At 60.3% G+C, this 56,963-nt stretch carries 50 protein-coding genes and 1 pseudogene; 10 read left to right on the top strand and 41 right to left on the bottom strand.

Features of this window, described 5'->3' with window-relative positions:
- Nucleotides 1-2: 2 nt before the first annotated feature.
- Genes ACW14G_RS02040 through ACW14G_RS01990 form a run of 11 tightly spaced genes read right to left on the bottom strand, consistent with a single transcriptional unit; the run spans nt 3 to nt 9,317 of the window.
- On the bottom strand, nt 3-2,321 hold the full coding sequence (locus ACW14G_RS02040; RefSeq protein ID WP_249022056.1) for an MMPL family transporter: 2,319 nt from the start codon (nt 2,319-2,321) through the stop codon (nt 3-5).
- Nucleotides 2,290-2,895, bottom strand: coding sequence for a LolA family protein (locus ACW14G_RS02035; protein WP_249022055.1), 606 nt, complete (start codon nt 2,893-2,895; stop codon nt 2,290-2,292). The genes ACW14G_RS02040 and ACW14G_RS02035 overlap by 32 nt, the downstream gene beginning before the upstream one ends.
- Nucleotides 2,892-3,314, bottom strand: coding sequence for an acyl-CoA thioesterase (locus tag ACW14G_RS02030; RefSeq protein ID WP_167576253.1), 423 nt, complete (start codon nt 3,312-3,314; stop codon nt 2,892-2,894). The genes ACW14G_RS02035 and ACW14G_RS02030 overlap by 4 nt, the downstream gene beginning before the upstream one ends.
- Nucleotides 3,315-3,317: 3 nt before the next feature.
- Entirely contained in the window at nt 3,318-5,009 is a 1,692-nt protein-coding gene (locus tag ACW14G_RS02025) for a glycosyltransferase family 2 protein (RefSeq protein WP_249022054.1), read from the bottom strand.
- Nucleotides 5,000-5,353 (bottom strand): ApeI family dehydratase, encoded by a 354-nt coding sequence (locus tag ACW14G_RS02020; RefSeq protein WP_249022053.1) that lies wholly within the window; start codon nt 5,351-5,353, stop codon nt 5,000-5,002. Before ACW14G_RS02020 ends, ACW14G_RS02025 begins: the two co-directional genes overlap by 10 nt.
- On the bottom strand, nt 5,340-6,698 hold the full coding sequence (locus tag ACW14G_RS02015) for an AMP-binding protein (RefSeq protein WP_249022052.1): 1,359 nt from the start codon (nt 6,696-6,698) through the stop codon (nt 5,340-5,342). The genes ACW14G_RS02020 and ACW14G_RS02015 overlap by 14 nt, the downstream gene beginning before the upstream one ends.
- Nucleotides 6,695-7,276 (bottom strand): COG4648 family protein, encoded by a 582-nt coding sequence (locus ACW14G_RS02010; protein ID WP_249022051.1) that lies wholly within the window; start codon nt 7,274-7,276, stop codon nt 6,695-6,697. The genes ACW14G_RS02015 and ACW14G_RS02010 overlap by 4 nt, the downstream gene beginning before the upstream one ends.
- Nucleotides 7,277-7,281: 5 nt before the next feature.
- Nucleotides 7,282-7,533 carry an acyl carrier protein gene (locus ACW14G_RS02005; protein ID WP_064548954.1) on the bottom strand — a complete coding sequence of 84 codons (252 nt, stop codon included), beginning with the start codon at nt 7,531-7,533 and terminating at the stop codon, nt 7,282-7,284.
- An 11-nt stretch (nt 7,534-7,544) separates the two neighbouring features.
- Nucleotides 7,545-7,802: a phosphopantetheine-binding protein gene (locus ACW14G_RS02000; protein ID WP_064548955.1), complete on the bottom strand. Its 258-nt coding sequence runs from the start codon at nt 7,800-7,802 to the stop codon at nt 7,545-7,547.
- Nucleotides 7,777-8,598: a lysophospholipid acyltransferase family protein gene (locus tag ACW14G_RS01995; protein ID WP_249022050.1), complete on the bottom strand. Its 822-nt coding sequence runs from the start codon at nt 8,596-8,598 to the stop codon at nt 7,777-7,779. Before ACW14G_RS01995 ends, ACW14G_RS02000 begins: the two co-directional genes overlap by 26 nt.
- Nucleotides 8,595-9,317: a beta-ketoacyl synthase chain length factor gene (locus ACW14G_RS01990; protein ID WP_249022049.1), complete on the bottom strand. Its 723-nt coding sequence runs from the start codon at nt 9,315-9,317 to the stop codon at nt 8,595-8,597. Before ACW14G_RS01990 ends, ACW14G_RS01995 begins: the two co-directional genes overlap by 4 nt.
- 244 nt (nt 9,318-9,561) lie before the next feature.
- On the opposite strand from ACW14G_RS01990, the pseudogene benC reads away from it, so the two are divergent.
- Both benC and ACW14G_RS01980 read left to right on the top strand, forming a co-directional pair.
- A pseudogene (gene benC, locus ACW14G_RS01985) lies at nt 9,562-10,551 on the top strand (benzoate 1,2-dioxygenase electron transfer component BenC); the annotation flags it as partial.
- A gap of 39 nt (nt 10,552-10,590) precedes the next feature.
- The gene (locus ACW14G_RS01980) at nt 10,591-12,324 is read left to right on the top strand and encodes a cytochrome P450 (RefSeq protein WP_283164048.1); all 1,734 of its coding nucleotides are present in this window, start codon (nt 10,591-10,593) and stop codon (nt 12,322-12,324) included.
- Here ACW14G_RS01980 and ACW14G_RS01975 read toward each other — a convergent pair.
- A complete protein-coding gene (locus ACW14G_RS01975; RefSeq protein ID WP_249022048.1) occupies nt 12,321-13,226 on the bottom strand; it encodes a helix-turn-helix domain-containing protein in 906 nt (301 codons plus the stop codon). The genes ACW14G_RS01980 and ACW14G_RS01975 overlap by 4 nt on opposite strands.
- Nucleotides 13,227-13,549: 323 nt before the next feature.
- Between ACW14G_RS01975 and ACW14G_RS01970 the strand changes: the two genes are divergently transcribed.
- The 4 genes from ACW14G_RS01970 (at nt 13,550) to ACW14G_RS01955 (ending at nt 17,781) form a co-directional block, all read left to right on the top strand.
- Nucleotides 13,550-15,286 carry an FAD-dependent oxidoreductase gene (locus ACW14G_RS01970; RefSeq protein ID WP_249022047.1) on the top strand — a complete coding sequence of 579 codons (1,737 nt, stop codon included), beginning with the start codon at nt 13,550-13,552 and terminating at the stop codon, nt 15,284-15,286.
- A 14-nt stretch (nt 15,287-15,300) separates the two neighbouring features.
- Nucleotides 15,301-16,416: an NADH:flavin oxidoreductase/NADH oxidase gene (locus ACW14G_RS01965; protein ID WP_249022046.1), complete on the top strand. Its 1,116-nt coding sequence runs from the start codon at nt 15,301-15,303 to the stop codon at nt 16,414-16,416.
- Nucleotides 16,413-16,742 (top strand): NIPSNAP family protein, encoded by a 330-nt coding sequence (locus tag ACW14G_RS01960; protein ID WP_163447908.1) that lies wholly within the window; start codon nt 16,413-16,415, stop codon nt 16,740-16,742. The genes ACW14G_RS01965 and ACW14G_RS01960 overlap by 4 nt, the downstream gene beginning before the upstream one ends.
- Before the next feature lie 139 nt (nt 16,743-16,881).
- Nucleotides 16,882-17,781 carry a helix-turn-helix domain-containing protein gene (locus ACW14G_RS01955; RefSeq protein WP_249022045.1) on the top strand — a complete coding sequence of 300 codons (900 nt, stop codon included), beginning with the start codon at nt 16,882-16,884 and terminating at the stop codon, nt 17,779-17,781.
- A 16-nt stretch (nt 17,782-17,797) separates the two neighbouring features.
- Here ACW14G_RS01955 and ACW14G_RS01950 read toward each other — a convergent pair whose 3' ends face one another.
- Complete coding sequence (locus ACW14G_RS01950; protein WP_167576243.1) at nt 17,798-18,613, bottom strand: SDR family NAD(P)-dependent oxidoreductase; 816 nt, start codon at nt 18,611-18,613, stop codon at nt 17,798-17,800.
- Nucleotides 18,614-18,764: 151 nt separating this feature from the next.
- Here ACW14G_RS01950 and ACW14G_RS01945 point away from each other — a divergent pair, with 151 nt between their 5' ends.
- The gene (locus ACW14G_RS01945; RefSeq protein WP_249023339.1) at nt 18,765-19,373 is read left to right on the top strand and encodes a class I SAM-dependent DNA methyltransferase; all 609 of its coding nucleotides are present in this window, start codon (nt 18,765-18,767) and stop codon (nt 19,371-19,373) included.
- A gap of 10 nt (nt 19,374-19,383) precedes the next feature.
- On the opposite strand, the gene ACW14G_RS01940 is transcribed toward ACW14G_RS01945, so the two are convergent.
- Genes ACW14G_RS01940 through ACW14G_RS01885 form a run of 12 tightly spaced genes read right to left on the bottom strand, consistent with a single transcriptional unit; the run spans nt 19,384 to nt 34,815 of the window.
- Nucleotides 19,384-20,373, bottom strand: coding sequence for an ABC transporter permease (locus ACW14G_RS01940; RefSeq protein ID WP_249022044.1), 990 nt, complete (start codon nt 20,371-20,373; stop codon nt 19,384-19,386).
- 2 nt (nt 20,374-20,375) lie between these two features.
- A complete protein-coding gene (locus tag ACW14G_RS01935; RefSeq protein WP_249022043.1) occupies nt 20,376-21,305 on the bottom strand; it encodes an ABC transporter permease in 930 nt (309 codons plus the stop codon).
- Nucleotides 21,283-22,923, bottom strand: coding sequence for a dipeptide ABC transporter ATP-binding protein (locus ACW14G_RS01930; RefSeq protein WP_249022042.1), 1,641 nt, complete (start codon nt 22,921-22,923; stop codon nt 21,283-21,285). The genes ACW14G_RS01935 and ACW14G_RS01930 overlap by 23 nt, the downstream gene beginning before the upstream one ends.
- A 9-nt stretch (nt 22,924-22,932) precedes the next feature.
- Nucleotides 22,933-24,687 (bottom strand): ABC transporter substrate-binding protein, encoded by a 1,755-nt coding sequence (locus ACW14G_RS01925; protein ID WP_249022041.1) that lies wholly within the window; start codon nt 24,685-24,687, stop codon nt 22,933-22,935.
- Between the two features lie 20 nt (nt 24,688-24,707).
- The gene (locus ACW14G_RS01920; RefSeq protein WP_419057742.1) at nt 24,708-25,916 is read right to left on the bottom strand and encodes a GNAT family N-acetyltransferase; all 1,209 of its coding nucleotides are present in this window, start codon (nt 25,914-25,916) and stop codon (nt 24,708-24,710) included.
- A 10-nt stretch (nt 25,917-25,926) separates the two neighbouring features.
- Complete coding sequence (locus ACW14G_RS01915) at nt 25,927-27,147, bottom strand: acyl-CoA dehydrogenase family protein (protein ID WP_249022039.1); 1,221 nt, start codon at nt 27,145-27,147, stop codon at nt 25,927-25,929.
- Nucleotides 27,148-27,174: 27 nt separating this feature from the next.
- The gene (locus ACW14G_RS01910; RefSeq protein WP_167576236.1) at nt 27,175-28,326 is read right to left on the bottom strand and encodes an LLM class flavin-dependent oxidoreductase; all 1,152 of its coding nucleotides are present in this window, start codon (nt 28,324-28,326) and stop codon (nt 27,175-27,177) included.
- Nucleotides 28,323-29,729: an LLM class flavin-dependent oxidoreductase gene (locus ACW14G_RS01905; RefSeq protein ID WP_167576235.1), complete on the bottom strand. Its 1,407-nt coding sequence runs from the start codon at nt 29,727-29,729 to the stop codon at nt 28,323-28,325. The genes ACW14G_RS01910 and ACW14G_RS01905 overlap by 4 nt, the downstream gene beginning before the upstream one ends.
- Nucleotides 29,730-29,750: 21 nt before the next feature.
- Nucleotides 29,751-31,391 carry a dipeptide ABC transporter ATP-binding protein gene (locus tag ACW14G_RS01900; RefSeq protein ID WP_249022037.1) on the bottom strand — a complete coding sequence of 547 codons (1,641 nt, stop codon included), beginning with the start codon at nt 31,389-31,391 and terminating at the stop codon, nt 29,751-29,753.
- 12 nt (nt 31,392-31,403) lie between these two features.
- Entirely contained in the window at nt 31,404-32,240 is an 837-nt protein-coding gene (locus ACW14G_RS01895) for an ABC transporter permease (RefSeq protein WP_163447920.1), read from the bottom strand.
- Nucleotides 32,241-32,242: 2 nt separating this feature from the next.
- The gene (locus ACW14G_RS01890) at nt 32,243-33,196 is read right to left on the bottom strand and encodes an ABC transporter permease (protein ID WP_249022036.1); all 954 of its coding nucleotides are present in this window, start codon (nt 33,194-33,196) and stop codon (nt 32,243-32,245) included.
- A complete protein-coding gene (locus tag ACW14G_RS01885) occupies nt 33,193-34,815 on the bottom strand; it encodes an ABC transporter substrate-binding protein (protein WP_223802295.1) in 1,623 nt (540 codons plus the stop codon). The genes ACW14G_RS01890 and ACW14G_RS01885 overlap by 4 nt, the downstream gene beginning before the upstream one ends.
- 231 nt (nt 34,816-35,046) lie before the next feature.
- Between ACW14G_RS01885 and ACW14G_RS01880 the strand changes: the two genes are divergently transcribed.
- Both ACW14G_RS01880 and ACW14G_RS01875 read left to right on the top strand, forming a co-directional pair.
- Nucleotides 35,047-36,405: an NtaA/DmoA family FMN-dependent monooxygenase gene (locus tag ACW14G_RS01880; RefSeq protein ID WP_163447922.1), complete on the top strand. Its 1,359-nt coding sequence runs from the start codon at nt 35,047-35,049 to the stop codon at nt 36,403-36,405.
- Nucleotides 36,406-36,596: 191 nt separating this feature from the next.
- A complete protein-coding gene (locus ACW14G_RS01875) occupies nt 36,597-36,953 on the top strand; it encodes a hypothetical protein (protein WP_249022035.1) in 357 nt (118 codons plus the stop codon).
- Here ACW14G_RS01875 and ACW14G_RS01870 read toward each other — a convergent pair.
- The 3 genes from ACW14G_RS01870 to ACW14G_RS01860 all read right to left on the bottom strand — a co-directional run bounded on the left by ACW14G_RS01870 (nt 36,950) and on the right by ACW14G_RS01860 (nt 41,232).
- On the bottom strand, nt 36,950-38,512 hold the full coding sequence (locus ACW14G_RS01870; RefSeq protein WP_249023338.1) for an EAL domain-containing protein: 1,563 nt from the start codon (nt 38,510-38,512) through the stop codon (nt 36,950-36,952). The genes ACW14G_RS01875 and ACW14G_RS01870 overlap by 4 nt on opposite strands.
- A gap of 181 nt (nt 38,513-38,693) precedes the next feature.
- Complete coding sequence (locus tag ACW14G_RS01865; RefSeq protein WP_163447923.1) at nt 38,694-39,470, bottom strand: SDR family NAD(P)-dependent oxidoreductase; 777 nt, start codon at nt 39,468-39,470, stop codon at nt 38,694-38,696.
- A complete protein-coding gene (locus tag ACW14G_RS01860) occupies nt 39,448-41,232 on the bottom strand; it encodes a sodium:solute symporter family transporter (protein ID WP_249022034.1) in 1,785 nt (594 codons plus the stop codon). The genes ACW14G_RS01865 and ACW14G_RS01860 overlap by 23 nt, the downstream gene beginning before the upstream one ends.
- 316 nt (nt 41,233-41,548) lie before the next feature.
- Between ACW14G_RS01860 and ACW14G_RS01855 the strand changes: the two genes are divergently transcribed.
- On the top strand, nt 41,549-42,244 hold the full coding sequence (locus ACW14G_RS01855; RefSeq protein ID WP_455648430.1) for a FadR/GntR family transcriptional regulator: 696 nt from the start codon (nt 41,549-41,551) through the stop codon (nt 42,242-42,244).
- Here the strand turns inward: ACW14G_RS01855 and ACW14G_RS01850 are convergent, their stop codons facing one another.
- The 13 genes from ACW14G_RS01850 to ACW14G_RS01790 all read right to left on the bottom strand — a co-directional run.
- On the bottom strand, nt 42,245-44,338 hold the full coding sequence (locus tag ACW14G_RS01850; protein ID WP_249022032.1) for a heparinase II/III domain-containing protein: 2,094 nt from the start codon (nt 44,336-44,338) through the stop codon (nt 42,245-42,247). It lies immediately after the preceding gene.
- A gap of 163 nt (nt 44,339-44,501) precedes the next feature.
- A complete protein-coding gene (locus ACW14G_RS01845) occupies nt 44,502-46,025 on the bottom strand; it encodes a sensor domain-containing diguanylate cyclase (RefSeq protein WP_249022031.1) in 1,524 nt (507 codons plus the stop codon).
- Nucleotides 46,026-46,703: 678 nt separating this feature from the next.
- Nucleotides 46,704-47,033 carry a DMT family transporter gene (locus ACW14G_RS01840; protein WP_065356243.1) on the bottom strand — a complete coding sequence of 110 codons (330 nt, stop codon included), beginning with the start codon at nt 47,031-47,033 and terminating at the stop codon, nt 46,704-46,706.
- A 17-nt stretch (nt 47,034-47,050) separates the two neighbouring features.
- A complete protein-coding gene (locus tag ACW14G_RS01835; RefSeq protein WP_163447928.1) occupies nt 47,051-47,461 on the bottom strand; it encodes a DMT family transporter in 411 nt (136 codons plus the stop codon).
- A gap of 19 nt (nt 47,462-47,480) precedes the next feature.
- Entirely contained in the window at nt 47,481-48,161 is a 681-nt protein-coding gene (locus ACW14G_RS01830) for a hypothetical protein (RefSeq protein WP_249023337.1), read from the bottom strand.
- An 11-nt stretch (nt 48,162-48,172) separates the two neighbouring features.
- Nucleotides 48,173-48,793, bottom strand: a complete 621-nt coding sequence (locus ACW14G_RS01825; RefSeq protein ID WP_163447930.1) for a phosphate propanoyltransferase — start codon at nt 48,791-48,793, stop codon at nt 48,173-48,175.
- Entirely contained in the window at nt 48,790-49,203 is a 414-nt protein-coding gene (locus ACW14G_RS01820; protein ID WP_249022030.1) for a BMC domain-containing protein, read from the bottom strand. Before ACW14G_RS01820 ends, ACW14G_RS01825 begins: the two co-directional genes overlap by 4 nt.
- A gap of 11 nt (nt 49,204-49,214) precedes the next feature.
- Nucleotides 49,215-50,162, bottom strand: a complete 948-nt coding sequence (gene cutD / locus ACW14G_RS01815; RefSeq protein WP_249022029.1) for a choline TMA-lyase-activating enzyme — start codon at nt 50,160-50,162, stop codon at nt 49,215-49,217.
- A gap of 49 nt (nt 50,163-50,211) precedes the next feature.
- Nucleotides 50,212-53,598, bottom strand: coding sequence for a choline trimethylamine-lyase (gene cutC / locus ACW14G_RS01810; RefSeq protein ID WP_249022028.1), 3,387 nt, complete (start codon nt 53,596-53,598; stop codon nt 50,212-50,214).
- Nucleotides 53,599-53,623: 25 nt separating this feature from the next.
- Nucleotides 53,624-54,778, bottom strand: a complete 1,155-nt coding sequence (locus ACW14G_RS01805; protein ID WP_249022027.1) for a 1-propanol dehydrogenase PduQ — start codon at nt 54,776-54,778, stop codon at nt 53,624-53,626.
- Between the two features lie 15 nt (nt 54,779-54,793).
- A complete protein-coding gene (locus ACW14G_RS01800) occupies nt 54,794-55,051 on the bottom strand; it encodes a EutN/CcmL family microcompartment protein (protein WP_163447935.1) in 258 nt (85 codons plus the stop codon).
- Nucleotides 55,052-55,077: 26 nt separating this feature from the next.
- Nucleotides 55,078-56,667 carry an acetaldehyde dehydrogenase (acetylating) gene (locus tag ACW14G_RS01795; RefSeq protein ID WP_163447936.1) on the bottom strand — a complete coding sequence of 530 codons (1,590 nt, stop codon included), beginning with the start codon at nt 56,665-56,667 and terminating at the stop codon, nt 55,078-55,080.
- A gap of 53 nt (nt 56,668-56,720) precedes the next feature.
- On the bottom strand, nt 56,721-56,963 hold a 243-nt coding region (locus tag ACW14G_RS01790; RefSeq protein ID WP_455648429.1), incomplete at its 5' end, for a BMC domain-containing protein.

Genomic DNA, 56,963 nt, shown 5'->3' with positions numbered 1-56,963 from the left:
CATCATCGTTTTTGCTTCTCTCTTTTCGTCGGCATCGCCAGCGGCGATAGCAGAAAGGCGGTGAAAATGCCGCTCACCAGTACGATACCGAAACTGCTGATGGCCTGCGTGGCGCTAAAGACCAGCATGCCAAGCGTCAGCAGTGTCGTCAGCATCGCCAGCGTAATCGCCAGCAGCGACGTCAGCGGCGTGCCGCGCGGGTTGCTGAAAAATAGGGTGTAGTTAATACCGATCCCCAACACCAGCACCAGCGCCAGCAGCGAGAACAGGTTCAGCGGATGTCCACTGAACGCCAGCACCGCCAGCCCACAGCCTAATGACAGCAATGAGGGGACAAGACTGATGACCCCTTTCCGCCAGCCGAGGCGGGCGATTGCGCCGCAGGCAATCACCGCCAGCGCTACGCCCAGCAGGCCGGTCAGAATATGGCGATAGAGCTCGAACAGCGCATCGAAAGTGTGTTTACGATCCACCCACGCTACGCCGGGCTGTTTTTTACTCAGCGCATCCAGCGCCGCGCTTTCTTTGACCCCTTCAGCGGGTATCAGCACGCCGCTTTCACCGTTGGGCAGCGTCAGCCACAGCAGACGCCAGCCTTCACTGGCCGGGCTGCTCAGCCAGCTATCGACCGTCACCGTCATGGGCTTAAGGTCCGGATTCACCATGGAGATCCCGGCACGGCCTAGCGCCTGAGCGATGGCGGGCGCGGCGGTTTGCAACGCCTTGAGATCCTGCTGCTGCCGGGCGAGGGAATTCAGCGGAATCGTGCGATAGCCGCTGATCCAGCCGCGCTTTTTCGCCTGCTCCAGCGCGGGAATAAACCCTTCCAGCCGCTCCAGCGTTTGCTGTGCAGAGCTGCCGTAAACCACAAACCATTTTTGATCGACGCGCTGCCCGGTTAGCGCGGTAATCGCCTTTTCCTGCGCCAGAATGTGCTGCGGTAGCGCCTGAAGCTGCGAGATATCGTCATCGACGCGCAACGCGGCGAGGCCCGCCAGAGAGAAAAGCGCCAGCGCCACCGGCAGGCCGACGGACAGTTTTCGGTTGCGTCGCCATGCGGCCAACCAGCGCAGCATCAGCCCCCGCGCCGGAACCGGGCGCACCGGCAGACCACGACACAGCCACGGATGCCAGAAAATCACCGTCAGACAGGAGGCGGAGAGGCCGACGGCGGCAAATACCGACATCTGCCGAATAGCGGGGAAGGGGGCGAGCATCATGATCAGATACGCCGCCACGGTGGTCAGCAGCGCCAGCAGCAGCGCGGTACGCACTTTGGCGAGGCTTTGCCACGGCGAGGCCTGCGCGCCATGCACCATGCGCTCGGTCAGATAGTAGAGCGTGTAGTCGGCGGAAATACCGATAATGCTCATGCTCATCACCAGCGTCATGAGGTGCAGCTCGCCGAACGCCAACAGCGTGACGACGGTGCCCGCCAGCGCGCCGATGGCGATGGAGGTCAGACACAGCAGCAGCGGGCGCAGCGAGCGGAAAGTGAGAAGGATCAACAGCACTACGCCGAGTATCGTTGCTGTGCCGAGCGTTGAGATATCCTGCTTCGCCTGCTGGCTGGCGTAATCGCTGTAAAACACCGTCCCGCGCGACAGCAGCTGTGCCTGCGGATGGCGGGCCTTCAGCTCGCTTTCCAGCGTGCCGAGCGTGGTTACCAGCCGGTGCGTTTGCTGCATGTCGAACGACGAGCCGGACAGCTCGCCGTGCAGCAGATACCAGTAGCGTCCGTCGCCATCCTGCGTCACCAGCCAGCCGTCCATCAGTCTTAGCCGCTGGCCATTTTTCGCCATCGCCAGCTGCGCGCCGCGCATCAGCATCAGCGGGTCGTTTTGCAGCTCTTTGCCGCTCACGCCGGAGAAGGCCGAATAGAGCTGGGAGAGGATCCACTGCGCCTGCGCTGCGCCGCCGTTTTGCAACCGCGCGCGGGTCTCCGGGTCAATCAAGCCGTTACGGTGCTGCCAGAAAAAATCGCCCCAGGCTTGCTGGCTGTCGGCATCCATCGGGCCTTTGACTTCCGCCAGCGCCTGCGATTTTTCCAATAGCGCCAGCCAGTCGCGGGCGACCTGCGGGTCGGCCTGTTTGCCGGGGCTGACCAGCCAGACCAGCTGACGGTCGAGGCGCTGCATAAACCCGTCGTTAAGGCTCGGCGGAATCGCGCCCATTGCCTGTTTCGGCAGCATGGCCAGCACGCTGCTGTTCAGCCGCGCTTTCGGCAGCAGCGTCAGCAGCGCCGCCAGCATCAGCAGACAGCAGAAAGCCCACAGCAGCGCCGGGCGTTTACTGGGCGGCAAAGCGTTGGCGTTCGTCATCGGTCAGTTGGGCGGGCGTCAGCTGGTGTTGAGAGAGGACAATATCGGTGCGATCGCCCTGTTTATCGTTGAGCACAATGCGCTCCAGATAGTCTTTACCGGCCAAATCAATGGTGGCGAAGATTTTATCCAGCGGCGTCGTGGTTGGCGTCAGGCTTAGCGTCCAGCGGCCTGCGCCCTGGTCTTTAAAATCGACGCGGAAGTTTTGCTCAAGCACGGCGCGATCGGCCTGGAACAGCGCGCGCAGCAGGTGGTTAAACTGGAACATCTGCGGGTTGTTTTCCGCGGTGATGGTCTGCGGCGGCTGGCCGTTAATGGCCTGCACCATTCGCTTATCATCGAGCAGGAGCTGCATCGGGAACGGGCTGGTTTGATCCCACAGCAGCCCCCGATCGCGGGCAATCAGCATCGTCCCCTGAGAACGCAGCGGCTGCGGCAGATCCTTGATGGTCCGGGTCTGGTCGAAGTGTGCGCGAATCACCGGCTGTTCGGTAAAGCGTTGTTGCAGCGCGTCGAGCGTCAGTGCGCTGACAAACGGGCTTATCAATAGCGCCAGCAGCGGCAGCCATCTCATGGCGTGACCCCCATACGTTCAAACAGAATATCCGGGCTGACGAAGCACATCTCGCCGCTGGCGTCGTCCACCGCCACCTGGATGGTGTAGCCGCTGGTGGCGCGCTGGCCGCTTTCGGCATCGAAAATGTCGTAGTTGATGCGCAGGCGGTTCTCAAACTCGTTGATGCGCGCGCGGACGCGAATGCGCTGCTCGAAGGTCAGCGGGTGACGGTACTTCACGCGGGTATCGACCACCGGCCACAGGTAGCCGGAGGCTTTCATCTGCCGATAGCCGTAGTTGAACTGGTTTAGCAGCGCTTCGCGGGCGATTTCGAAATAGCGGAAGTAGTTGCCGTGCCAGACGACGCCCATCATGTCGACGTCGTGAAAAGGAATGGTCAGCTCAACTTCAGCCGTAAAACGGGGATCGTTTAGCACCCTTTACTCCTTGTGTTGCGGATCCGGCAACTGCCAGAAATCAAAAAAGTTAAACCAGTCGAGCGGTGACTGCAGAGCATAGTGCTCGAGGCGTTCGGCATAGCGGTCGATGGCGTGCTGTAGCGCCTGCTGGCGGTTGGCGCGCGGTAGCGGCAGCGGGTCGGCAAACGGTTCACAGTGAATGTGCAACTGCCCCTGCTGGCGCAGCGCGAACAGCAGTTCGACCGGGCAGCGCAGCAGGGCGGCGAGAATAAACGGCCCCTGCGGGAACGGCGCGAGCTGGCCCATAAAACGGCTCCAGCACACGCGCCATTGGCCACCGCGCTGCGGACTGACCGCAATACGGTCACCGACGATAGCAATCCACTCGCCACGGTCCAGTTTTTCCTGCAGCAGCATGGCGGTATCCGGGCCAATGTCGGTCACCGGCAGCAGGTTAATCCCGGCCTGCGGGGCCATCTCCTGCATAATCTGTTTAAAGCGCAGGGCGTTATCGCTGAACACCAGCGCGTTGATAACCGTGCTGCCCTCCCGCTGCGCCAGCGCGCGACACACTTCAACATCGCCCAGATGCGAGACCAGCAGCAGCTTGCCGCGGCCCCCGCCGCCGTTTAAGGTCGCTTGTGCGCCGGGCGCGAAGACCACGTCGCGGCCGGGTTGCAGCTCGCCGCGCCAGCTGGCGATTTTATCGAGCATCGCGTTGCCAAAACGCAGGAAGTGCTGATAGCTGGTGAGGTTTTTCGGCACCGGCATGCCGCGCTCGGTGAGCTGTTCACGCACGCGCGTTATCCAGCGCTGTGAAGCGTGGCGAGCGCGGCGGGCCGTCAGCCAGTAGACGCCCACCACCGGGTAGAGCAGCAGCGTAAAGGCTTTTCGTCCCAGTAAGCGCCACACTTGCAGCATCAGGCGCATCCCCCATAAGCCTTTGACCTCCTGCTGGCGCGCCCAGTGCGGCGAGGCGCGGCGAAATAGCAGCGTTGGGAGGCGCGGCAGCATGCCAAGGAACAGCCGCGTGTGCATCCATGAAATGCGCAGGTTGTCTTTGAAGGCATCGAAATGGGAAAGACCGTCCGACGGATAAGTCACGCGGGTCGGGACAAAATAGCTGGTGTTGCCCTGCCAGTAGAGCCGCACCATCACTTCGGTATCAAAATCCATCCGCTGACCAAGCCTCACCCGTTGGGCGAGCTGGAGCGTGGGGGCAAGCGGGTAGACGCGGAAACCGCACATGCTGTCTTTCAGCTGCAGCGACAGCGTTTCAATCCATACCCAGACGTGGGTCACCCAGCGGCCATACAGGCGCGAACGGGGAATTGAGTCGTCGTATATCGGCTGCCCGGAAATCAGCGCCGTTGGGTGTGCTTTCGCCAGCGTCAGCAGTTTAGGAATATCTTCAATAGCGTGCTGGCCGTCGGCATCCAGCTGGACGGCATGGCTATAGCCCGCCGCTGCCGCCGCCTGTAGCCCACGGATCACCGCCGCGCCTTTACCGGCGTTTTCCGCCTGGCGAATCAGCGTCAGGTTCTCGGTTTGCGCGGCCAGCTGTTGCAGCGCTTCGCGGGTGGCGGCATCGCTGCCGTCGTCGACCACGATGCAGGGCAGGCCAAACGGCTGCAGGCGTGCGAGCACGCTCGCCATCATCGGGCCGTGGTTGTAGCAGGGAATGACCACGCAGGGGGAAAAGGTCAACGACATAACCGAATCTTCCCGCTGCTGGCCGTGTGGCGCGCGTCGCCATCGTGACGCAGGTAGCTGAACGTCAGCAGCCCGCGCGCTTCCTGCCAGTTCAGGGTCAACGTGACCACCATCGATGGCAGGAGCGGAGCCTGAAATTTCACGTTCTGCAGGCTGTGAAAACGCCAGCCGGGGGCCAACTCCGTGGCGGCATAATGCATCACCCAGTCCAGCTGGGCCACGCCGGGCAGCAGGGGCTGAATGGCAAAGTGCCCCTGGAACCAGTAAAGATCGGGATCGAGAGTAAGCACAATCTCAAGCTGCTGCGGCGGTGCCTGATGGCGCTCAATTTCACGGGGTTTCATGCAATAACTCCTGCAATTGCGCATAGACACGCTTATTCATACTGTTAACCGGAATTTCATCGATAACGCGCCAGTAGCGCGGCACGGCCACCGGCTCCAGCCAGGGACGCAGCGCGCGTCGCCACGCCCGCTCCAGGGCTTTCCCCCCGCCGTTTTGCCAGCGCTGACGGGCGTCATCCTCCAGCACCAGCAGCACGCCCACGCACTGGCGACCGTGGCGATTGACGGCCAGCGCCACGGCCTCGCGAATGCCATCCAGCGCCAGCAGGCGTTGCTCAATTTCGCTGAGTGAAACGCGTTTCTCTTCAATTTTAACCACCCGGCCATGGCGGCCAAGCAGATGGAAATGACCGTTCGCGGAAAGCTGTAAAACATCTTCGAGCATAAAACCGTTAACGTCGGCGATCAGCGGCGAATACACGCGAAACGCCGCGCCTTGCCGGTCGAAATGGATACCCGGGAAAGGCTGCCAGCGGGGATTTTCCCCTTCACGGTAGCGCCAGGCGATCACGCCGGTTTCGGTGCTGCCGTAAATTTCATCCGGCCAGACCTTCAGCCAGGCGGCGCTGCGCTGTGCATCCTGCCAGTCCAGCACGCCGCCAGCGGAGAGGGCCAGCGCCAACGGCGGCGGCACCAGCTGCGGATCGAGGCGTTTGAGAAAGGCCGGGCTGCTGATAAACGCGTAGCGATGCGCGTGGCTCAGCGCAGCCAGCTGCTCGGGGAACGCGAGCATCGTGGCATGCAACGGCAGACCGAGCGCCATCGGCAGGAAAATGCGAAACGTCAGGCCATAAAGATGCTGCGGTGTGACGGACGCGACGATACGGCAGCCGGAAAGACGTTCGGCAAACTGCGCGGACAGCAATCCTGCCTCACGGTCGAGGCAGACAATCGGCTTGACGATACGCTTGGGCTGCCCGGTGGAGCCGGAGGTGAACAACTCGATCATGGCATCGTCGCGCAAGGGCGGAAAGTGAACGACGTCGTTGAGCGTTGGCGTGGTGTCCACTACCAGCTGCGTTCCCGGCCACTCCAGCGGGGCATCGCTCAGTACGCCGTCGAACAGCGCGCGCTGTTCATCGAGCAGCGCGGGGCGGCTATGGCCGGGGAGCACCGGGATTTTGCCCGCGTGCAGGGTCGCCAGCAGGGCGACGATAAACCGATAACCGTCTTCACAGCACAGCGCCCAGCGGTCACCCTGCTGGTGCTGCAAGCGCGCCATCAACCGCGCAACGTCGCTGCGTAAATGCGCCAGCGTCCACAGGCGATCGTGCTGCCAGACGATGGGCGTCGTCGAAGGGCGGGGTGCGGTAAGCCATTCGGCAAGCGTCAGCGGCGGCTTCACTGCGACCCCCGCTTTCTCAGGTGACGACGAACCAACCACTCTCCCGCCATGAGCCCGCCCATCAACAGATAGGCGATCATGCCGTTCCACAGCGTCCATAGCGTCATGTCGCCGTACACCACGGTAAAGAGGGCCACGCTGCCGTTAACGATAAAGAAACCACTCCAGATTTGCGTCACCCGCCGGGTATAGCGCACTGCCTGCGGGGGCAGATTGGGCTCTTGCAGTCGCGCCAGCCGTTCAATAATCGGCATAGATGACCACAGCGAACCGCCAAATACCGCCAGCATCACGGCGTTGACCACCACCGGGTAAAGCAGCAATAGCTGATGGGTTTTCAGCAGGTAGCTGGTCACGCACAACGTAACGCCAGCCGCGGCGACGATCTGCGTAACCACGCGCAGCGGCCCGGCCTGCCGACCGGTCTGGCAAAAACGCAGGAGAAACAGCAACGCCATGAGCGGCAGCAGCCATTGCAGGCGATGATGCGCCAGCGCGTAGCCAATCAGCAGGGGCCAGGCGAGCAGGAGTGCGCCCGTTATCAGGGCGACAAACGGCAGCGAGCGCGCGCTCGACACGGCGGTTACGCTTCTTTCAGCAGGCCAGCGACCGCATCGACCACATCCTGCACGGTACGAACGGCTTTGAACTCTTCCGGCTTAATTTTTTTACCGACCTTCTTTTGCAGTTGCACGACCATATCGATAGCGTCAATGCTGTCCAGCTCAAGGTCTTCGTACAGACGGGCTTCCGGCTTAATATCCTGCGGATCTATCTCAAACAGCGTCTCCAGCAGCGCGGAGACTTCGGCGTAAATTGCGTGTTGTTCGTTCATAGCCTGGCTCCTTATGCGCGCTGTGATTGAATGAAAGACGCCAGGGTGGCGACCGAGAAAAAGTGCTGGCGCATCTCGTCGCTTTCCGCGGAGAGCACCACGCCGTACTGATTTTTTACCGCCAGACCCAGCTCAAGGGCGTCAATCGAGTCCAGACCGAGTCCGTCGCCAAACAGCGCCGCCTCGCTATCGATATCCTCAACGGTAAGCTCATCCAGATTTAATGTGTTGATGATGAGATGCTTAATTTCGAGATGAAGCGCTTGCATCATTAATTCCTATGCCAGTCTCAGTATTTGTTTGTAATTTCAGCAAAAGGTGCCGATTTAATCGTCTTGCAGCCAGCGCCGGTTCTTGTTCTTCTGTTGGATAAAACGCCTCGACGCTGACCCGTTCACCCACCGTAACGGTAAACCGGGGCCGGGTGGGGGGCGCATCGTACCATTTACGCTGTTTACTTAGCATAGATTCGGTACAGCGAATCACCACGATGCGAATGTCGCAGCCGCAGCGGACGGCAATATTCGCCGCGCCGCGCTGGAGCGTCATTTTTTCGCCCGGCACGGTACGCGTTCCTTCGGGAAAAATCAAAATTGTGTCGCCCTGCTGCACGCGTTGGCAGCTGGCCGGCAGCAGGATATCGGCCCGGTCGTTAATCAGGTAATCCGCTGCGCGAATCACGCCGCTAACGAAGGGATTTCGCAGCAGCGCGCTTTTTACCAGACAATCGGTTTCCGGCATGATAGAGGCCAGCATGACGTAGTCAATCAGACTAGGATGGTTCGCCACCACCAGACAGCCGCGATCCTCACGCAACGCGTCGGCGTTTTCAATGCGGTAGTCCAGCACGCCAACGGCTTTCACCACCGCTAAGAACAGGCGAAAGCTGGCCGAGATACTGCGCCGCGCCAGCCGTTTGCGGCGCGTTTTGTCGCGCACGACCAGCAGTAATAAATTAAACCAAATCAACGAGAGCAGCAGACCGCCCGCGCCAAACAGGGCGAAACAGACGCCGGTCATCGCGGCGCGCCAGAGGCGGTTCAGACGACCACTTTTCCCGCTCATGCCCGGCTCCAGCACCACTGCATACGCTCGCCGTCGACGGTAAAGACTCGGGCATCCTGAAGGTAGTGCCTGAGGAACAGCAGGCTTTGCGGCAGCGCGGGTTCATCCTGCGTGGTACCCGGCTGCGTCTGGCAGCGCCATGTGTCCCCGGCTTCCAGCACCAGCCCGACGGCATAGGGCCAGGTCGGCATCGTCGGCGGCAAATGCGGATGATAAAACGCGGGCAACTCACCATCAAAATCGACCAGCAAAACGCGGCGGTATCCCGCGTGAATCAGGGCGATGGCTTCACATAAGCCTTGCTGAAACGTATCTCTACCTGCCGAAAGCGAGGAAGAGACCAGCGGCTGTTGGGCGGCGATGGTCAGATTGCCGACCGACGAGTTGTGTACCGAAAGGGCGAAATCGGTCGGCGAAAGCGGTTGTTCCGTCGCCAGCGCCTGCAGGAGACGGAAGTTGCGCTCCAGTTCGCCGTGGCGGCTGGTGAACAACACGGCATCGACCGGCTGGCGACGCAGAAGCGTCAGACCGCACTCAACGGCCAGCTTGCTGCCCGAACTGAGGCGGCGCGCGGTCATCATCGGTAGCGCCGTGGGTTTGGCCAGCGGCGCCGATGGGTCGATAGCCTGTGCGTGCAGCGACCAGTCTCGCCATTGCTCATCGCTGGCGAGCCCTGGGGCAGCGGCCTGCCAGTCAATGATGTTGAGTGATAATTTCATGCATTCGCGCCCAATTTATGAGTCAACCAGCCTTTGGGTGAACGTCAAAATACCATACCACGCCGTCTTAACGCGATTTCTTATGACATCCCGGCCGCTCACAAATGTGACCGCGCGCGCTAACCGGCCAGGATGCCGGTTTTGTCCTGTTTAATGTCATCTCTGTCCGTTGATTCAAAACGGCATCCAGCATTTGATGAGGCATCGGATTTTCCGACCGCAACTGACTGGAGGATGAGAAGAGATGACCCATCAGATTACCCTTCGTTTTGAGGATGGCGCGACGCAGATGATTGACTGTCGCGCCGGTGAGTCCGTCGCCGATGCGGCGCTGCGCGCCCGCGTCAGCATTCCGCTGGACTGCCGTGACGGCGTCTGCGGTACCTGCAAGGCCACCTGCGCTGCCGGTGACTATCAGCACGGCGACTACGTTGATGAAGCGCTTTCAGCGCAAGAAGCGCAGGCGGGGAGGGTGCTGACCTGCCAGATGCGTCCGTCCAGCGACTGCGTGATTGAGATTGCCGCCGCGTCGGACGCCGCTGGCGTGGGAACCTTCCACGGGCACCTCACCGCCAGCCGCGCGCTGTCGCCGTCGACCCTGACTTTCTCGATTGCCCTCGATGACCGTCAGGCGCTGAGCTTCCTGCCGGGGCAGTATGTCAATGTGCAGGTACCCGGCAGCGACCTGACGCGCTCCTACTCCTTCAGTTCCGGCCCCTCAGAAAACGAGGTGTCGTTCGTGGTCCGCAACGTGCCGCAGGGGTTGATGTCGACCTGGTTGAGCGAGCATGCCCGCGTTGGCGAGGCGATGACTTTTCGCGGGCCGATGGGCAGCTTCTACCTGCGCCCTCTCGAACGCCCGGCGCTGTTTCTGGCGGGAGGGACCGGTCTGGCTCCGTTCCTGTCGATGCTGGCGAAGCTGGCGGACGACGGCGAGACCACCCAGCCGGTACATCTGATTTTTGGCGTGACCCGTGACGAAGATTTGGTGGCGCTGGAGACTCTCGACGCTTATGCCGCGCGTTTGCCGAACTTCAGCTACCGCTGCACCGTTGCCGACCCGGAAAGCCGTTACCCGCATAAAGGTTATGTCACCGAGCACATTGATGCCCGCCTGCTTAACGCCGGTGAGGTGGATGTCTATCTCTGTGGCCCACCGCCGATGGTGGACGCGGTGCGCAGCTATCTGGACAACGCCGGGGTGATGCCGCGTAACTTCTACTATGAAAAATTTGCCGGGGCGACGCAGCCTGTGCAGAGCGGCGAGCAGCACATGGTGGCGGCGGACGTGGATGACGCGTTCGACCTGCGCCTGGCGCTGGAGCTTGGCGCGGTGCAGTTGACCATGGGGCGTCTCTCCGGCGAACAGCTGACCACTTTCCGGCATCTGGCTGACGCTACCGCGGCGTTTGTCTCCGGGCGGCGTTTCCTCGACGTGGCGGGCTATGTGGCGGCCAACCACGCTTTCCATCAGTTCCTGATTGAGGCGACCCGCAACGCGCAGTTGATTGCGCTCTACGCCCAGCTGACGGTGCGTGACTACATTGACCGCGCGCTGACCGCCAGCGTCGAAATCGTCGGCGATATTGTGCAGCAGCACCGGGATTTGGTCTCGGCCTTTGAATATGGCGACCTCAACGCCGCTCGCGACGTGCTGGCGCAGCACGCGCACCATTCCCGCACCACCATGAGCCGGGCGCTGGCGCTGAAGACGGCGCCTGTCGTCGTCACGCCGCCCGTGCCGGAACCCGAAGCGCCGCGCTGTCCGTTCCACGACCTGCAGCCATCGCTGCCGCCTTACTCACACGAGCTGGCATGGCCGGAAGGGCTGGCGCCGTTTAAGGTGGTGGACGACGGCTCGCAGGGCGACCCCTACGAGCACTACCGCTGGATGCGCGAACACGCGCCGGTGCTGCGCTGCCAGTCGGCGACCACCGACGTCTGGTTCCTGTCGCGTTATGACGACGTGTATCAGGCCATTCGTAACCCGAAATTGTTTTCGTCCGAAGTGGTCAGCCCGCCGCCGCTGACCTTCCTGACCCTGTTCGACGCACCGGGGCATACTCGTCTGCGCAAAGTGGCGCAGCCGTCGTTTATGCCGCTCGCGTTAGAGCCGTTTATTCCGGAAATTGAACGCCGCGCCGAGGCGCTGATTGACCAGATGCTGGCGAACGGCGGCGGCGACGTGGTGGAAGATTTTGCCATTCCGCTCAGTATCGCCACCATTTCAACGATGATTGACGTACCGAACGAAGACGAAGAGAAGATGAAGTTCTGGTCGGACGAAACCTTCAGCTATTTTGGCCGTCTGGCGCGTAACGCCCCCGGTACCGGCACCGATGAACAGAGCGCAATGGCTTTCTTCGCCTATCTGAAAGAGGCGATGGAACGGCTGTATCTCAGCAACAGCCAGTCGATTGGCGGCCACATTGCCCGCATGTGGAAAGAGGGCCTGCTGTCAGAGAAAGAGGCCAAAGAGCTGTGTGCCTTTGTCTTTATCGCCGGGCATGACACCACCACCATTCTGGTGGCCAACGCCTTCCGTATGTTTGCCGAGCAGCCGCAGCTGGTGGCGCGTATTCACGACAACCTGGACGATGCCGATCGCTTTGTGGAAGAGGTGGCGCGCTATCGCGGCACCGTCCAGCGGGTGAGCCGCATCACCACGGAGGCCACGACGGTGGCGGGCGTTGAGATCCCGAAAGGGGCGGTGGTACGTCTGCTGCTGTCGGCGGCGAACCGCGATAGCCGCAAGTTCGTCAACGGCGAAACGTTTGATATCGATCGCGATACCAGCGGGCATCTCGGCTTTGGCAACGGCATTCACAAGTGCCTTGGGCAGCCGCTGGCCAAGCTCGAAACGCTGATCGCCACCCGGCTTATCGCCCGCAAAGTGGGTGATATTCGCCTCGACCCGGCGCGACCTGTCCAGTACGTACGCGGCAATAACCTCACCAACTCCGGCCCTGAACACCTGTATGTGCAGATGACCGCGCGGGCGGATTAAGCGGAGTGCGACAGGCGGCCCTGCTCCTGATGCCGGTATTCCGTGGGCCGCAGCCCGGTTTGCTTGCGGAAAAAACGGCCAAAGTAGGCCTCGTCGCGAAACCCCAGCTCGCGGGCGATCTGCTTGACGCTGAGCGTCGAGTAAACCAGCAGCCGACGGGCTTCGTGTACGGCGCGCCGGTCAATGGCTTCGATGGCCGAAATGCCAAACGCCTCGCGGCAAATGCGGGTGAGCTGGCCGGCGGAAATGCCCATTGCATCGGCATAGCTGGCCACCGGCTGGCGGGTACGGCAGCGTTCATCAAGCAGCAGCCGGAAACGCTCAATACGCGCCACCAGGGCGGCGCGGGCAGGGTTGCCCGCCCGCCGCGCCTGCTCGCTCTGGCGTGCAATCTGCACAAACAGGGCGATAGTGAGCGCCAGCCCGGCGGTGTACTGCCAGCGTTCCGGGTGCTCCGCTTCGCGACCGATGGCGTCGAACAGCGTCTCCAGCGGCGCGCCGCGACGACTCTGTGGGTCCACCGCCAGTACCGCTGGCGTGCGGACAAACGCCAGCAGTTCGGGCGCGGCGGTCATGGCGATCGACTCGATCGCCGACTGCGCGGTGGTGATGACGTGGCCGTCCACCGCTTCGTGAAAACGAAAGCCGTGCACCGAGCGGGCGGGAATCACCACCAGACACGGCGCTTCCAGCCGCCAGAGCTGGCCGTCTATCGAGGTTTCGCCGCCGCCGTCAGTCAGGTAAAGCACCTGAATCAGCGCCTCGTGAAAGTGCGGCTCGATCTCAAAACCAAAGCGGCTGGCGCGTGCGGGAATGCGCTCGTGATGGACGCTATCGACGGCGGCCTGCGCGCCATACAGCGCGTAGTTGGGCAGCGTTTTACGCGCGGCGTTAGCGGGCATGATGCCGGTTTTGTCCTGTTTTTATGTGCCGCATGTGGCAATGCTCCGATAAGGGGATGAGATTAAATTCGGCGATAAAATGCGCGATCGCGCAAGTGCGGAATCTTCATCTTGTGATGTGGAACGGGTGGCAACGCGGGCGCTTCTCTATAGCGGCGCAGGCAAAAATTTGCGCTGGCACACAGTTCTTCGCAATTGTCGAAAAGTGCAGGTTTTGGTGTGAAAGTGGCCTTCTGTTTCCCCGGCGGGCTGTGAAAAATGCATATGTAACGTTTTTATAACATAAGCAAAACAATAAAAATTATTCATCTGCGAGGTATCCTATGGCTGTAGAACTTCCCGCTCGCGAATGCGACGTGCTGGTGATTGGCAGCGGCGTCGGCGGGCTATCCGCCGCGGTGACCGCGGGCCTGAATGGGTTAGACGTCCAGGTTATCGAAAAAGATCGGGTCTTTGGCGGCACCACCGCGTTTTCCGGCGGCGTGCTGTGGATCCCCGACAACCATCTGGCGCGCCAGCAGGGCATCGACGACAGCCAGGCCGCCGCGCGCACCTATCTGCAAAGCGAAGCCGGGGAGAATTTCCGCCCGGAAGTGGTGGATGCCTTCCTGAAAAACGGGCCGGAAATGCTGCGCTTTTTCGAAGAAAAAACCCGCTTTCGCTGCAATTTGTACCAGTACCCTGACTACCATCCGGACGCCCCCGGCGGGGTGATGCGCGGCCGTTCGGTAGTGCCTGAAGCGTTTGATATCCGCGAGCTGGGCGACGTGATGCCGCGCCTGCGCAAACCGCTGCGTACCATCACCTTCATGGGCATGATGTTCAGCTCATCCAACAACGACCTGAAGCACTTTTTCAACGCCACCCGTTCGCTGACATCATTCGCCTACGTGGTGAAGCGCCTGAGTCGGCATCTGCTGGAGGTGGCGCGCTACGGGCGCGGCATCACCGCCAACGGCGGCAACGCGGTGGTGGCACGGCTGGCCTGCTCGGCGTTGGATCTCGGTATTCCGATCCATACCGGCGTCGCGGCGAAAGATCTGATCGTTGAACGCGGCGTCGTGCGCGGCGTGGAGGTTGAACTCAACGGTGAGCGGGTCAGGCTGTATGCCCGACGCGGCGTGGTGCTGGCATCCGGCGGTTTTGCCCGTGATGAATCGCGACTGAAAAAGCTCTATCCGCACGTTCGACGCGGCGGTATTCAGCTGTCGCCAACGCCGCCCGGCGTGGATACCGGCGACGGCATCGCCATGGCCGAGCGCATTGGCGCGCGCTTTGACGACAGCTACGCCAACGGCGCGGCGTGGATCCCGGCATCAAAAGTGCAGATTGGCCGTCAGTCGTACGTCTTCCCGCATCTTGTCGATCGCTACAAGCCGGGCTTTATCATAATTAACCGCCACGGCGTGCGCTTTTGCAACGAAGCGGACTCCTACCATGACGTCGGTATCGCGATGATTGAAACCTGCTGTGACGACAACGAAACCTTCGCCTGGCAAATTTGCGACCGCCGCGCGCTGCGCAAATACGGCATGGGGTTTGCCAAGCCCGCGCCGATTCCCGTCTCGCTCTACCTGAAAAACGGCTATCTGGTCGAAGGAAAAACGCTGGCTGAGCTGGCGCAAAAAATGGGCGTCCCGACGGCGGCGTTTGAAGAGACGGTGAGTCGCTACAACGCCGATGCCCGTCTTGGCAAAGACTCGCAGTTTGGCCGCGGCGAGTCGGCGTATAACCGCTATCTCGGCGACGCCACCCATCAGCCTAACCCTTGCGTCGCCCCCATTGAGCAGGGGCCGTTTTACGCCGTGAAGCTGTACATGGGCGACCTTGGCACCTTCCACGGCCTGAAAACCGACGGCGAAGCGCGGGTGCTGGATAACCAGGGGCTGCCGATTCCGGGCCTGTACGCCGCCGGTAATGAAATGGCCAGCATGATGGGCGGCAGCTACCCCGGCGCGGGGATTACCCTCGGCCCGGCGGCCACCTTTGGCTATATCGCCGCCCACAGCATGGCGGCGCGCGGTGAAACCGCAATGCAGCTCGACCGCGAAGCTTCATAAATCAGGAGAACACTATGTCGACACTTTTTAGCCCTCTACAGGTTGGCCCGCTGAAGCTGGCGAACCGTATCGTTGTCCCACCGATGTCGCAATACTCGGCGCAGGCGGACGGTATCTCCACGCCCTGGCACGCGCAGCACATTGGCGGCCTGGCGATTTCTGGCGCGGGGATGGTGATTTGCGAGGCCCACGGCGTGACCGCGGACGGGCGGATTACGCCGCACTGTCTGGGGCTGTGGAATCGCGAACAGGCGCAGGCGCTGCAAAAACTGCTGGCCGATATTCGCACCTACAGCAACACGCCCATCGGCGTTCAGCTTAACCACGCCGGCCGTAAAGCGGGCACCAATGCGCCGTGGCGCAATCAGGGCGCATCGCTCGGCGATGAGGAGGGCGGCTGGCCGACGGTCGCTCCTTCGGCTATGCCTTACAAGCCCGGCTGGCGCGTACCGCAGGTGCTGGATGAAGCGGGAATGGCGCGTATTACCCAGGGCTTCGTCGACGCCGCGCAGCGCGCATTAAACGCCGGGGTCGATTTTATCGAACTGCACGCGGCCAACGGCTATCTGCTGAACCAGTTTCTGTCGCCGCTCAGCAATCAGCGTGAGGATGAATACGGCGGTAGCCCGGAAAATCGCATGCGTTTCCCGTTGCAGGTGGCCCGCGCGCTGCGCGAAGTGTGGCCGAAAAGCCGCCCGCTGGGCGTGCGCTTTAACGGCGGTGAATTCGCTGACGGTGGACTGTCGCTGGATGAAGCGGTGCAGTTTGCCCGAGAACTGCACGCGCTGGGCTACGATTATCTCCATGTTTCCGGCGGCTATAACATCTATCATCAGACGCCCAACGCCGACCAACCGGGCTATATGGTGCCCTTTGCCGAAGCGGTGAAAAAGGCGCTGCCGGAGGCGGTAGTCATTACCGTGGGGCTGATTTACGAAGCGCCGCAAGCAGAGGCGATCGTACGCGAGGGGCGGGCCGATCTGGTGGCGATTGGCCGCGGGATGCTTGATGACCCCAACTGGCCGATTCATGCGGCGATTGCGCTGGGCGAGAATGCGCCATGGCCGAAACCGTACGACCGCTTTGGGCCGCTGGGCTGGCCAACGCACCGTGCTCAGGAGGCCAAATGATGACGTTGCCGATTATCGATCACCGTATTTACACCATTCGCCTGCGTAAAATGAACGAATTTATTGAGGTGTTTGACCGCCTGGCGATGCCGGTCCTGCGCGAGACGCTGGGCAATCCGCTGGGGTTTTACACCAGCTTTGTCGGGCCGCAGAACCAGTTCGTGCATCTGTGGGGCTATGAAAGCCTGGCGGAGTACGAACGCCGTAGCCGTTTACGCGACGCGCATCCGGATTTTGCCGCCTACCTTAAAGCGTCGGAGCCGTATATTGTGGCGCAGGAGACGCGGCTGATTCGCGCCACGGCGATGCCGTCGTTGGCGGGGTAGTTTTGTGCGGTGATAACCCTCACCCCGGCCCTCTCCCTGGAAGGGAGAGGGAGAAAACCCGCGCCGAACTGTTCCCTCGCCCCTTCGGGGAGAGGGTTAGGGTGAGGGGAAAACCGCTCACCACACTCACGGAGGCACCATGAACCTGGCAAACAGCATCCCGGTCTTCAAACTGTACGGCGAAAGCTGGCACTGGCCGACGCCGGATCTCCTGCATTGTGAATCGATCCAAAGCCGCAGCAGCCTCTACGACTGGAGCATTCGCGCCCATCAGCACACCGATCTGGTGCAGATCCTCTACGTTCAACAAGGGCAGGGCGAGATTGAAATCGAAGGCCTTCGCCAGCCGTTCGAGGGCACCTGTGTGCAGATTATCCCCGCGCTCTGCGTTCACGGTTTTCGCTTTTCGCCGGGAACCCAGGGGTTTTCGCTGTCGCTGGCCGCGCCGCTGGTGGCGCAGTTTGAACAGCAGTTTGGCCGCTCGTTGCAGGTGTTGAACCGGGCTTTCCGCGTGCCGGTGGGCGAGGCGGGCGAGCAAATTCATACCCTGTTTCAAACGTTACAGCTGGAGTATCAGGCGGAGAACGAAGCGCGCGATATGATGCTGCATTCGCTGCTCAGCGCGCTGATGGTCTGGCTGAATCGCCAGGCCGCCGCGCCGGTCGCGGTGAGCGATAAAGTGGAGCGCAAGCGTGCCGCGATACGCCGTTTTAATCAGCTGGTGGAAAATCACTATCGCGAACACTTCCCGTTGGCGCATTACGCCAGCCAGATTGGCATGTCCGGGGTGCATCTCAATACCCTGTGTCGCGAGTTTCACGGCTGTAGCGCCCTCAGCGTACTGCATCAGCGTCTGCTGCTGGAAGCCAAGCGCAGCCTGCTGTACACCAGCATGACCGTCAGCCAGATTTCCGATTATCTCGGTTTCAGCGACGCCACCTATTTCTCGCGTTTTTTCCGCCGCAGTACGGGCTTTTCACCGCGTGATTTTCGCGATAAACCGACGCAAACCTGCGCTGAGCCTGCCCACGCGCTGTAGCCGGGCAGGCCCGTCATTAGCGGGTGAAACCGGGACGCGGCAGTTTGCCCATCAGCATGGTCGGCAGGCCGCCGTCGACGCCAATTTCCGCACCGTTGATATAGCTCGATTTTTCACTCAGCAGGAACAGCACCGCGTTGGCGATATCTTCCGGCTTGCCAATGCGCTGGCTGGCGGTAAACGCTTCGCGGCTTTCGCGCACGCCCGGCTGGGCGTAGTAGTCGGCGGTCAGCGCGGTTTCAATCATCCCCGGCGCCACCAGATTGCTGCGAATGCCATCCTGCCCCCATTCGACGGCAATCTGCTGCGACAGCAGGCCAACGGCGGCTTTGCCGGGACTATAGGCGCCGCTCCACGGCTGGGGAATGCGTCCGGAAATTGAACCAATATGCACAATGCTGCCGCGTTTTGCCGCGCGCATATCGTGGGCGAACTCGCGCGCGCACAGCAGATAGCCGGTCAGGTTGACGTTAAGCTGCGTTTGCCACTGCTCAAGGCTGATGTCCGCCAGCCCCGCCGGGCGTAAAATACCCGCCGCGTTGACCAGCCCATGGCATGGCCCGAGCAGCGCGCGCACGCTTTGCGCCGCCTCTTTGACCTGTTCTTCTCGGCTAACATCGCAGGCCAGCGCCACCCGTTTTCCCGGCAGATGTTCAAGCTTCAGGCGTACCGCGTCGGCGCGCTGCGGCTGCGCGTCGAGCAGGGCGACGTTGGCCCCTTGTTGCGCCAGCGCCGTGGCGATGGCTTCGCCAATGCCGCTTGCCGCGCCGGTGACGGCAAACACCTGGCCGCGCAGGCCCAGCCAGTCCGGGGATACGTGTAATTCAGTCATGGTTTTCTCCACGTTTTTATTGTGTACAGATGCCCTGACATTGTTTGGCGTGGAGCGGGGAAAGAGAAGGCACGAACGAAAAGCAGACCGGGACTTTTGGATGCGATTTCGCTAACCTCGACGTTCGTCAATCATCGCCATGAGGTTCATGATGGAGCATCCAGCCGCGCAGCAAATTCTCAACCTTTATCAGCGTCACGCCGATGCCTTCGTGCGCCTGCGTTCGCGCGCGTTGTTTGAAAAAAGCTGGCTGGATAAATTCCTCGCCGCCGTCGGCAAGCCGGGGCGCATTCTGGATATAGGCTGTGGTACCGGCGATCCGATCGCGGCCTATTTTATTGCCGGGGAATATGCCGTGACCGGCGTCGACGGTAGCGAGGCGATGCTGGCTTACGCCCGCGCGCAGTTTCCTGCGCAGCGTTGGCTACAGCAGGATATGCGCGGTCTGGCGCTGGGCGAAACCTTCGACGGCCTGATTGCCTGGGACAGTTTTTTCCATCTTACCCAGGCGGATCAGCGCGCCATGTTTGCGGTCTTTGCCCGCCACAGCCATCCCGGCAGTGCGCTGATGTTCACCAGCGGCCCCGGCGACGGTATTGCGATGGGCGAGTTTGAAGGGGAACCACTGTTTCACGCCAGCCTTGCACCCGAGGCGTATCGGGCGCTGCTGGCAGAGCACGGTTTTACGGTTCTTGAGATGCGCGCGGAAGATCCGCAATGCGGCGGTCATACCGTGTGGCTGGCGCAGAAAACCGCATGATGATGTCTCGTTAATGGCTGCGCAAAAACAGTCGGTGAAGCACATCGGTTAACAGATTACAGACGATGAACACACAGGCGGCGAAAATGGTGGTGCCGATCACCACCGGAAAATCGCCGTCCAGCGCCGCGTCAATCGCCAGCCGCCCGACGCCGTCGAGACCAAACATCTTCTCCGTGACAATCGCCCCGCCCATAATCGCCGCCAGCTCCAGCCCGGTGAGCATCAGCACCGGGCTGAGGGCCGGCTTCAGCGCATGGTCGAAGTAAACTCGCCACTCGCTGACGCCCTTAGCCCGCGCGGTGCGAATATAGTCCCGGTGCAGCACGTCCAGCATACTGCTGCGCAGCACGCGCTGGAAAATCCCCATCTCTGCCAGCGCCAGCGTCAACCACGGCAGCGCCAGATGACGCGCCCACTGCCACGGGTCTTCGCGCAGGGCGACATAGCCGCCTGCCGGAAACCAGTTAAGGTTGTGCAAAGACAGCTGATAAAACAGGAAAAAGATAATCAGCATGCCGCTCAGGAAGGTGGGCAGCGACAGCGCAATATAGGCGAAGAATGCCAGCAGACGGTCTACAAAACGATCGCGATAGCGCGCGGCCAGCACGCCGGTGAGCAGCGATATCGCCGTCCAGATGACCAGCGCCCCCAGCGCCAGCGACAGCGTCACCGGCACTTTTTGCAAAATGAGCTGGGTGACCGGCGTCTGGAAGCGGAACGAGTAGCCCAGCGCGGGTGGCCAGTGCAGCATGCCTACTGGCGCTCCCTGAATCTCCGGTCCGCGCAGCAGGAAATAGCGCAACTGCTGGTACCAGGGATCGTTAAGGTGCAGCGCCCGGGCGATAGCGGCGATGGCCTCCGGCGTGGCGTTGCGCGGCGCCAGCATTACCGCCGGATCCTGATAGGCGATGCGGGTCAGCGCAAAGGCGACAATGAGCACCAGCAGCAGCGTCAGGGCGCTACGCAACAGCGTGTTCAGTAACGTAGAAAAAGTCATGACTATCGGCGCTCCAGATGAGGGTCCAGGACGTTACGCAGGCCGCTGCTCAGGCAGTTAAAACCCAGGACGGTAATAAACAGCGCCAGCGCGGGAGCGGCTAAAAACCACGGCTGCACCTGATACATCGCCGAGCGCTGCACGTCGGCAATCATATTGCCCAGGCTGGCGGCGGGGGCCGGAATACCGACGCCGAGAAACGAAAGGGTGGCCTCGGCGATAATATTGGTCGGCAGCTGGATGGCCCAGTAAATGCCCATCGTCGGCAGCACGCCGGGAATGATATCGCGCCACAGAATGCGCCACTGGCTTTCTCCCATCAGCGTGGCGGCGGCGACGAACTCCTGCTGGCGAATATCCAGCACCAGCCCCCGGCTCAGGCGCGCGAAATAGCCCCAGGAGAAGAAGGTGATGACGAAAATCACTACCCACAGCGGATCGACGCGCGGCCCGCTCTCACCGCCCTGGTTGAGCGCCAGCAGGCTCAGCGCTGTTACCACGAAGGGGAAGGAGAGCACCAGATTGATCAACTGCTGGCACAGCGCGTCGATGCGTCCGCCGCGATAGCCGCCAATCAGCCCGACGAACAGACCAATCACCATTGCCAGCGTGGTGGCGGGCACGGCGATCAGCAGCGAAATGCGGGTGCCGTACAGCGTGCGCACCAGCACATCGCGGCCATTATCGTCCGCGCCCAGCGGGAACGCCGCCGTTGGCCCCAGCGGAATCCCCATATCCGACAGGGCGCTGTCGCGAAACTGCTCGGTTTCGCCGTGACCGAGCCATGCCGCAACCAGCGGCGCGGCCAGCGCGGCTAAAACCATTAGCGCGACAATCACCAGCCCGCGGCGGGCGCTCGGTTCTCGCCATAACCGTTGCCAGAACGACGACGGTACGAGGGTGAATGGCTCAGAGAGCAACGGCTGGCTCATAGCCGACCTCCTCACTAAAACGGTAGGCGGCGCCGGGAATGGCCGCCAGCAGCTGCCGGGTCCACGCCTGCTGCGGCCGCTGGAAGATCTGTTCGGTACTGCCTTGCTCGATGATTTGCCCCGCCTGGAGCACCAGTACGCGGTCGCACAGCGCCGCCACCGCGTCGAGATCGTGGGAAATAAACAGCAGCGACAGCCCGTAGCGGCTGCGCAGACGGGTGAACAGCTGGATGATGCGGTGCTGCGTGGTGATGTCCAGCGCCGACACCGCCTCGTCGGCAACGATCAGTTTCGGTTTCATTGCCAGCGCGCGGGCAATCACCACCCGTTGACGCTGGCCGCCGGAGAGCTGCGACGGGTAGCGCGAGGCGGTGGCCGCGGGGAGTTCCACCTGCGCCAGCAGATCGTCAATCGCCGCCCGTAGCGCCGTCGATGACAGCAGCCGGCCGCGTTCGCGCAGGGCAGTGAGCTGTAGCGGCTGCGCCAGCGTGTCGTCGACGCGTCGTCGTGGATTCAGGCTGCTGTAGGGATCCTGAAACACCATCTGCACCGCGTGGCGATCCGGATGGCGGTTTCCCGGATCTCGCCACGGCTGGCCTGACAGCGTCAACGTACCGCTGTCCGGAGCGTCCAGCCCGACGACAATGCGCCCCAGCGTGCTTTTCCCCGATCCGGACTCGCCGACCAGCCCCAGGATCTCTCCCTCGTGCAAACGGAAGTTCACGTCATTCAGCACCGGCGCGGCGGCTTTCCCCGACAAGAACAGCGAGGGTTTTACGAAGCGGCGCGAAACCTGACGCACCTCGAGTAGCGGCGTCGCCTCGCCGTGGCTAAACGGCGAGGGCGCGCGTGGATGCCAGCCCGCCTGCAGCAGCGAGCGGGTGTAGTCGTGCTGCGGCGTATCGAACAGCGCGCGCGTGGCCCCCTGTTCAACCACGCGACCGTGCTGCATGACCACGATCCGGTCGGCAATATCGGCAACCACCCGCAGGTTATGGCTGATAAACACCAGCGCGCAGCCGTGCTGCTGCTGAAGCCGTTTTAACAGGCGCAGAATCGACGCCTGAACGGTGGCGTCCAGCGCGGTAGTGGGCTCATCGGCGATAATCAGCGCGGGATTCAGCGCAATGGCGATGGCGATCATCACCCGCTGGCGCTGGCCGCCGGAGAACTTTGCCGGACGCTCGTGATAGCGGCGGGCGGCATCGGCAATGCCCACCTCCGTCAGCAGCGCCAGCACCTGCTCGCGCAGGGCTTTACGCCCCACGCGGCGGTGAGCGAGAATCGCCTCTTCGATCTGTCGCCCGACGCTTTTCAGCGGGTGCAGGTTGCTGAGCGGATCCTGCGACACATAGCCAATTTGCGCGCCGCGCAGCTGACGCTTCTGTTCCGGGGTAAAGGCGTGCAGCGGCTGGTCGTTAAAGACAATCTCTCCCTGCACGCGCATCGCCGTCGGCTGCAGGCCCAGCACCGCCAGCAGGCTGAGGCTTTTCCCGGACCCGGATTCACCCACTACCGCCAGCGTTTCACCCGGTTCGACGTGAAAACTGACGCCGTTGACCAGCGTGCTGTGCGGGTCAAGGCTAATCGTTAAGCCGCGTACATTGAGTAATGGCATCACGCCCCCTTAAGGCTTCAACGCAATATTGGTGATATCGGCCTGCGTGGCGAGAGAGGACCACGTCCAGTGGGTCACGCGCTCGGAGGTCACCGCGATGCGCCGTTTCTCAAACAGCGGGATCCACGGCAGGTCGGCGGAGACCAGACGGTCGGCTTCTTGCCAGATAGGGCCGGGGTTATCCGAGCTGTAGGCCTGTTTCGCCAGCTGGTTCAGTTTGGGGTTGCTATAGCAGATGGCATACACGTTGCCGCGCCCGCACGGTGAGGCGTCTGAGTTCAGCCAGCCGCCGAGCAGCATGCGCGTCGCCGGGCCCTGCCAGTCCGGCGAGGTCTGGCCGAGCGCCAGATCCCAACGGTTTTCCGGGCTTTGCAGATAGGCCATAAACTGCGGCGGCGGCACCGGGATCAGGTTCAGGCGAATGCCCGCGCGCGCCAGATCTTCTTTGAGGATCACCGCCAGCGTGCTGAACTGGTTATTGGCGCGATAAACCAGATCCAACGCCAGCCCATCAGCCAGCCCGGCCTCTTTCAATAGCGCTTTGGCTTTTTCCGGGTCGCCTTTGCTATCAGGGGTGGCATAGGGATCGAACGGCTCATGGCCGAGCAGGGTGCTGGTGATAATCTGCCCCAGCGGCAGGGCGGCAATTTTCCCGCCCTGCGCCTGTACCAGGTGCGCCTTGTTCACCGCGTAGGCTAACGCCTGGCGGACGCGCAGGTCGCGCAGTGCGGTGGCACCCGCGCTTTTGGCCTGCGGCTGGGCGTTGATGGCGATAAAGTTTGCCGCGCCGCTGTTGGCGGCATGCAGATACGGGCTTTTCTGCACCAGATACTGGCGTACCGCGGCCTGTGGCGGGACGTCGAGGTACAGCGACAGGTCGGCATCGCCGGCCTGAATACGCTGCATCACGCTGTCTTCGTTATTGCCGGTGAAGCTCACTTCGATGGCGTCAACCCACGCTTTACGCGCCGGGTCTTCCGCGTGGTTGTAGTCTTTGACCTTCGTCAGCAGCAGCTTCTGGCCGCTCACATAGCTGGCGACTTCGTACGGCCCGCTGGACGGGAAGTTTTTACGGAACTCCTGCGAGTCCGGGAAGTAGCGCGAGGCCACCTCTTCCGGCAGCGGGGTGACGAAGTTCATCGACAGAATGTTGAGGAAGTCATAGTTCTTGCTGTCAGACCGCAGGACCAGGGTTTTATCGTCCGGCGCGCTGACGCCTGCAATCTCATGGCTGTCGATAAAGGCCTTGCTGGCGGCCAGATCGCCGGTTGCCACCTTACTGAAGGCCTGGCAATAGTCGGCAAATCCGGAGAACGCGAGGTTGAAGTAGTTGACCGCCGCCACCTGTTTGTTGGGGTCGCAGAAACGCTTAATGGCGTAGACGAAGTCCTTCGCCACAATGGGCCGCGTGGTTGGCCCCGCGTAGCGAATGCCGTCGCGCAGGTGGAAGGTATAGGTTTTACCGTCGGCGCTGACGTCCCATGATTTTGCCAGATCGCCCACCAGCGTGGTGTCGTCCTTCAGGCTCTGTGGCGAGCCGGGGTAGGTGACCAGCTGGCGGGTGACCGCGCGTAGAATCTCCCACGAATCAACCGAGTAGCCGGTCAGCGGATCGAAGGCGTCGAGGTCCGGCTGCAATGAGGCGATTTTTAAGGTGCCGCCGGGCTGTGGGGCGGCTTCTTCGGCGAATGCCGGAACCATCGCGCCGGTGACCAGCGCGACGAAAAGTGCCTGGCCCGCTAGGGGCCAACGAATGCTGTGCATCAAAAAATCTCCCGAAAAAGTTAGAAGAAGATCCCCGACCAGGGATGTTCATGACAGGCCAGCAGGCACGTTAAACGCGCGGCGGCCTGTGAATGGTGCGGTTGAAGGCGGCGGGCGGCGGCGAGCTGCTGCGCGGTGTATTCGCCAAGCAGCAGCATGGCGAGCGCGTCGATTCCCAGCGTGATATCCGGTCGGCTCGCGCTGCGCTGAATGCCGTCCGACGATAGCCGCCAGACGCCGTAGTTTTCCGCCAGCAGCGGATCGTCAATTGCCAGCGTGACCGCTTCGCCGCTCGCGTAGCGTCGGGCGTTAAGCGTCTGCTCGACGTTGATGATCCGTAGCCAGCTCTCGTCGATGCGCCCCGTTTGCTGGACCGCGCGCGGGTTGGCCAGCAGTAGCGGGAGCGGGTCATCCACCGGGCGGTGCGGCAGTTCGATATAGCGCGCGATATCCAGCTGAAGCAGATAGCCGAGCAGCTGCGCGGCAAGCTGGGGATCGGCGGCGTGCAGATCGTCAACCACCAGCGTGCGCTCGGTGCTGTAGAGCCAGTTGTCGTCCGGCTTCGCGTGATAACGGACAAAACCCTGCGCCTCGCCGTCCTTCAGCGCCAGCGCGACATAATGGTTCAGGCTGCTGTGCGCCAGGCGATGCTGCTGGAGCGCCCACCACTGCGGCCAGCGGGTCAACGTGCCGGCGTGAGGGTGTGGAAAGCGAGCGACGATGGCTTGCTGCGCCTCCCAGGCATTCGTGGCGGGCAGCAGACGAATGTCGCCCTCCGCCGCAGGCAGCGACGGCAGTTCACGTTTATCAAGACGCAGATCCTGAATCGCGGTGGCGATACCGAAGCCGAAGCGCCCATAAATCGTGCCCTGCGAGGCGCGCAGCGTGGCGACGGCGACGCCCTGCCGATAGAGATCCGCCAACTGTTGGCTGAAGAGCGCCCGCAGCACGCCGCGACGGCTGAAGTGCGGCAGTACGCCAACGTGAGTGACGGCGGCATGTGGCACGCGCTGGCCGCCCGGCAGCGTCAGTTCGCCGGGAAAGCTGTTGCTGGTGCCCGCCAGTTGCCCGTCGAGCGACGCGGCGTAAACGCGCCCCGGCACCACGTAGCGCTCGGCCCAGCCATCGACCGGCGTAACGCCTCCCGGCAGGCCGAACATCGCCTGGCGAAACAGCGTTGCGGCGGCAAGCAGCTCGGCGGGGTCATGAAGAGTCCGAATCTCCGGCATCGTGACGTCCTTAGCGTTTCGGCGGCGCGTAGACGCGCGGCGTAGGCAGCTTGCCGCTCAGCACGTAGTCGCCCACTTCGCGCGTCCGGTAGGCCACCGGGTCGTGCAGCGTATGGGTGCGCACGTTGCGCCAGAAGACGTCCAGCCCGTATTGATTGCTGGTGGAGCGCCCGCCGGTCAGCTCATAGATTTCGTTGCTGATTTTCAGCGCCACGTTGTTGGCAATCACCTTGGCCTGGTCGGTTAACAGCGCCAGCTCGCCCCACTGGGTTTCGCTGAGATCGTCGCCCGCGTGGAAAGCGTCCTGGAAGGCGTAGGCGGTTTTTTCCGCCAGCGCGATCCCGGCGGCGAGGTCGGAAGAGAGTTCCCCCGCCTTCAGCCGGTGATAGGGATCCTGCAGCGCGCTCTCCACGCCGGACTCCGGCCACGGGCGGACGGTGTCGCGGAAGTAGGCGGCGGCTTGTTTCAGCGCGCCTTCGGCAATGCCGAGGTAGAAGTGAACGAAGATCAGCTGGCTGAACTGGTTACGCAGGGCGTTGCGCAGCAGCGCGCTGTGCGGCTTCTCCTCCAGCCCGGTGAGGCGATCTTTCTCCTGCAGACGCAGGCGGTTGAACTCCAGCGTACCGCTGGCGGTGAGGCGCTGGCCGAGGTTGTCCCAGTCATCGTTAAAGGTAATGCCCGGCTGGTCGGCGGTGACCTGATACTGCACCAGTTCATCGCCCACCCATACGGCGATGGTCATCACCTGCGAAACGGCGGCTCCGGTGGCGAAGGTACGGCGTCCGGTGACGTACAGGTCGCTGCCATCCCATTCCAGTTGCAGACGCGGGTCACGCGGGTTGCTGATGCTCGACTGGAACCAGCCTTTTTCCGCCACGCCGCGGGCGATAAATTCCCACTGCTCGCGGTTGCCGAGAATGTAGCTCCAGACGCCGTTGGAGTAGTGATAGGTAATCAACTGGCCGAGGGAGCCGTCGGCTGCGGAGATAATGCGGCCAATCTCCAGCGCCTGCACCAGATTCGCGCCGCCGCCGCCCAGTGATTTCGGCACCGCTAATTTGAGCAGGCCGCTCTGGCGCAGCCAGTCGATCTCTTCAAACGGATGCTGGTTGGCACGATCGCGCTCCAGCAAGGTGGCGTAAAGGCGGTCCGCGACTTCCTGCGCCACCGCTTTCCAGTGGGCGAATTCCTGGTGGTTAAGTCCGGCATAAATGTCCTGAGCGTGGCTCATAGTTCCTCTCTTAGGTGCGATGTTTTTTTATGGTTGATGTGATGAATGCAGCAGTCCGCTGCGGCGTAGCAGGGCGCCTGCGCCCTCGGCGAACCAGTAAGCCTCTTCAAGATGCGGCTGGCCGGATAAAATAAAGTGCTCGATGCCCAGCGCGTGGAAGGCCTGGATTTTCTCCGCCACCTGCTGGTGGCTGCCGACGATGGCGGTTCCCACGCCGCCGCGCACCAGCGCATAGCCGCTCCAGATATTAGGGGCGACCTCCAGCAGACGGACGTTTTCCGGATTGACCTGCTCGGCCTGAATATCTTCCAGCAGCGCGCTCATGCGCTTTTGCCCGACCGATTCGGTACGCCCCAACAGCGACTGGGCGCTGTGAATACGCTCCGGGGTAATGCCGTTGAGCAGGCGTGCGGCTTCGCGCCAGGCCTCCTCCTCGGTATCGCGGCTGATAACGTGAAAGCGAATGCCAAAGCTCGGCGTGCGCCCCTGGGCGGCGGCCAGCGCGCGCACGGTTTCCAGCTGCGGCGCAACCTGCTCCGGCGGCTCGCCCCAGCTAATCCAGGTGTCGGCCTGAGCGGCGGCGACCTGCTGGGCCGCCGGGCTGGAACCGCCAAAGAACACCGGCGGTACGGGCCACGGCGACGGCAGTAGGGTGGCCTGCTCCAGCTGATAGTGCTCGCCGTGAAAATCGAACGGCTGGCCGCTATTTCTGGCATGGCTGACGCCTTTAAACGCGGCAATGAACTCGCCGCTGCGGGCGTAGCGTTGATCGTGATCCAGTCGGTCGCCGTAGCGACGTTGTTCAACCGGATCGCCGCCGGTGACGATGTTGATCATCAATCGACCTTCGGTCAGCCGCTGGAAGCTGGCGGCCTGATGGGCGGCCAACGTCGGTGAAATAAAGCCCGGGCGGAAGGCGACGATAAATTTCAGCCGTTCGGTGTGCTGGCTGATGGCCATGGTGCTGAGCCACGCGTCTTCGCACCAGCTGCCCGTCGGCGTCAGCACGCCCTCAAAGCCCAGACGTTCGGCGCTGCGGGCGATATCCACCAGATAATCGAGCGTTGCGGGGCGGAACTGCCCGCCGATGCCGCTGATATGTTGGGAGTCGTCGCCCGCGCCGACGATCCCCCGGCTGTCGCCGTTGGTCGGCAGATACCAGTGCAGATGAATGCTCATGGCGCCTCCTGGATATAGCTCTCGCTCAGCTGGCGGAAACGCGTGCCGGGGTGATCGTCACGCAGCCGCCGTTGCCCGTTGCCCTGCAGGCGTTCGCGCAGGGTCAGGGATGAACCATCGGCGCGGCGCATGCGGCCTCGCGCCTGCAGCTCCGGCACCACCCAGCGGACAAAATCTTCAAAGCTGCCGGGGCTGATGGCGTAGGCGAGGTTGAAGCCGTCCACGCCGGAAGCGTCGGCGAAGGCTTCCAGCTGGTCGGCGACGCTCTGCGGGCTGCCCACCAGCGTTGGGTGAATGCCGCCGATGCCGATATAGTTGCTGATATCGCCCACCGTCCACTGACGCTCGGCGTCGATGCGCGTCAGCCCGGCCAGCGCGGAACGGCTGGCGTTGGTTTCGATATATTTGAGCGGCGCGTCCAGCGACCAGCCGGACCAGTCCACCCCGGTCCACGCGGAGAACAGCGCCAGCGCCGCCTCCTGGCTGGCGTAGCTGAGGTAGTCCTGGAATTTTGCGTGGGCTTTGGCGTCGTCTTCATCCACCACCACGCTGATGGCGGTGATAAAACGAATGGCGTCGGCGGCACGGCCCTGCTCGTGCGCCTGGGTACGAATTTTGTCGATATTCTGCGCAATGGACTGCGGCGTGGTGCCGCCAAGGAACACCACTTCGGCGTTCTGCGCGGCGAACAGCCGTCCGCGATCCGAGGTGCCGGCCTGGAACAGCACCGGCGTGCGCTGCGGGCTGGGCTCGGCCAAGTGGGCATCCGGCACGGTAAACCAGCGTCCCTGATGGCGAATCGGGTGAACTTTGGCCGGGTCGGTATACACGCCTGCCTCGCGGTCGCGTCGTACCGCATCGTCTTCCCATGAGCCTTCCCACAGTTTGTAGGTGACCTCCAGAAACTCCTGCGCCCGCTCGTAGCGTTCGTCGTGGTCCATCTGTTTTTCCAGCCCGAGGTTTCGCGCGGCGGACTCCAGTACCGAGGTCACAATGTTCCACGCCACCCGGCCTTTGGTCAGGTGATCGAGAGTGGTGAACTTACGGGCCAGCAGGTAAGGATGTTCGTAGGTGGTGGAGACGGTAATGCCAAAACCGAGCTGACGGGTGGCGGCGGCCATCGCCGAGACCAGCAGCAGCGGGTCGTTGACCGGCGACTGCGCGGCGGTTCGCAGCGCGGCGTCCGGTTTGCCCTGGTAGACGTCAATCTGCCCCAGCGCGTCGGCAATAAACATCGCATCGAATCCGGCGTCATCCAGCAGGCGCGCAATGTGCAGCCAGTAGTCGAGCGTGGTGTACTCGCTGGCGCGGTCGTCGGGGTGTCGCCACAGCCCGGCGGAGACGTGGCCAACGACGTTCATCATAAAGCCATTGAATAACAGTTGTTTTTTCGCGGTTGTCATGGTGTGTCCTTATTAAACTGGTCAGGCAAATCGTTTTAAGGCCGTCTCTGTCTCGCCCGGTGGCAGCAGATAATTGGCGGCCAGCAGCTGACGGGTGAGCGGGTGGCGCTCGGTGGCATACAGCGCGTGGCGGGGGAAATCGTCGACGACTTCGCCGTGGGCCATCACCACAATGCGCTGGCAAAACTGGGCCACCAGCGCCAGGTTGTGGCTGATAAACAGGCAGGTCAGGGCGTGCTGTTGATGCATACGGGTGAGCAGGGTCATCACCTGCGCCTGCACCGTGAGATCCAGCGCCGAGGTGGGTTCGTCGAGCAGCAGAAAATGCGGATTCACCGCCAGCGCGCGGGCGATATTGGCGCGCTGGCGTTGGCCGCCGGAGAGCTGGTGCGGGTAGCGTTGCAGCAGCCCGACGTCCAGCCCCACTTCGCTAAACAGCGACTGGGCGCTGGCCACCGCCTGCGAGCGCTGTGTGGTGATGCCGAGACGAAACTGCGGGCGCACCAGTTGCTCTTCCAGCGTCAGGCGCGGGTTGAACGACGCCAGGCTGTCCTGGAATACGCATTGCAGCTGACGACGCAGGGCGGCGACGCTCTGCGGATCTGCCGTTCGCACCGGCTCGCCAGCAAACTGTATCTCGCCACGATCGGCGGGGATCAACTGCGCCAGCAGCCGCGCGAGGGTTGATTTTCCGGAGCCGGACTCGCCGATAATGCCGACAATTTCACCGCGCTGGATACGCAGATTGACGTTGTCTACCGCCGTCACCGGCACCTTTTTCGGCCACCAGCCCTGCGGCTCGCGTCGCCAGAAATCTTTACCCAGCGCGCGGGTTTGCAGCAGCGGCGCGCCGTCAACGAGTCGCGCGGCGACCGGTGAGATATTCGGCCACGGCACCGCCGCCAGCAGCGATTGGGTATAGGGATGCTGTGGTGCGGCAATAAGTTCTGCTGTGGCGGCCTGCTCAACGATGCGCCCATGCTGCATCACCGCAACGCGATCGCTTAAGGCCGCCACCACGCCGAAATCGTGGGTGATGATCAACAGCGCCATTTGCTGCTGCTGGCACAGCTCTTTGAGCAACTGGAGGACCTCGCGCTGTACGGTCGCGTCGAGGGCGGTGGTGGGTTCATCGGCAATCAGCAGGCGCGGGCGGCACATGGCGGCGAGCGCAATCAGAATACGCTGGCGCATCCCGCCGGAGAGCTGGTGCGGATAGAGCGCCATCACCTGCTCAGGCTGGCGGATTTTCATGCGCACCAGCCAGGCGATCGCCTCTTCGCGCAGGGCGCGTCGCCCCAGCGCCGGGTGCAGACGACGCAGATTGTGCTGAAGCTGTTTGCCCACTCGCCACGAGGGATCGAGGGTGGAGAGCGAGTTCTGAAACACCATCGCAATATCGTGGCCGCGCAGGCGGTTAAGCTGTGCCGTCGACTGGTGCAGCAGCGGCTGGCCGTCGAAGGTGATGCTGCCGCCCAGTGTCACCTGGTCTGCGGGCAGCAGGCCGAGAATGGCGGCGGCGGTGACGCTTTTACCGGAACCGGATTCCCCCGCCAGCGCCAGCACTTCGCCGGGGGCAATGGTCAGGGAGACGTCGTTTACCGCCTGGACGTTCTGGCGGTGGAAAAGCACGTTAAGGTGGGCAATTTGCAGCAGGCTCATGGTTGCCGCTCCTTATTGGTAAGGGTCAAGGAGATCGCGCAAGCCGTCCCCCAGCCAGTTAAACGCCAGCGACAGCAGTACGATCGCCACGGCAGGCGCGGTAGCCACGTGCGGCGCGCCGAGGATCATCATTTGTGCGCCTTCGCCGACCATGCGCCCCCAATCGGCCTGCGGTGGCTGCACGCCCAGGCCAAGAAAACTCAGGCCGGCGAGGAACACCACCATGCCGCCGAGCAGCGAGGTGGTGTACACCAGCAATGGGGTGGCGACGTTGGGCATAATTTCACGGAACAGAATGTCGGCAGTCGACGCCCCCTGAGCGCGTAGCGCTTCGACGTACTCTTTCGCCACTTCGGCGCGGGTATCGCGATAGACCACGCGGGTGAGGTAGGGAATGACGCTGCAAATCAGGGTAATGATGAGCGTGGGATAACCGCTGCCCAGCACCGCCGACAGGCCGATGGCGAGCAGCACCATCGGGAAGGCGAACAGCATGTCCATGCTGCGCATAATCAGTTCGGAAAAGGCCGACGCGCGAAAGCCCGCCAGCATGCCGAGCGCCAGGCTCACCAGCGCGGCGAAGATAATCGGCAGCACCGAGGCGGCGAGCAGGCTGCGTCCGCCCCAGATGATACGGCTTAAGACATCGCGCCCCTGATTATCCAGCCCCAGTAGATGGCCCGGCGTACCCGGCGGCGCCAGACGCAGGCCGTCGAAGGCCGCGAGCGGATCATAGGGCGATAGCCACGGCGCGAACAGCGACACCAGCAGCGCGCAGAGCAGAATCAGCAGGCCGAGCAGCGCCAGCCCGTGTCGTGAAAGCCGACGCAGGAAGAGGGTAGGGGTCATGGTTAACGGGCTCCTTCGTGGCGGGGATCCAGCCAGTCCTGCAGGATGTCGCTCAGCAGATTGACGGCGAGGAAGCAGACGGCGATCAACATCACCCCGGTCTGGATAGTGGGGTAGTCCTGGCCCGCAGCGGCGTTGTACAGCTGGGTGCCAATGCCGGGCCAGGCGAAAATCTTCTCGATAAAGATGACGCCGCTGAGCAGGTAGCCAATTTGCAGCCCGGTGATGCTGACAATCGGCGCCAGCAGGTTCCGTCCCAGGTGCCGCCACAGCAACAGCGCTGTGGGATAGCCCAGTGCCCGGTAGGTACGGATGTAGTCAGCATTCATGATGTCGATGACGCTGTGACGCACCTGACGGGCGAGAATCAGCATCGAGATCAGCGCCGTGGAGAGCGCGGGTAAAAACAGATGGTGCAGCAGGTCGCCCAGCCCGCGGTCGCCGCGCATGTCGTACATCCCCGAGACCGGGAACCAGCGCAGCTTCACGGCAAACAGCCAGATGAAAAACACCGCCAGCCAGAAAATAGGGATGTTATGGCCGAGCTGGACCAGCAGCATCACCAGGCGGTCGCGGCGGGTACCCTGCCACAGGCCGCACGTTACGCCTACCGCGACGCCGGGTATCAGGCATAACAGCACCGCCGCGCCGGTCAGAATCGCGGTATTGGCGAAGGCGCTGCTCAGCACTTCGATCACCGGTGCGCGCAGGGTTAGCGAGGTGCCCCAGTCGCCGCTGAACAGGTTCTTCAGCCACAGCAGGTACTGCACCGCCGCAGGCTTATCCAGCCCGTAAACGTGACGAATTTGCTCGATGGCCTCGCTGGAGAGCTGCCCGGCCAGCGCGTTGGCGATCGGGTCGCCGGGCACCAGCTTGGCAATCAGGAACACCAGCAGCGAGATCAGAAACAGCAGCGGCACGGCCTGCGCCAGGCGAAGCAGTATGATGCGAATCATGGTTTCAACCACACGCGGGTCAGGTCGTAGAAATTCTGCGCCGGGACGTTAAAGCCCTGGACGGCGGGCGACGAGGTAAACACGCGGTTCAGCTCAAGCAGCGGGACAAACGCCGCCTGCTGCTGGAACTGCTGGTTAACCTGATGCCACAACGTCAACGCTTTTTGCCGATCGGTGGTGACGCTGGCCTCGGCGATCAGCGGCTCGACGCCGGTAATGACCTTTTCGCCTTTGCCGCGGGACACCACGTAGTTTTTCCATGCCACGTTCAGCCACTGCGGGGTAATCAGCCCCCATTCCATGGTGAATAGCCCGGTGTCGTCGGCGAGGTTGGCCAGGTGCGAGCTGTAGGTAATCCATTCCTGTGACACCACCTTCACGGTAATGCCAACCTTGCTCAGATCGCGTTGGATCCACTCAATCACCGGTTGGTTTTGATCGTAAGTGATGATGGTGAAGCTCACTTCACCGGGCTGATACCCGGCGTCGGCCAGCAGTTTTTTCGCCCCTTCCGGGTCGTAGGTATAGTCTTTCTGCTCGGCGAGGAAGGCTTCATTAGAGCGGTTAAGAATGCTGTAGCTCGCCACCGCGTGGCCGTTAAGCAGTGACTTCACCAGCTCTTCACGGTTGATGGCTTTGATCACCGCCTGGCGCACGGCCAGCTGGCGGGTATATTTATTGGCAAAGTTCCAGCCGAGGAACAGCTGGTTAGCTTCGGTGCTGTCATGTACCGTGTAGCCGCTCTGCGAGAGCAAATCGACCGCGTCGGTCGGGGTCCGTGACAGGATATCCACCTGGCCGGACTGCAACGCGCTGACGCCGGTGCTGCCGTCGAGAATCGGGCGGAAGATCAGCCGTTCCATATACGGTTTTTTGCCCCACCAGTCGTCGTTGCGCACCAGTTCGGTACGGTCGTTGCGAACCCGCAGCACAAAGCGGTACGGTCCGGTCCCGGTTGGGTGTTCCGCCAGACCGTCCTGGCCCCATTTTTTCAACGCCGCCGGGCTGAAAATGCCGGAAACCCAGTTGCCCTGCGGCAAGAAACGCAGGAAGTCAGGGAAGGGCTGGTTGAAGGTGTAACGCACGGTAAGCGGGTCGATCACCTCAATCGCTTTCAGGTCGCGATAAACCTGGGCCATGGTGGCCTGTGAGCGGGCATCGAAGTATTCGAACTGTGGGTCGGTAAAGCGGCGCACGTTGAAGCGTACCGCTTCGGCGTCAAACGGCGTACCGTCGTGGAACTTAACCCCTTCACGCAGATGAAAGGTGTAGACGGTCGCGTTGTCGTTAACGTCCCAATGGGTCGCCAGGCCGGGAACGATTGGCGGGGTGCCCTTTGCCGCCGGAACCGAGAGATCTTCGGCCACCAGCGACTCATAAATATGTTTGTCTACCCGGTAAGTTTCATAAGAATACTGGCGGTTGGGATCGTAAATGGTCGGTTCCAGCGCCTGGCCAATAATTAACGTTTTGCCATAACGCGATTTCTCATCACCGTCTTCAGCAAAGGACAAACCGGGTAATCCTAATCCCATAAATAATGTGGTGGAAATGGCGGTGAGCTGTAATAGCTTACGGCGAGATAATGATATCCCGGATGAAAATTGATTGTTTTTCATAACGATGTCCGATTTGCGAATGCAGGTGTTTTTAATATGTGCCTGATTTTTTTATTGGGATCAGGTCAGACGGCGATACTAGCACCGGATAAAAAAGAGAATAAATACGCATTTGTGATTTTGTTTTCTGCTTTTCTTATTTGCGGTTTTTGGCTTTAGTTTGCCGGATTTATTCATTGTCGATAAAAATTGTTTTATTTAAGGTCAGTTCTTTTTATTTCGGTAAATAACATGCGCAATAACATTATTCTCAGTGGGTTTACGATGGCGGCGGTTTCCCACATTAACTACGGCATGTGGCGTGACCCACAGGACCAAAGTTATCGCTATACCGATATTGAATACTGGGTGGCGCTGGCAAAGCTGCTGGAAGATAACGGCTTTGACTGCCTGTTTATTGCCGATGCGCTGGGGTTGATTGATAGCTGGCAAGGCAGCCCGGCGGCATCACTGGCGCAGGGGATTCAGTCGCCGCTGATTGACCCGCTGCTGCTGGTTTCCGCCATGGCGGCGCAGACGCAGCGGCTGGGATTTGGGATCACGGTCTCCACCACCTATGAACAGCCTTATCTGCTGGCACGCAAATTTACCACCCTCGATCACCTGACCGGCGGGCGTATTGCCTGGAATGTGGTGACGTCACAGCTGGAGAGCGCGGCGCGCAATCTGGGGCTGGAAAAACAGATGGACCACGACGAGCGCTACGATCGCGCCGATGAGTTTCTGACCGTGAGCTATAAATTGTGGCAACACTCCTGGGAGCGTGCGGCGCTGAGGCGCGATAAGGCGGCGGGTATCTACAGCGACCCGCAGAAAGTGCATGCGGTCAACCATCGCGGACGCTGGTTTTCGGTGCCGGATGCCCATCTTTCTGAGCCCAGCCCGCAGCGCACGCCGGTGATTTTCCAGGCTGGCGGCTCGCCGCGCGGCATTGATTTTGCCGCGAAGCATGCTGAAGTGGTGTTTGTCGCCGGGCTGGACGCCAGCGGCGTGCGCCGACAGGTGGCGGCAATTAAGGCGCGGGCTGCGGCGTTGGGCCGCGCGCCGGGGGCGATTAAGTTTATCAGCGCGGTGACGGTGATTACCGGGGAAAGCGAACATGACGCGCAGGCGCGCTATGCTGAACGACGCGCCCGCTACGATTTGCAAGGGGCGCTGATTCACTACGGGGCCAGCACCGGGGTCGATCTCGCCGGTCATTCGCTGGATGCGCCGCTCGCCTGGCAGCAGACAAACTCTAACCGTTCGCTGCTGAAAATGGTGACCGGCGAAGACGGGCAACCGAGCCGCACACTGCGTGAAGTGTTTCATCCCGAACAGGGTCTGGGGCGGCAAAAGACGTTTGTCGGTAGCGGCGACAGCGTGGCCGCGCAGCTGGAGCAGTGGCTGGAGGAGAGCGACACCGACGGCATTAACCTGGCGCAATGGCTGTCGCCGGGCTGCTTTGAAGATTTCGCTCGCTGGGTGATACCCGCGCTAAAACAGCGGGGGCTGTTGGGCAATGCTGGCGAAGCCGCCACGTTGCGTCAGCGCTTATTCCCGGATGGCAGCGCCGAGCCCGCAGCCGATCATCCCGCGCAGATTAAATAGCGGAAATAAAGTTTCTTTATTTGAGTAATAAGTGGAAATGTTATTTCCGCTTATTACTCATGAGAATGTGAAGTCTATTTTATTTCGTAATATCTATTTCTGTTTCTTCGTTTTTATTGCGTCAGAACAAAAACGTTATATTCATCAGGCCTGTATGGTAGCGCCTCTTATTGAGTCTGTTTACCTATAAAATGATGAAGAATCTGCTGTTATTATTATCGTTTATTTTAATTTCTCCCTCATCTCTGGCGCTGAATTTTAACTCGACGGCGCTGCAGCTTCATTGCCCGACGCGCGGCCTGGTGGAGGTCACTCTCCATGTCTATGGTCATGTATCGGAACTGTGGCAGGGGCATTATGAAGTCGGCGCTGGCCACCGTCAGGATAACGGCGTCGAGGTGGTCAGCTTTAGCAATGGCGACAGGCTTATCCACCGCAGCCGTAGCGGCGAGTTTTTATATCGCTATGCGGGGAAGGGGACGCTACAGCGCTGCCAGAAGCTTTCCGAAAGCCCGCTCCATGCGCAGACGCTGGCCTATCACCATTAACGTTCGCCTGCCTGTAGGTTATCGTTCGCCCAGTGGATAAACGCTTTTTTCGCCAGCGCCGGGCTGAATAGCCAACCCTGTCCGGTCTGCACGCCGTGGGCGAGCAGCCAGTCGCGTTGCGCGGGAGTTTCAATCCCTTCGGCCACCATCGTCAGGTTGAGCGATTTTGCCATGTCGATGATATGGCCGGTCACGCGATTGTGTTCCAGGCTGTCGACGAAGGATTTATCGATCTTCAGCGTGTCGATGTCCAGATCCTGCAAGTAGCTGAGGCTTGAATAGCCGACGCCAAAATCATCAATACAAATGGTATGGCCCATTTCCCGGTAGGCCTGAATCACCGGGCACGCGGTTTTGGGAGTGATGAGTTCGCGCTCGGTAATTTCAATCGCAATCTGATTGGCGGCAACCTGCCACTGCGTGAGCAGTTTTTTAACGAGCGTCGGTAGAGGAGGTGAGCTGAGGTCGGCGGCGGAGAAATTAATCGCAATATGCTGTTGTGGATGCGCGGCCAGCCAGTTCCCGAGATCGTCAAATACCGTACGCACGATATATTCGGTCAGTTGATTAATAACGCCGGTTTGCTCGGCCAGCGGGATGAAAATATCCGGCGGTAGCCAGTGGCCGTCCGGCTGCTGCCAGCGGGCCAGCGCTTCGGCGCCGACGATGCGTCCGCTCTTCAGGTCGACCACCGGCTGATAGTGCACGCTGATCTCCTTCGTCCGTATGGCATCGAGAATGCGGTAATGGGATGAACGCAGGCGGCGCAGAAGACGCAGCATCAAAAATGCCGTGATGAGACTCAGGAGTATGCCCAACGGCACCCAAATCATCAGCTGGTGGCGCAAGCTGGATTCCATCGGCTGCAGGGAAGACCAGGTCAGTAAAATCGCCCCCACCGTTGGCAGAAGCTGCTGGTGGTAAACGATGCCGTCTTTTTCGATTGTCGGCTGAAAGACATGCAGATTTTTTTGCCAGAAGTCCGCGTCGACAGGCGCATTGCTGGTGATCACCTGATAACCTTTCGTACTGATCAACGCGGCATGAATGGGGTAGTGAGGGTGCGGCAAGACGTCGATCAGTGAATCGGGATCCACAATGGCGACGTACCGACCGTTGCTGACGGCGACCATTTTGTCGTCGGTTTGCAGGTCGTGACGCGACACCAGCCACACCTGATAACCGCCGGGGGCGGTAAATTCGGAGTCAGGGACTTTTTCGCCCAAACTATTGCCTAACAGGGCGCAGGGATGGACCGCGTTTTCAAGGAAAAACACGCTCTGCACGTATTGATGAATATAGGACATCTTTTGTAACTGACGCAGATGCGCCAGGCTACAGGTCTCGCCCCGGAAGCGGCTGACCTCTTCCAGCGCGGTACGCGTTTGATGCTTGACGCGCTCTGAACGCGCCATGACCCGTGCGGCGTAGTTGTTTAACTCCTGGTCAAAGAGTTCGTGGGCCTGGCGGTGGGCCAGCCACAGGCTGAGCGTAATGGGCAGAATGATTAGGATAATCAGCACGCCCGTGATTATGCTCACCAGACGCTGCGTGGTCATCATGAATTCCTGGTGCTCGAGCGGAGGTTATTAAGCGATTTATTCGCTGCTGAGTATATCGTTGGCAGGGGGTTCCAGACTATAACAATATAAAGATTATGCCTATCATTCTGCTGGATACCGATTTTGGCTCGAAGCGAAATACCCCTTCAGGATGAACTGAAGGGGCGTTTTTTATCCATTATGGCGCCATTTGTCCGCCGTTGACGTCCAGAATCTGCCCGGTGATATAGCCGCTGCAGGCGTGCGATGCGAAGAACAAGAACGCTGGCGCAACCTCCTCAGCGGTGCCAAAGCGGCCCATCGGAATACTGGCGGCGATTTTGGCCCGCAGTTCGTCGCTTTTCCCGTCATGGAACGCGGTATCGATGGTGCCCGGTGAGACGATATTGAAGCGGATACCGTCGACGGTAAATTCTTTCACCCAGTTACGGTGAATATCATGCAACCAGGCTTTCGACGCCGCGTAGACGCCCGCACCCACGCCGCCGCCCTCGCGCCCGGCGATGGAACCGGTGCTGATAACGCAGGTGGTTTCGCCTCGGGCTTTCGCCGCCGCGCGTAAATGCGGAATGGCAAAGCGGGTCATCATCAGCGCCGAGCGGGCGTTGAGATCCATCACCCGGTCGTAAAATTCATCGTCAATGGCTTCCAGGTTGGCTCGCCCTCCGAGACCGCCGGCGTTGTTAATCAACACGTCCAGGCCGCCGAAGCGTTCAACAAACGCGGCGACCAGGTGAGCGCATTCGTCCGAGCGGGTGACATCAGCCTGCAAGAATTCGACCTCGCCGCCATATTGACGCAGCAGACTTAACGTCTCTTCCAGCTCCGGCGGAACGTTATGGCTGTTGATGCCGACTTTGGCTCCCTGGCGGGCAAACGCCAGCGCGGCGGCCAGCCCCATCCCTGCGCTGGACCCGGTGATTAATACGCGCTTATTTTTCAGGTCGGTAAACATAGTTGCTCCCTTGTGTTGAAGAATCAGAAGAGGCGCTGCGCCAAAGAACGTAGCCGAACAAAATGATGGCGGCAGCGCTGAGCAGGAACAGCAGGCGTCCCCACAATGGATTAGGAATCAGGATCATCAGCAGCATGCACAGACCCATGGCGAGCGATATTTTGCCGATTTTGCTGCGCTGCAGGCGGTCGAAGCCATCCTGCTCGTGGTCGGCGTAGACCGGTGTTTCCATATTGCTGAAGAAGGTAGCGAGTACTGAAGCGCGCGCTTTACCCGGCTCGCGGTAAAACAGCGTCGACAGGCAGAAGAAGCCGCCGGTAAACACCAGGTGGCAGAAAATATTCCACACGGCGGAGAGATCTTTCAGTTCACGGTTGGTCAGCGTCAGCCCCAGCGTGTCGCTCACGTCTTTCACCGTGAGCCAGTGGGTAATGACGTAAGAAACAATCAGCCCAAAGACCACCGTCCCCCATGCGGACCAGTCCGGTGTTTTGCGGATAAACATGCCGAAGAACAGCGGCACGATAATCGGCGCGGAAGCCAGGGTCCCAACCTGAATCATCAGGTCAAACAGGCTCAGCTCTTGCAGCGATTGCATATACTGCGCGACCAGAATCACCAGCACGCCGTTGACGATGCACGCCGTCTGGCCGACGCGCAGCAGGTAGTGCTCGCTTTTGGGTTCATTGCGATTCACCACCGGCGTCCAGAAACTGCGCACGAAAATGCCCGAGTTGCGGTTAAGCGCGGTATCCATCGACGACATGGTGGCGGCAAACAGGCCGGCCATCAGCAGCCCGACGGTTCCCTCCGGCATGGCGCGTTCGGCGAACACCAGATAGGCCGCGTCGGTGGCGTTTTTCCCCAGTTCCGGGTGCGACTGCGCCATATCCGGGTAGAGAATGGCGGTGGCCCACGGCGGTATAAACCAAATCAGGGTGCCGAACAGCATCAGGAACAGGGCAAACAGCGCGGCTTTTTTGGCGTTGGCGCTGTCCTTGGCGTTCAGGTAGCGATAGGAATCCTGCAGGTTGTTGAAGCTTTGCAGTTGCTTCACAAAGAAGAAGGCGAAGCAGACTATCAGGATCAGAATATAGTGCGGGCCGGTGTCCGGGCCGGTAAAGAAGCCGGACGGGAAGTCGTTGACCATTTTGACCGGGCCGCCGACTTTAAACAGCGCCACCGCCGCGCACACCACCGAAATAATCGCCACAATCAGCGTTTGTACGAAGTCGCTGGCCACCACGCCCCAGGAGCCGCTCAGCAGGGAGATCAGCAGCACCACCAGACCGGTGATCCACAGCGTCAGCGTTAAGTCATACTTAAAGACCGCGCTGGCAAACACCGCCAGGCTGTTAAGCCATACGCCCGCGTTAAGGATGCTGAGCGGAATCAGGATCCAGGTAAAGAACTGCTCGTTTTTCGGGCCAAAGCGCTGGCTGATGGCCTGAGTGGGCGTATCGACCCGCAGCTGGCGGAAACGGGTGGCGAACCACCACCAGCCGACGATGTAACCAATGACGTTACCGGCAAAGACGCCGATGGCCGTAAAGCCGTAGCGATAGGCCTGACCGGCGGCGCCGGTGAAGGTCCAGGCGCTGAACTGCGCCATGAACGCCGTCGCGCCCACCATCCACCACAGCATCCTGCCGCCGCCGCGGAAGTAGTGGCTTGCCGACCCGGTACCCATTTTTTTGAACGCGTAGCTGATAGCAATCATCAGCACGAAGTACACCACCATCACAATAATGTTGATATCCATTATGTCCACACTCGCGAGTTGTATCAGGAGATGAAGTATTATTTGTCATTTAGTATGACTAATAAAATTGACGTGAGCTGATTTGCGATCCACTTCAATGTTTGGCGTTTTATCGAGTGTGACTTGTGATCTGTGTTGAGTAATTGAACAATTTGGCGTAAAAACGATCTTTATTAGTATGACTAAATGCGATATCAGGCTGTCGAATGATGGTTAAATATACGGAAAAAGCCGAGAAAATTGCGCTGGATGCGCTAATCGATCCCCCTGGCTATGTTACACTGAGCCATAATTCTTGTTCAGGTATGACAAAAGCATGAACTTCACGACGATTACGACGACACAGCGCGGCCTGGATGGCCTGATTGCCAGCGACATTGCCCGCAAGATTTTCTCCGGTCAGCTGCAGCCTGGCACCGTATTACCGGCCGAAGTTGAGCTGTGTGAACAGCTGGGAGTCAGCCGCACGGCGCTGCGCGAGGCGCTGAAACTAGTATCGTCTAAAGGCTTGCTGGAGTCGCGGCCGAAAACCGGTACCCGCGTTCGCGCCCGCACCGACTGGAATATTCTCGACGTACAGCTGCTGGAATGGCTGAGCGGCATGGAAGGCACGCTGGAAATGTACCAGCAGTTTCTTGAGTTCCGGCGGGTGATTGAGCCGCACGCGACCCGTCTGGCGGCGATAAATGCCACGCGCGAGCAGTGCATCGCGTTGTCACAGACCTGGGAAGAGATGTGCCGCATTGCGCAAAATTTTGACGCTGAACGGTGGGTGGATGCCGATACGCGTTTTCACCGCATCATTTTTATGTCGTCGGGTAACTGCTTCTATCAGCCGTTTGGCAACGTGCTGACCACGGTGTTCAAATGGTTTATCAGCCACTCCTCAAAAGAGGGCGGCATGTGTCTCAACGACCATGAGCGCATCTATAAAGCGATTATGGCGGGCGATGCGGAGGCGGCGTTCCAGGCGTCCCTCGGCATGATGGACGCCAGCAAACACCGCCTCTGATTACGCCACGCTGAACCCGCCGTGTCCGCGGCGGTTATCTACCGCTATCCGGCAGGGCTCGCCCTGGTGGAAAGCGATTAACACTACCGTCTGCGCCGCACTGTGTTCCTCAATCATCACTTCCCGTACGTTCCCCCGCGCCTGGCGCGAAACTTCCCGCGACTCGTCAAACTCGCCGTGGCACTCCAGCACGTTGGCAAACAGCGTGTTTTGCGCATGCGTTCGTAACAGCCACGCGGGCTCCTCGCGCAGGTTAAACGCCGGATCGCTGGCTCCAGTCCGGGCGATTATCAGCTCGCCGGGCTGTGGCATTGTGCTGGTCAGCGTGTAGAAGCTGTCGCCGTATAGCCAGCTCAACTGCGCCGCCTCTGCGGCGGGCACCGGGCCACAGGCGCAGCGCCAAAGGTGCTCATAGCCTTGCGAGGTGCCGAGCGGCGCTCGGGTAGGTTCCGCCTTCAGTTCACGGTTGCAGTGGATGATTTGCCCCAACGTGTGCAGGCAATAGTCATACTGATGGCGGCTATCGCTGTACAGCGCAAACAGATCGACCAGCAGCGGGCGCTCGCACTGCGGCAGCGTGAGCAACAGGACCGTGCGCTGTTGGTTAACCCCCGGCCAGTAGTCGTCGGCAAAGGCGCTCATCCCCTGATATGGGCCGCTGCCGGTAAAGAAATGGGTATTTCCGTAACGCGCCGCCGCCCGTTCTTTGTCCCCCTGATTCTGGCAGCCTTCATCCACCACCACGGTGTTGTGGGCCACGGTTTTCTTGGCGTAGCCGTTATTTTCCGCCACGTAGCGACCGCCGAATTTAGGTTCGACGTTAACCCAGCGGGCGAAGCCGTAGTCCTGAAGGATTTCGTGCCCACCGGTAAAGTAGCTGAGGTGCAGACCGTCAAAATGGCCGTGGTTCAGGGCGCTGTGCATACCGGCGATATTGCCATGCCCGCCCCACCAAAGCAGCGCCATACTCTCCGATTCTCCGTCAGGCTGAGCGCGCAGAATACCGCCTGCGCCGCGATCGCCTGCCACGCCGTCGCGCACCAACTGCGAACGGCGGACCGTGACTTCACCCGGTGCTTGCGCATCTTCGCTGAGCAATAGCGCCCCCCGGCACGGCCAGCATGCCTGCTGATAGTGGGCGATAGCCGAAAGCTGCGGCGATGGGCCGTAGTGCTGGCGACACAGGCTGACCGCCATCAGCGCGCCTTCGTCGCGCAGATTCATGGTTTTCGAGGCATCGTTCAGTGCTGGCAGAGTGCCGTCCGGGAACGCCATATCGAACAGCGTGACGCAGGCGCGCTGGATTAAACGATCGCCGTAGGACCAGATTTCCCGTTCCGGCTGGCAGCGGTCAAGCGCCGCGGCAAGTAGCAGCATGGGGCGCAGCGCGAAACGCTGGTAGTAAAGCCCTTCGATATAGTAGCCGTCGACAGAAAACAGCTGGTTAAGCTGGGCGTAAAATCCGCCGCTGACGTCATCGCGCAGCTTACCGTGCAGGGCGATCTCCACCCACTCGGGATGGTCGGTAGCCAGGCCGCACAGCGCGATGGCGGCCACCGACCACATGCCATGGTTGTGGACGATATCGAAGGTGTCCCGGTGGACGGTAATGGCCTCACGCACCATCAGGCACAGCAAGTTTTCTTCAATATGCGCGCGGTCTGTGTCGCTAGCCGAACCTTTCACGCAGGCCCACGCTCCGGCGGCGTAAAGTAAAAACATATCTTCGTTGAGCGTCTGGTGGAATAGCCTGCCCGGCGGATTGCTGTCGCGGCTGGTGGCGCTGCCCAGCGTCGGGTAGACGTCGGCATAGCCGCGCAGCAGCGCGAGCAGGGCGTCGCGGTAGCGGACGTCGCCGCTCAGCAGCCAGTGGAGCCCGGCGAGATCCATCATCTGATAATTGTATTTATGCCGGGCATGTTCCGGGCCGCCGCCTTCGCCGTGGCCGGGGATCCACTGCGGGCGAGCCAGCCAGGCTTCCAGCTGCTGGCGCTGGTGGCGCAGCGTGATGCCGGGCTGCGTATCGTGCGTGAAACACGCCCGCAGCGCCGTAATATCAGAAGGGGAGAGGAAAAGGGAGCGGTCGAGGATCATCAAGCATCTCCAGGTCATGTTCATTAGTATGACTATTTGATGCAAAAAATAAACCTATCACCTCATTAACAGCCAGCGCTATGGCTTTAAGTTGCATGTGAGGTCACAAAATAAACATTATTTGTCATACTATAGATGCTATCAGCTCTGAGCCGCAGAATGCTCAAGCGAAGGTCAGCGACTCGCTGATAATGCGGTTTTTACCATTTCGCTTGGCTTCGTAAAGCCGTTTATCCGCCAGCACCAGCGCCTCTTCTACGCGCATATCGTCTTTAGTGGCAATGCCGCCGCTGAAGGTAACGCGCAGGTTCGTCTCGCGAAAGTGTCGCTGCTCGCAGGTTTCACGCCAGCGTTCCAGAAACGCCAACGCGTCGTGCTGCGTCATCCCGTGAAACAGGGCGACAATCTCCTCGCCGCCGTAGCGGTAGAGGGTGATGTTATCCATTCCGCGCAGACGCAGCCCGATATCCGCTACCGTCCTGAGGACCATATCGCCAACCGCGTGGCCGTAAGTATCGTTGATGGTCTTAAAGTTATCGATATCGATCATGGCGATGCACAGATCGTTGGTCTGTTGAAGAAATTCAATATCGTTATCAAAAGCCCGGCGGTTCTTGAGCTCGGTGAGACCATCGGTCAGCGCTTCGTTTTTAATCATTTCTTGCTGCACGGTGGTATTGTGGATCTCTTCATACAGCATCTCTTCCGCAGCTTTAAGTTCGATGGCGCCGTTGCGAATACCGTTCGCGATGCTGATATAGAGGCCGTTGAGAGAAGAGCGCACCATCCACCAGCAGACAAACAGCGCCAGCAGGCCGAAGGCCAGACAGTAGATAACGTTCAGGCTGTGGGTGAAGACCTGCGAGATTAAATCGCTATTGCGTACTTCATGGACCAGAAACCACGTGGTGTCGCCCACCGCGCTGCAGAAATACCACCTTTCGCTGTCAGGCAGATAGAAAAAGGGCGTCTGTTTATTGAGTCGGGGGGCGACGTTGGCCAGCGTCTGGGGATTCACCGCCTCTCTTTCATTGGTTATCTGCTGGCCTTCGTTATCCATGATCCACTTGCGCCCAGGCAGGGTGGAGTAGGCGGCGTTCAGGATATCCATGCTGGGTTCCTGGTTAAGCCGGATGGCCAGCACGCCAAGCTTTTCGCCGTCTACGTTGTTGATCAGCGATTTGGAGAGCGTGAGGGTGCTGACGGCATCATCAAAGATATCCCGACTACGGGTATAGTGCGTATTGCCTCCGTCATCGCGAATGGCCGCCATATACCAGATCTTGTGGCGCGGGTCGGTGTCTTCCTCGGTTTTGTCGTTGAGCTCAACGTTGGGCAGACGGATAAAGCCCCCTTGCTGGTCGGCGTAGACCAAGGTACGGGCGTCGGGCATGGTGCTAAAGCGCTCAAACAGCCAGTGACGGAGCTCGCCGTCGTCATTCTTCTTATCTTGTTTGATGCTGATAAACTGCTCGATGGTTTCATCGAGCATGATGTCGTAGTCGTGAAGGTACTTTGCGGTGTAAGCGGCCAGATTCTGCACGTCGCGCATGTTTTGCCGTTGATAGCTGCTTTTGACGTCGTGCCACTGCACCGCCAGCACTGCGATGCAGGCGAGGGTGAAAATAATGGCCGTTTTCAGAAAACAGATATTTAACGGGCGGCGGAAATTCAGGTTCCGAATCACAGCTTTCTCCAGAAGCAAAAAATCAATAAATCCATTCACGCAAGAATGATTTTTTGGGTATGACGGTAGTAAATAACCACTGAAAATTATTATTTTCCCGATGTAAATACGCTACGCACACTCACTCGATTTACTGCCTTTAATTAAAGGCTGCGAATGTTACAACCTGTAAATACCATTGTCAAAGGCGATTGAACTAATTCATATTGATCGTTGAAACCGATCGTCACAGGTATTAGCAATAAGCCAGATGACAACGATCGATATCCCTTTATTGATTGGCGAAAACGATCTGTTGTTATCATTTTATATGGATTAATTTCCTTTTAAAACAATGTGGTTGTGGTCATTTACTCTAATAAAAATATGATCGTAAGTGATGGCTTAGGCTATGTGTAATAACTTTTTTGGGAACGTTAATGCTATTGTGTAATAATGTTTCGGATATTTACATTTGTTTGATGGAGAGTAATTTTCGGGGAGGTATTTTTTCGCGGCGATGGGAAATAAATCTTCTTTCCTTGCGGAAATAATATTTCCTGAAAGGTGGCGGCAGATTTCTGATGCTGAAGGGTGAGAGGAGTAAATATAACGGGGAAAAATTATTTCTCATCCTGAGGGATATTAAGCGCTCGCCGTGCAGAGACCTTCCCGGCCTGGGAAGGTCTCTATTGTCTATTACATTCCGGAGAAGACGTTCATGATCACGCCGCCGCTGATAATCAACAGCATGGCGAAAATCGCGGGTAGATCGGGCTTCTGCTTATAGAGAATCATCGAGAAGATGGTGACGCCCACGATGCCAAAACCGCACCACAGTGAGTAGGCCACGCCAACGGGGATGGTGCTCATGGCGCGGGTCAGGGCGAAATAGCACAGCGCGTAAGCGCAAACCACCAGCACTGATGGCCCCAGTTTACTAAAGCCGTTGGTTTTTTTGATCATCGAGGTGCCGGTGATTTCGGAGCCGATAGACAGCGCCAGCCATAAAAATCCGAGATTAAACATGAGCGATTCCTTCTGCGTTAGTTGGCGATTTTGTTATCAAGGGTGGAAACCGGCGTCGGCGGCGTCTCTTCCGCTTCCTCATGACCCATTTTCGAGAACAGGTTCATGATGACAATGCCGCTGGCAATCACCGCCATGCCGATGATGGCGGCGGTATCCGGATGCTGACCATAGAAGGCCATGCCCAGCGTTGAGACCACCAGGATGCCGGTTCCCGACCAGGTGGCGTAGGCCAGACCGACCGGAATATCTTTCACCGCGCGGGAGAGCGAGTAGTAGCAGATGCAGTAAAGCACCACGATCAGCGCCAGCAGCAGGGTTTTGGTCATCCCTTCGCTGGAGTCGAACATTTTAAGCGTTGAGGTGGCCGAGGTTTCCGACAAGATAACCAACAGCATCCATAGCCAGCATTTTGTTTTCGAAGACATATCTACACTCCAGGGTGTGTTATCGAGGTAAGGTTATTTTTTTCTGTGCTTTTAAAAAATCGACGGCGGCATCGGTCAACACGGCGTCGGGTGACTCGGCCAGCGCCGGATTATTGACGATATCTGTGACAGTCAGATAACGCCGTGGGCTTTCACTGACGGCTGGCGGCCTGGCGTTCGCGGTCAGCCTGTCCAGTAGTTCGTTCAGCGTACCCAGGGTGATGCCACTGGCCGTCAGGCGTTCCAGCGTTGCGCTCATTTGCGCCGCGTAGCCGGGCTGCGCGACGCCGCGTAGCGCGTTTAGCTCGCTGTGCGGGTCGCAAAGATAGCGCGGCGCCAGCACCGGAATGCCTGCCAGTAGCGCATCGTGTACCCTTTGCGCTACCGGGCTTTGCAGCGTGCCGTTCAGCAGATCCGCCGCCAGCGGATAATCGAGAAACGGTAGCAGCAGCGCCTTGTAGGGGGCGGGCGGTAACGCACGGTGCCAGATCTCCGCGGGTTGCACATCGCCAAGCGCCTGCCAGCGTTCAGCATCCCGCAGCTCGCCGCTTAACGCCAGATGCAGCCGCTCGCCGCAGCACGCCAGGCGTTGGCAAATCTCGTGGCGATACCCCTCCGCCGCGGTCACCATCACCAGCACGGGAGGCTGCAGGCGCTGGAGGATTTGCGTCACCAGACGGTCGATCTGTTGCTCGGTCATCATGGCCTCCGTTAGCCTATCAGCGCCACCTGCTCGCCGTTTTTCAGCCCGGCGGCGTTGGCCTCTTCGGTATCGATGTGGAATTCGAGGGCGAAATCTTCGCGCACCCGCACCACCACTTCATCAAACGTTAGCCGACGCTCGCCGTGGCTGCACACGCTCACCTTCTGGCCATTGCTGACGTTTAGCTGACGGGCATCCTGCGGCGACATATGAATGTGTCGCCAGGCGCAGATCACCTGCGAGTGCAGTTCAACGTGGCCTTTCGGGCCAATCAGCAGCGCGCTGCCGGCATTCTCCAGCTGGCCGGATTCGCGCACCGGCGCTTTGATGCCCAGCGCGAAACAGTCGGCGCGCGACACTTCCAGCTGCGTGGTAGGTCGGGTTGGGCCGAGCACGCGCACGTTGCTGAGCGAGCCTTTCGGGCCGACGATGGTCACGCACTCTTCGGCGGCAAACTGTCCCGGCTGGCGCAGCGGCTTAAACGGCGTCAAGGTATAGCCCTTGCCGAACAGCGCTTCGACGTCCTGCTGCGACAGATGCACGTGGCGGTTAGAGATGCCGACCGGAATGACGGGCGTAGACTCGGTCAGCCGGGCGGCGATTTTTTCCTGTAGCAGGGCGTCAATCATGCCTTCTTCCCTTTCTTATTGGCAGCGTGTTTCTCATCGGCGTTCGGCGCGGGCACCAGCGGCTGCGGCTCAACGGCGGGAGCCTCGATTGCCGGTTCAGTGACCACGGTGGTTGGCGCGGCGGCGCGCGACGGGTGGCCCTTCAGGTTGCTGAGCGCCTCCACCACGCAGCGTTCCGGACGGGCAATCACCAGCGATGTGACCTGCGGATCGCTGATTTTTGCCACCGCAACGCCGCGCTCGACGGCGGTATGAATCGCGCTGATTTCGCCTTCAAAGCAGACGCTCACCAGCCCTGAACCCACCTTGCGATAGCCAATACAGGCCACGCCCGCGGCTTTACAGGCGGCGTCGACGGCCTGAACGGCGGCGACTAATCCTCGTGTTTCAATGACGCCTAAACTTTTCATTATCGGCTCCTTTAATGACGAACTAAGCGAATATCAAACTTAAACTGGGCGAAAAAGGCTTCAAGCTTGTTCAGCTCTTCCACGCTGTAGGTCGGGTCCTCAAGAATCGGGTAGGGCATCTCCAGACGTTCGTACTTTTTGCGCCCCAGCTGGTGGTACGGCAGCATATCGATACGGCGAATATTGCCGCGTTTCGCCAGCTTCTGGACGTAATCAATCGCCCCGGTAATGGCTTCCCATGAATCGTTGTAGCCGCGCACCAGCGGCATGCGCACAATCACGTTCGCGCCGGAATCAACCAGCCACTCCAGGTTGCGGCGTACGCCTTCGTTACCGATGCCGAACAGCGTTTTGTGGTGATCGCTGTCGATCTGTTTGATGTCGAACAAGAAGGTATCGGTGACCGGCGCCAGCTTCTGGTAGTTGGCCAGCGGCGTAGTGCCCTGCGTCTCGACGGCGGTGTTGATCATCATCTTCTTGCATTCACTGAACAGGGCCACGGCAAAGTCGGTTTGCAGGCTCATTTCGCCGCCGCCGATGGTGACGCCGCCGCCGGAAGAGACGTAAAAGTCATAGTCCTGCATGATGATGTCCATCAGCTCGCTGACGGTGACGTCTTTGCCCATAATATCCAGCGCGTTCTGGGTGCAGATCTCCTCGCACTTACGGCAGCCAATGCAGTCTTTATTGCGGTTGACGAAGTGTTTCATCGCGCCGTTTTCTTCGGCGCGGTAGTGAATGCCCGCCGGGCAGACGTTGACGCAGTCGCCGCAGTTAATGCATTTATCCTGCGAGAACATCACCTGGAACTGGCTGCTCAACCCTTCCGGGTTGGCGCACCACGGGCAGCGAATATTGCAGCCTTTGAAAAACACCAGCGTGCGGATGCCGTCGCCATCGTAGATGGAATATTTCTGGATGTTGAAAATACGCCCGGTTAATTCTGTCTTTGCTATCACGCTTGCCTCCTGAAACGTCGGACTTCCTTGTCCACAGCGGTCCGTCTTATCAGAACTTCTCAATCACCGTACGGCTGATGATCTCGTCCTGAACTTCCTTACATAATTCAACGAAATAGGCGCTATAACCCGCTACGCGGACGATCAGGTCGCGGTATTTCTCCGGCTCCTGCTGCGCTTTTTTCAGCACTTCGTTATCGACGTAGCTGAACTGCATCTGACCGTTGCCGAGAATCGACGCGGTGCGCAGCAGCGTAATCAGGCCGTGGCGACCTTCCGGGGTATCCAGCAGCCCTTTGAGGAACTTGAAGTTGTGCACCATGCCGATGTTCATGGTTTCCACGTTCATCTTGCTCACCGACTTGATGATCGCCGTCGGACCTTGCTTATCCGCGCCCTGGGTTGGGCTGATGCCATCAGAGAGCGGCATCCACGCCAGACGGCCGTTCGGCGTGGCGTTGGTCAGCTCACCGATTGGCGTGTTGTTGGAGATAGACAGGGTGCCGTGGCTCAGGGTGGAGTAGAGCATTTTGTACTTGCGGCACTCGCGCTCGGTCCATTCGGTGATATCCAGCGCGTACTGGTCAACGTAGTTGTCATCGTTGCCGTATTTCGGCGCGTTCAGGCAGTCGCGGCGCAGCGCTTCAAAGCCTTCAAAGTTCGCCAGCATCGCATCGCGCATCTGCTCGAGGGTATATTTTTTATCCTCGTACACCAGTTTGCGAATTGCGGCCATCGAGTCGACGTAGGTGGCCAGACCGGAGAAAATCAGCCCCGGACCGTGGTTGATCATCGCGCCGCCAGCGGAGACGTCTTTGCCTTTTTCCATGCAGCCTTCCACCAGCAGCGACATCAGCGGTTTTGGCGCCACGTCGCGGTGGACGCGCTGGCTGATCACCGTACCGATGGCCGACAGGCGGACGATATGGGCGATCTGTTTTTTCACTGCCGCGTCAAATTCTTCGAAGGTGTGCAGGTCGCGCAGGTCGCCGGTATCCAGCCCCTGATAGCTATCAAACAGCACCATACGGCCACGGTTGAGCACGAACTCGATGGCAATCGGCCACTGGGTGTAGCCGGTGGAGGTCCACTGGTAGATGCGGCCGGATTTCTGCGGTTCCACGCAGCCCATCAGGCAGTAGTCGCGGGCGTCTTCGAAATCGAAGCCTTTGCGCAGCATCATCTTGATGTGGGAGTCATCGAAGTGACAGGCCGGGAAGCCCATGCCCGCTTTCACCACGTCGACGATTTTTTCCATGTACTTCTGCGGCGACTGGTTGTGAATACGGCAGGCCAGCGACGGCTGGTATACCTTCACGAAGCGCACGGCATCCATAATCAGGTAGGTCAGATCGTTACAGGCATCGCCGCCGGAACGCTTCTGGCCGCCGACGGTCAGGTTGATAAACGGCTGGTAGCCAGCGAAATATTTCGCGCCCAGCTCACTGGACATCCACATCAGCTCGGCGCACTTGATGATAAACGCCTGCATCAGCTCCAGTGCGGTTTCGTGGGTCAGGCGGCCTTCACGGATATCGGCTTCAAACATCGGGTAGCAGTACTGGTCAACGCGACCCAGCGACAGGCCGGTCTGGTTTTCTTCAATCTCAAACAACGATTCCACCGTCCAGATGCTTTGCAGCGCTTCCTGCAAGGTTTTCGGCGGATTGGCCGGGACGTTCTGGTTCACTTCGGCGATGGTCAGCAGCTCGGCGCGACGCTGAGGATTTTGCTCCAGCGCGGCCAGTTCGCGAGCGCGGGCGGCGATACGGTGGGCGTAGTTAACTACCCCTTCGCAGGTTTCAATCGCCGCTTTGTAGTAGTAAATACGGTCGATATCTTCCGGGTTTTCCATGCTCAGGCTGGCGAGCTGCGCCTCGGCATCCGCTTTAATGCCGTTCATGCCTTTGGTGAACAGCAGCACGTCATAGCCCGGACAGGTGTCGCCGCCGCCGTTGATCTGGTGGTAGGAGAGGTCGCTGACGAAGGTCTCGCCGCTGAACGCCCAGACGCCCGCTTCGCGGTACTGTGCTTCGCAGATCTCATCCAGCGAGCGGCCTTCCCAGAACGGGACGATCTCTTCGCGGATGGTTTTCTTGTCTTCTTCGCTGATCTCAAATGGATCCTGCGGGCGCGTGCTCATGGTATCGAGCTCGTCGCGCACCCAGCGCCAGGCGATATCCGGGGAGAAGGCGCCCGCACGCGGCTTGCCGCACGGATGGCCGACGATCAGCTCGTCGTCCTGAATCAGAATCGGCGCGGTTTCGCAGGCGTGGCGGAAGGCTTTGGCGCGCAGCAGAATGGTCGGCATGCCTGGATTGGCTTTCACCACTTCGGTAAAGGCCAGCGCGCGGTAGATAGAGACGCTCGGACGCACGGTCAGGTAGTGGTTGCGCAGGCGCTGCATGCGCGGAGTCAGGCCTTCCGTGGTGGGAGTTTCGCTTGCGGCGGCGAACGGCACGGCGGCGACTTTCTGCTCGCCGCTGAACAGACGCACCGGAAGGCGCAGGGCGCTGAGGTTTTGCTGCGCGCTGAGGAACATGGCGGAAAGTTCGTTGATACCCGCGTTTTCAAGGCTCGCGCCGTGGAGCAGGGCATCGAACATCGGGTAGCCGTCGATAGCGCTGGCGGCGCGGACTTCGCTCAGCTCTGCCAGTTTAAACCACAGGCATTCGACGATCTCATAGGCTTGTGCTTCATTCAGCGTGCCGTTGGCGATGTCGTGCTGGTAGTACGGCAGCAGCGCTTTGTCTGCGCCTTCCGGGTTGACCGCGTAGCTGCCGTTATCCAGCTGGAGCGCCAGCTGGAACAGGTAAAATGCCTGGCAGGCTTCTTTGAAGCTGCGCGCCGGGTGGGCTGGAACATGGTGCAAAATAGCGGCGCTGTCGAGCAGTTCGGCCTTACGGTAGGCGTTGGTCTCTGCGGCGGCGAGCTGTTCCGCGCTGTTGGCCAGGTTCTGCGCCAGCGCCATCAGCGCGTCGCAGGCGTAAATGGCCGCGCGACAGCCGTTCACTTCATCCATGCCGCTGCGGCTGACCGCGCTGCCGAGCGTACGGGTCTTTTCTTCCAACTGGTGTTTAATCGCCAGCACGCCTTTCTCTACCACCAGCTTGTAATCCGGGGAGTCGAGATCGCTGTTCAGATTCAGAAACTGGAAGACGGATGGGCGGCGCGCGGCGTTTTCGTCGTGGAAAATCGCCCCGTGCGGCTTGCGGGTCTGGTTGCCGACGATCAGCTCATCGGCGCTGATGGTCAGCGGCAGCTGGCGCATCAGTTCATAGAAACGGCGCGCCGGTTTAACGGCAGCGGGAACGCCGGCAATATCGCCGTCCAGGCCGCTCAGAATGGCGGCGTGTTCGGTGCACAGGGTGCTGGCGTGTGCCTGTAAACGTTCAGCCAGCACTTTGACGCGCGGCGTTAAGCTATAGTGTGCCATAGGTAAGATTCTCCAGTTCTTGTTCTCAGCGGCAGTGGGCGGCGCTGCCGCTCCATGCCTGGCGATAGAGTTCGGTTAAAGCCTGGGCGTCCGGCGCGCGTGGGTTGGTCGGGGTGCAGCTATCGCGCAGCGCCTGGCCGACCATTTCCGCCAGTCGGCGCTCAAAATCGGCGGCATCAATGCCGGTTTGCTGTATTCCCGTCGGCATCGTCATTTCTTCTTTCAGCGCCGCAATAGCGACCAGCAGGCTGTTGACCCCCTGGCGAGTCGTGGCTGCGGGCAGATCCAGCAGGTGAGCCAGCCGGGCATATTTATGGGCGGCGGCGGTGTCGCACTGACCCTGATAGTCCGCATTCCATGCCACTACGCTCCCCATCAACAGGGCGTTGGCGCGGCCATGCGGTACGCGGAATACGCCGCCGAGCGCATGCGCCAGGCTGTGGGTGATGCCCAGCGAGGCATTGGTAAACGCCATGCCAGCCATGCAGGAGGCGTTGTGCATTTTTTCTCGCGCCAGCAGATCGTGTCCGTTGCGCCAACAGGTGGGCAGATAGCGGAACACCTGCTGCACCACTTTCTCGGCCAGCGCGTCGGAAAAGTCGCTGGCGGCGGTGGAGACGTAGGCCTCCAGCGCGTGGCACAGGACATCCATACCAGTATCGGCGGTGATGGCGGGCGGTACCGAGGCGACCAGCGACGGGTCAAGAATGGCGATATCCGGCAGCAGCGACGGGTCAACCAGCACCAGTTTTTCGGCATGGGCCTTGACCACCGAAAAACTGGTCACTTCCGAGCCGGTGCCGCTGGTGGTGGGGATCGCCACAAACTGCGGGCGTTCAAGTCCTGCCTCCGGACGGGTCTGCGCCAGAGCGAAAATAACCGCCTTGGCGGCGTCAATCACGGAGCCGCCGCCCAACGCGATGACCAGATCCGGCGCGCAACTGTCCATGCGCTTCATCCCGCGCACCACGGTGGCGATATCCGGGTCGGCCACCACATCGTCCCAGACCTGCATCTCGATACCGCGCTGGCGCAGGATGTCGGTCACCCGGGAGGCGAGGCCAAATTTCACCATCGCCTGGTCGGTGACCAGCAGCGCACGCTGAGCGGGCACGTCGTTCAGGGCGGCAAGCGCGTCCTGACCAAAACGGATCCGGGGTTTCAGCAAAAATTCACTCATTGGGTTATTCACTCCTTACGCGTCCCGAAAGACGTTCTCGACAATGGCAACCACCGACATCGCCTTGTAACGGTCCTTGTTAAGCGCGAAATACTCTTCCGCCAGCACAATGTCGTGCATGCCTGCGCCGACGCTGTCGACGGCAACCCAGGTGCGGTTCTTCATCGGCTGCTGATCGTCGTCCAGTTGGGTTATCAGCAGCAGGTTGCTGCCGCGTAGCTCATCGCATTTCTGCGTGGCGACGACATGTCCGGTTACCTTTGCGAGAATCATCGTTTTTATCGCCTTATATCAATGCGTTACTTGCCTAAGCGCTCAAGCACCTGGCGGATGACGCGTTCCACGTTTTGCTCGCTTATCTCGCCTTCCTGCTCTGTCGTCGCGCTGGCGAAGCGGTTATCGCTTGCGCTAGCGGCGGCAGGGGAAGGGGAGGTGAAGCGCGCGTCGTCGAGGATGCTGCGGCGCGGGTCGACCGACTGGCTGACGATAGTCGGCTGTGGCTCGACGCGGCTACCCGGTGCGCGCAACTCGTCAATGGAGCGCACGCCGTAGCCGACTTTGCGGATGTTCAGCAGGTTCATCGGCCCGACGTTATCGGAGCTGGAACCGCCGCCGACCGCACCGCAGCCCAGCGTCAACGCGGGAGAGATGTTGGTGGTCGCGCCAATGCCGCCGAGGGCCGCGGGGGTGTTGATCAGAATGCGGTTAACCGGTTTTTCGAGGCAGAACTGGCGAATCACGTCCTGGTTACGGGTGTGGATCACCAGCGTGTGGCCGAGGCCTTCGTTGGTCAGCAGTTCCATCACGCGGTTGCAGGCCGCTTTCCAGTCCTCTTCCACGTACAGGCCGAGTACCGGACACAGTTTTTCTCGGGAGTAGGGGTTGGTGTGTGAAACGGTAGTCTGCTCGGCGATCAGCACGCGGGTGCTGGCCGGGACGCAGAAGCCCGCCATCTGGCTTAAATAGAGCGCCGTTTTGCCGACCACTTTCGGGTTGATCGTGCCGTTCGGACGCAGCAGCAGGGCCGCCATTTTCGCCGCTTCGCCTTCGTTCATAAAGTACGCGCCCTGGGCTTCCAGTTCGCGATGAACCTCGTCGTAAATGCAACGTTCGACGATGATCGACTGTTCGGAGGCGCAAATAACGCCGTTATCGAAGGTTTTGCTGGTGATGATATCTTTCACCGCGTGGTGGATATCGGCGCTGCGCTCGATAAACGCCGGGCCGTTACCCGGGCCGCCGCTGATGGTTGGCGTGCCGGAGGCGTAGGCGGCGCGCACCATCCCTTCACCGCCGGTCGCCAGAATCAGCGACACCTCTTTGCTGTGCATCAGCTCTGAGGTGGCTTCCAGCGTCAGTTCAGTGATGCCGTCGACGATCCCCGCCGGTGCGCCCGCCGCTTCGGCCGCGCGTTTGACAATCTCGATGGCCTTCCAGCTGCACTGACGCGCACCCGGATGCGGCGAGAAAATAATCGCATTACCGGCTTTCAGGGCAATCAGCGTCTTGTAGATAACCGTCGAGGTAGGGTTGGTGGAAGGCACCAGCGCGCAAATAACGCCGAGCGGCACGCCCACGTCCATCACTTTTTTCTGTTGATCGTCATGAATGATGCCGACGGTCTTCATATCTTTGATGGCGTCGTAAACGCGCAGCGAGGCAAAACGGTTCTTCAGGACTTTATCCTGCCAGTTGCCGAAGCCGGTCTCTTCCGCGGCCATTTTCGCCAGCGCTTCGGCATGGTGCGCCGCTTCCTGGGCCACGTTTTTCACGATGGCGTCGATTTGCTGCTGTGAAAAGGTGGCCATCACGGCTTGTGCCTTTTTGGCGTTGCGCACCAGTTCTCGCGCGTTCTGGCGAGAGAGCAAATCGGTATCCAGTTCAATCATGAGTCTATCCTTCATCAGACTAAAAGAGTGCAGACGGGGCGTGCCCTGTCAGGTCATGCTTTATGCTGCGACGCGATTTTTTCGATATCGTTATGCGGACGCGCAATCACGCGGGAAGTGACCACTTCACCGATGCGTTTTGCCGCTTCCACGCCGGAATCCACCGCCGCGTTGACCGCGCCGACGTCGCCTTTCACCATCGCGGTGACCAGCCCGGAGCCGACGTTTTCATAGCCAATCAGCTCAACGTTGGCGGCTTTACACATCGCATCTGCCGCTTCAATGCAGGCCACCAG

The sequence above is a fragment of the Kluyvera sp. genome, assembly GCF_965301105.1.
This window is presented reverse-complemented; position numbering and strand designations above follow the sequence as displayed.

Coding starts and splice junctions, on each gene's coding strand:
- ACW14G_RS02040 (WP_249022056.1), bottom strand. CDS start 2,321: ATGACGAACGCCAACGCTTTGCCGCCCAGTAAACGCCCGGCGCTGCTG.
- ACW14G_RS02035 (WP_249022055.1), bottom strand. CDS start 2,895: ATGAGATGGCTGCCGCTGCTGGCGCTATTGATAAGCCCGTTTGTCAGC.
- ACW14G_RS02025 (WP_249022054.1), bottom strand. CDS start 5,009: ATGTCGTTGACCTTTTCCCCCTGCGTGGTCATTCCCTGCTACAACCAC.
- ACW14G_RS02020 (WP_249022053.1), bottom strand. CDS start 5,353: ATGAAACCCCGTGAAATTGAGCGCCATCAGGCACCGCCGCAGCAGCTT.
- ACW14G_RS02005 (WP_064548954.1), bottom strand. CDS start 7,533: ATGAACGAACAACACGCAATTTACGCCGAAGTCTCCGCGCTGCTGGAG.
- ACW14G_RS02000 (WP_064548955.1), bottom strand. CDS start 7,802: ATGCAAGCGCTTCATCTCGAAATTAAGCATCTCATCATCAACACATTA.
- ACW14G_RS01995 (WP_249022050.1), bottom strand. CDS start 8,598: ATGAGCGGGAAAAGTGGTCGTCTGAACCGCCTCTGGCGCGCCGCGATG.
- ACW14G_RS01990 (WP_249022049.1), bottom strand. CDS start 9,317: ATGAAATTATCACTCAACATCATTGACTGGCAGGCCGCTGCCCCAGGG.
- ACW14G_RS01980 (WP_283164048.1), top strand. CDS start 10,591: ATGGTGGCGGCGGACGTGGATGACGCGTTCGACCTGCGCCTGGCGCTG.
- ACW14G_RS01975 (WP_249022048.1), bottom strand. CDS start 13,226: ATGCCCGCTAACGCCGCGCGTAAAACGCTGCCCAACTACGCGCTGTAT.
- ACW14G_RS01970 (WP_249022047.1), top strand. CDS start 13,550: ATGGCTGTAGAACTTCCCGCTCGCGAATGCGACGTGCTGGTGATTGGC.
- ACW14G_RS01965 (WP_249022046.1), top strand. CDS start 15,301: ATGTCGACACTTTTTAGCCCTCTACAGGTTGGCCCGCTGAAGCTGGCG.
- ACW14G_RS01960 (WP_163447908.1), top strand. CDS start 16,413: ATGATGACGTTGCCGATTATCGATCACCGTATTTACACCATTCGCCTG.
- ACW14G_RS01955 (WP_249022045.1), top strand. CDS start 16,882: ATGAACCTGGCAAACAGCATCCCGGTCTTCAAACTGTACGGCGAAAGC.
- ACW14G_RS01950 (WP_167576243.1), bottom strand. CDS start 18,613: ATGACTGAATTACACGTATCCCCGGACTGGCTGGGCCTGCGCGGCCAG.
- ACW14G_RS01945 (WP_249023339.1), top strand. CDS start 18,765: ATGGAGCATCCAGCCGCGCAGCAAATTCTCAACCTTTATCAGCGTCAC.
- ACW14G_RS01940 (WP_249022044.1), bottom strand. CDS start 20,373: ATGACTTTTTCTACGTTACTGAACACGCTGTTGCGTAGCGCCCTGACG.
- ACW14G_RS01935 (WP_249022043.1), bottom strand. CDS start 21,305: ATGAGCCAGCCGTTGCTCTCTGAGCCATTCACCCTCGTACCGTCGTCG.
- ACW14G_RS01930 (WP_249022042.1), bottom strand. CDS start 22,923: ATGCCATTACTCAATGTACGCGGCTTAACGATTAGCCTTGACCCGCAC.
- ACW14G_RS01925 (WP_249022041.1), bottom strand. CDS start 24,687: ATGCACAGCATTCGTTGGCCCCTAGCGGGCCAGGCACTTTTCGTCGCG.
- ACW14G_RS01920 (WP_419057742.1), bottom strand. CDS start 25,916: ATGCCGGAGATTCGGACTCTTCATGACCCCGCCGAGCTGCTTGCCGCC.
- ACW14G_RS01915 (WP_249022039.1), bottom strand. CDS start 27,147: ATGAGCCACGCTCAGGACATTTATGCCGGACTTAACCACCAGGAATTC.
- ACW14G_RS01910 (WP_167576236.1), bottom strand. CDS start 28,326: ATGAGCATTCATCTGCACTGGTATCTGCCGACCAACGGCGACAGCCGG.
- ACW14G_RS01905 (WP_167576235.1), bottom strand. CDS start 29,729: ATGACAACCGCGAAAAAACAACTGTTATTCAATGGCTTTATGATGAAC.
- ACW14G_RS01900 (WP_249022037.1), bottom strand. CDS start 31,391: ATGAGCCTGCTGCAAATTGCCCACCTTAACGTGCTTTTCCACCGCCAG.
- ACW14G_RS01895 (WP_163447920.1), bottom strand. CDS start 32,240: ATGACCCCTACCCTCTTCCTGCGTCGGCTTTCACGACACGGGCTGGCG.
- ACW14G_RS01890 (WP_249022036.1), bottom strand. CDS start 33,196: ATGATTCGCATCATACTGCTTCGCCTGGCGCAGGCCGTGCCGCTGCTG.
- ACW14G_RS01885 (WP_223802295.1), bottom strand. CDS start 34,815: ATGAAAAACAATCAATTTTCATCCGGGATATCATTATCTCGCCGTAAG.
- ACW14G_RS01880 (WP_163447922.1), top strand. CDS start 35,047: ATGCGCAATAACATTATTCTCAGTGGGTTTACGATGGCGGCGGTTTCC.
- ACW14G_RS01875 (WP_249022035.1), top strand. CDS start 36,597: ATGATGAAGAATCTGCTGTTATTATTATCGTTTATTTTAATTTCTCCC.
- ACW14G_RS01870 (WP_249023338.1), bottom strand. CDS start 38,512: ATGACCACGCAGCGTCTGGTGAGCATAATCACGGGCGTGCTGATTATC.
- ACW14G_RS01865 (WP_163447923.1), bottom strand. CDS start 39,470: ATGTTTACCGACCTGAAAAATAAGCGCGTATTAATCACCGGGTCCAGC.
- ACW14G_RS01860 (WP_249022034.1), bottom strand. CDS start 41,232: ATGGATATCAACATTATTGTGATGGTGGTGTACTTCGTGCTGATGATT.
- ACW14G_RS01855 (WP_455648430.1), top strand. CDS start 41,549: ATGAACTTCACGACGATTACGACGACACAGCGCGGCCTGGATGGCCTG.
- ACW14G_RS01850 (WP_249022032.1), bottom strand. CDS start 44,338: ATGATCCTCGACCGCTCCCTTTTCCTCTCCCCTTCTGATATTACGGCG.
- ACW14G_RS01840 (WP_065356243.1), bottom strand. CDS start 47,033: ATGTTTAATCTCGGATTTTTATGGCTGGCGCTGTCTATCGGCTCCGAA.
- ACW14G_RS01835 (WP_163447928.1), bottom strand. CDS start 47,461: ATGTCTTCGAAAACAAAATGCTGGCTATGGATGCTGTTGGTTATCTTG.
- ACW14G_RS01830 (WP_249023337.1), bottom strand. CDS start 48,161: ATGACCGAGCAACAGATCGACCGTCTGGTGACGCAAATCCTCCAGCGC.
- ACW14G_RS01825 (WP_163447930.1), bottom strand. CDS start 48,793: ATGATTGACGCCCTGCTACAGGAAAAAATCGCCGCCCGGCTGACCGAG.
- ACW14G_RS01820 (WP_249022030.1), bottom strand. CDS start 49,203: ATGAAAAGTTTAGGCGTCATTGAAACACGAGGATTAGTCGCCGCCGTT.
- cutC (WP_249022028.1), bottom strand. CDS start 53,598: ATGGCACACTATAGCTTAACGCCGCGCGTCAAAGTGCTGGCTGAACGT.
- ACW14G_RS01805 (WP_249022027.1), bottom strand. CDS start 54,778: ATGAGTGAATTTTTGCTGAAACCCCGGATCCGTTTTGGTCAGGACGCG.
- ACW14G_RS01800 (WP_163447935.1), bottom strand. CDS start 55,051: ATGATTCTCGCAAAGGTAACCGGACATGTCGTCGCCACGCAGAAATGC.
- ACW14G_RS01795 (WP_163447936.1), bottom strand. CDS start 56,667: ATGATTGAACTGGATACCGATTTGCTCTCTCGCCAGAACGCGCGAGAA.